Source organism: Blautia sp. JLR.GB0024 (genome assembly GCF_037000545.1).
Classification (GTDB): domain Bacteria; phylum Bacillota; class Clostridia; order Lachnospirales; family Lachnospiraceae; genus Blautia; species Blautia celeris.
Genome location: NZ_JBANBF010000007.1, coordinates 115,344 through 171,931 on the forward strand (window position 1 = coordinate 115,344; position 56,588 = coordinate 171,931).

Genomic DNA, 56,588 nt, shown 5'->3' on the forward strand with positions numbered 1-56,588 from the left:
AGAGGACTTTCCCTGCATCCGTATTTTGACAGAGTCATACTGGAAGGACGCGCACAGATCTGGGGAAGAATGTACGGGTTTGTGTTTCTCCGTACGGTCTGGAAACTGTTCAGGGATGCCAATGTCAGGGATTTGAGAAAAAAATTTAAAAACAAGTAAACATTAAGGAGGAAATAACTATGGCTTCAGATAATAGTTTCAAGACAACGGTGGATTCCCTCTTCAAGGGAATGGACAGCTTTATCACAACGAAAACAGTAGTAGGGGAGGCGATCACTGTGGGAGACACCATTATCCTTCCGCTGATCGACGTATCCTTCGGCGTGGCTGCAGGTGCATTTGCCGATGACAAGAAGAACAACGGCGGCGGCGGTATGGGCGGCAAGGTCTCCCCAAGCGCAGTGCTGGTGATCTCAGGCGGCAGTACAAAACTGGTCAATGTGAAGAACCAGGACGGCCTTACCAAAATTCTGGATATGGTTCCCGATTTTGTAAATAAATTTACGGACGGCAAAAAAGAGGAAGCGGCAGCAGCAAAAGAGCCTGTAAAGAAAGCAGAATCCGAGAAGAAAGAGGCTGAGGAAGCAGATACAGAAGATAAAACAGAAGAGTAAAGAGGATAAGGACATAAAAAAGCCGCCGGGATGTCATTCATGGCGGCTTTGTGCATATATTAAAGTAAACAGGCAAAAGGAGAAACAGAGAGACTGTGCAGAGACTCATTGGATTTTTACTGTTTTGGATTGGAGTAGGGCTGTTTCTTGCCTTGATATTTCCAAAGAGCTTCCTTATGGTATTACTTGCGGCACTGTGCATGCTGGTGGGATACAACCTGTTCTGCTGCTGAATGAATATAGAAGAGGACAAAAAAAGACCTTGTCTCATCGGACAAGGCCTTTCCTCATTCTTTACGCTCTCTCCACTTTGCCGCTTCTTAAGCAGGAAGTACAAACATACATTTTCTTTGCAGCACCGTTTGCTGTTTTTACTTTAACAGATTTGATGTTGGATTTCCACATCTTGTTTGATCTTCTATGGGAATGGCTCACGTTGTTCCCGAAATGAGCACCTTTTTCACAAATTGCACACTTTGCCATGGTAGCACCTCCTTAACATAGAATAAGTCCGTGTATACAAACTCACAACAATAGTTATTTTAACAGAAGATAACAGGATTTGCAAGTGAAAATATAAAAATTTTAAATTAATATTTCGTTTTTGGGAAAGATATGTTAGAATGGTTCTATGAAAAAGCGGCAGACCGGGGAATACCCCGGGCGGCGGCAAAGAAAAAAGCTATGGAGGTGTCCGTGCATGGATGGACTTGTTGATACAGGATTAGGTAAAATAATGATTGATACGGATGTCATCGCTACTTATGCGGGAAGCGTGGCAGTCGAATGTTTTGGAATCGTAGGCATGGCGGCAGTCAGCATGAAGGACGGGCTGGTTAAGCTCCTGAAGAAAGACAGCCTGAAGCATGGAATCAATGTCATCATCACCGATAATAAAATCACTCTGGAATTTCACGTGATCGTCGCGTACGGCGTCAGCATCTCTGCCGTGTCCGACAATCTCATCAGCAATGTGAAATACCGCGTGGAGGAATTTACCGGTTTGACTATAGAGAAGATCAATATCCTTGTAGAGGGCGTAAGAGTAATCGATTAATTAAGGAGGAAACTTGTTTTGAATACCAATACCGTTGACGCGAAGATGCTTGGCAGGATGTTTCTGGCCGGTGCCAAAAATCTGGAAGCTAAGAAAGAATGGATTAATGAACTGAATGTATTCCCTGTACCGGACGGTGACACGGGAACGAATATGACGCTGACGATTCTGTCTGCCGCTTCTGAAGTAAGTGCTCTTGAGAATCCAACCATGAAGACACTGGCTAAGGCCATCTCTTCCGGTTCCCTGCGCGGGGCAAGAGGAAATTCGGGAGTTATCCTTTCTCAGCTTCTGAGAGGTTTTACAAAAACCATTGAACATTATGATACAGTGGATGCACCTGCCTTTGCAAAAGCGTTTGAAAAGGGTGTGGAAACCGCCTATAAAGCTGTTATGAAGCCAAAAGAGGGTACAATCCTGACAGTTGCCAAGGGCGCGGCTGACAAGGCTCTGGAGATCGCAGAGGACTGCAGGGATCTCAGCAGTTTCTTTGCGGATGTGATCGCCCATGCGGAGCATGTGCTCTCCAGAACACCGGATATGCTTCCTGTCTTAAAAGAGGCAGGCGTTGTGGACTCCGGCGGACAGGGACTGGTGGAGGTTCTGAAAGGTGCCTATGACGGCTATCTGGGCAAAGAGATCGACATGAATTTTGAAAAGCCCAAGTCCTCAGGCATGAGCAAACCGGTGTCCGCGGAGGAGAGCAATATCAAATTCGGCTACTGCACAGAATTTATCATCATGCTGGAAAAGGAATTTCCGGAAAAAGAGGAGCAGACTTTCAAAGAATATCTCATGTCCATTGGAGATTCCCTGGTAGTTGTGGCGGATGATGAAATCGTGAAGGTGCATGTACATACCAATGATCCTGGTATGGCAATCCAAAAAGCCCTGACTTACGGCCAGCTCTCCAACATGAAGATTGACAATATGCGCCTGGAACACCATGAAAAGGTGATCAAAGAGGCTGAGAAGCTGGCAGCACAGCAAAGAGAAGCCGTTCCGGAAAAAGAGGTGGGATTCATCTCTGTATCGGTAGGCGACGGCATGGGAGATATCTTCCGGGATCTGGGCGCTGACTATCTGATCGAAGGCGGCCAGACCATGAATCCAAGTACAGAGGACGTGCTGAAAGCCATTGAGCAGGTACATGCAAAGAATATTTTCGTGTTCCCCAACAATAAAAACATCATTCTGGCAGCCAACCAGGCAAGGGATCTGACAGAAGATAAGAATATCATTGTCATTCCGACCAAGACCATACCTCAGGGTATCACGGCGATGATCAATTATGTGCCGGAGAAGACGGTGGAGCAGAATACAGAGGAGATGCTGCAGTGCATCGGCAATGTGAAGACCGGTCAGGTCACTTATGCGGTGAGGGATACGAAGATCGATGATAAGGAGATTCGCCAGGGCAACATTATGGGAATCGGTGACCATGGTATTTTAGCTGTGGGCGAGGGCGTGGAAGGCATTACCATGGAGACCATTGACGCTATGGTGGATGAGGACACGGAGATCATCAGTGTATACTATGGGTCTGATGTGAGTGCAGAGGATGCACAGCGCCTGGGTGAGAAGCTGGAGGAGCGCTACCCGGATTTTGATGTGGAAGTAAACGACGGCGGTCAGCCGATCTATTATTATGTGGTATCCGTGGAATAACCTGCGGGATTGAAAAATAAGAGGTGTGGACGCGGCTTTGCCTGCTGAAACACCTCTTCTTTACACAAAAAGAAAGACAGCGTGTGAGCCGGAGATGGAGTTACAAAGATGAGAGAAGCAGATGCGATCCGTTCCATCAAGGGGATTGGAGAGAAGACAGAAAAATTATTTGCAAAACTTGGGATACGAAGCGTAGGCGACCTGCTTAGGTACTATCCCAGAGATTACGAGGAATACGCGCAGCCGGTAAGCCTGGCAGAGCTAAAGCCGGGCAAAAAAGCTGCTGTGGCCGGAAGGATAGCCGGAAAAGTGGGGGTGCGCAGTACAGGCAGGCTCACTGTGGTGACGGCAGCTCTGAAAGAGGAGGGACAAAGCCTTTCCCTGACATGGTATAACATGCCCTTTTTAAGAAACACCATAGCCTCGGGAAGCTGCTACATATTTCGTGGAATGGTCACAGAGAAGAAGGGCCGCCTTACCATGGAGCACCCGGAAGTGTTTACCCCCGAAAAGTACGGGGAAATGCTGCACACCCTGAACCCCATATACGGCCTGACAAAGGGACTGACCAACAAGCTGGTAGTCAAGACCATGCATCAGGCATTGGAGGAGAAGGAGATTGTGCAGGAATATCTGCCTGAGGATTTCCGCAGCCACTATCATCTGGCAGAGTATAATTTTGCAATATCGGAAATTCATTTTCCCAGAGATAAAAAGAATATGCTTCTTGGCAGGAGAAGACTTGTTTTTGATGAATTTTTGTTTTTTATACTGGCTGTGCGCATGATGAAAGAGAAGACCCAGGACGCAGTCAGCCATTTTAACATAAAGCCGGTCTGGGAGACAGAGAATGTCATAGAAAACCTTCCCTATCCCCTGACCAATGCCCAGAGGCGTGTCTGGGGAGAGATAGAGCGGGATATGACAGGCCATTCCCTTATGTCAAGGCTGGTGCAGGGGGATGTGGGAAGCGGCAAGACCATTATCGCGTTCTTATCCATGATACTGGCAGCCGTAAACGGTTACCAGTCTGCCCTTATGGTCCCCACAGAGGTTCTGGCAGCCCAGCATTTTGAGGCGCTGAAGAAGCTGCTGGAGGAGCAGGGGCTTGCTTATGAACCGGTGCTGCTGACAGGTTCCTGTACTGCGAAGGAAAAGCGGCTGATCTATGAGAAGATATCCTCAGGACAAACCAGAATGGTTGTGGGTACCCATGCCCTGATCCAGGAGAAGGTGCAGTATGAGAATCTGGCCCTGGTGGTCACCGATGAACAGCACCGCTTCGGGGTCAGCCAGAGGGATGATCTCTCTAAAAAGGGGGAGAAGCCACACGTTCTTGTCATGAGTGCCACACCCATACCAAGGACCCTGGCGATCATTTTGTACGGGGATTTGGATATCTCCGTGATTGACGAGCTTCCGGCCAGAAGGCTGCCCATAAAAAACTGTGTGGTGGATATTTCTTACCGTCCGAAAGCATATGCTTTTATGGAGCGGGAGATTCAGGCAGGAAGACAGGTCTATGTCATCTGCCCCATGGTGGAGGAGAGCGAGGGTCTGGAAGCGGAAAATGTACTGGATTATACACAGCGCCTGCGAGATATCATGCCTCCGCAGATCAGGGTGGAACCTCTTCACGGAAGAATGAAGCCTGCCGAAAAAAATAAGATCATGAGTGCTTTTGCATCCAATGAGATACAGATACTGGTCTCCACCACAGTGGTTGAGGTCGGCGTAAATGTTCCAAATGCCACTGTCATGATGGTGGAGAATGCGGAGCGGTTTGGCCTGGCCCAGCTTCACCAGCTCAGGGGACGCGTAGGACGAGGAGAACATCAGTCGTACTGTATCTTTATGCAGGGGCAGGATGCCCGGGAGACAAAGGAGCGTCTGGAGATCCTGGTAAAATCCAATGACGGCTTTGAGATCGCAGGGGAGGATCTGCGGCTTCGGGGACCCGGGGATCTGTTCGGAATCCGGCAGAGCGGGGATATGGAATTTGCGCTGGCTGACATTTACCAGGATGCACAGGTGCTGAAGGAGGCCAGTGAGGCGGGAGGCGCGATCCTCAAGCTGGACCCGGATCTGTCACTGGAACAACACAGAAGGCTCAGAGAACGTCTTCTGGATTATGCGAAGGAACGGCTGGAGCTGCCGGGACTATAGAGAAAAAGGTGTGACAGCATGAAGAAGAATGCGTTAGCAAAAGATTTTTTTATGGAGATAAAAAAGACAAGGAACCGGTTTCTGTCCATAATGCTTATTGCGGCACTGGGCGTGGCCTTTTTTGCCGGTGTAAGGGCAGCGGCTCCGGATATGAATATGTCGGCAGACCTTCTGTATGACAAGAGCAATTTCATGGATATCCGCGTGCTGAGTGACCTGGGCCTGACGGAGAAGGACATAGATGCGATTCGGGATATAAAGGGTGTGGAGTCCGTGCGGGGCGGCTACAGCGCGGATGTGCTGTGCAGTACGGAAGAAGCACAGCTTGTTGTGCGCATGATGTCAGCCTATGAGGATATCAATAAGATAACAGTAAAGCAGGGCCGTATGCCCGAAAAAAAGGATGAATGCCTTGCGGATGAACGGTTCTTGAGTCTTTCCGGATATAAAATCGGAGATACGATCTCTGTGAAATCCGGTACAGATGATGACATAGCAGATACGCTTGCTGTCACAGAATACAAGATTGTGGGAAGTGGAACGACTGCCTATTATCTCAGCCTGGACAGGGGCACCAGCAAAATAGGAAACGGCGAGCTGAGCAGTTTTCTGGTCATTCCGGCAGAAAGCTTTTCCCTGGAGGTCTATACAGAGGCTGTGATACGGGTGGCGGGAGCAAAAGAGCTTTTATCAGGTTCAGATAAGTACGAGGATACCGTAAAAGAGGTGGAGGACCATCTGGATGCCATAGCGGACGGACGCTGTGATATCCGCTACGAGTCTGTCTATCGGGAGGGACAGGAAAAGCTGGATGATGCATCCGCAGAGATAGAGGAGAACCAGCAGAAGCTGGAGGATGCCAAAAAGGAATTGGATGACGGGGAAAAAGAACTTGCGGACGCCCAGCAAAAGCTTGACGATGCCAAAAAAGAGCTGCAGACAGCCAGGGATAAACTGACTGACGGGGAGGCTCAGCTTGCGGATGGGGAAGCACAGGCCGCAGACGGGGAGAACCAGCTTGCAGACGGCTGGAATACCTACTATGAAAATGCCTCCACACTGGAGGAGAAGAGCCGGGAGCTGGAGGAGGCAGAAGCCCAGACAGCGGACGGCGAGAATCAGATCGCAGAGGGATGGCAGGAGCTTGACACACAGAAGGCAGCTCTTTCTGACGGACGCAGCCAGTTGGAGGAAGGCAAAGCCCAGATCGCCCAGGGCAGACAGCAGCTTACAGACGGCATTGCCCAGACGGAGGCAGGCATTGCTCAGGTAGAGCAGAAGATTCAGGAGATAGAGGCCGGACTCCCGGCTGTCCGGGACGGCATAGCAAAGGTTACGGACGGCATTCATCAGGCGGAAGCAGGGATCGCGGATCTGGAACAGAAGCAGGCGGTTGTTCAGGCAGGAATCGCCCAGTTGGAAGAGCAGCTTGCCGCTGTTCCCCCTGAGGCAGAGGATATCCGACAGCAGTTGGAGGAGCAGTTAAATGAGGCCAGAGAGCAGGAAGCCCAGATTGAGGCAGGTATCTCTGCGGCCTCAGGACAGCTTGCGGATCTTCAGAATACCCTGCAGCAGTTAGAGGAGCAGAAAGCCCAAATGGACAATGCCTTACCTCAGTTAAAAGAGCAGCAGCAGACCCTGCCGGCTGCACTGGAGGAGCTGAAAAAGCAGCTCGACCAACTTGATGCCCAGGCGGAAACCCTGGCAGAAAAGGAGGCAGAGCTTGCAGACGGAGAGGACCAGATTGCCCAGGCAGAGGTACTGCTTACGGAAAAGGAAGCAGAACTTGCAGCGGGAAAGGCCCAGATAGAGGACGGGGCAGCTCAGCTTGCGGATGGAGAAAATCAGCTTGATGAGGCCAGGGAGCTTCTGGAATCCAAAGAGCAGGAGCTTGCGGACGCAAAGGCTCAGATCGCGCAGTCAAGAAAAGAGCTTGAGGATGGAAAGGCCCAGCTTGCGGACGGGGAGAAGGAGATCGCGGACGGGGAGTCTGAGATTGAAAAGAACCGGAAGAAGCTTGCGGACGGACGCAGGGAATATGAGGAAAAGAAGGCGGATGCGGATGAGAAGATTGCAGATGCCAGGCAGAAGGTAGCAGATGGGCAGAAGGATCTGGATGATCTGGAGGTGCCAAAATGGTATATTCTCAACCGTGATTTCATACAGACTTATGTGGAATACGAGCAGGATGCAGACAGGATAAAGGCCATAGGAGACGTATTTCCGGCGATCTTTTTCCTGGTCGCAGCCCTGATATGCCTTACCACCATGACAAGAATGGTGGAGGAGGAGAGAACCCAGATCGGAACGCTGAAAGCACTTGGATACAGCAAACTCTCCATCGCGGCAAAGTATCTGTGTTACGCGCTTTTGGCATCCCTCATAGGCAGTCTGGCGGGACTGGTGGCAGGGCAGAAGATACTGCCCCCTGTCATCATCAATGCCTATGGTATCCTCTACAACAATCTTCCTGAGGCGGTGGCACCGCTGCACGCGGGATATTCCATATCCTCCACTCTGCTGGCCATTGCCTGTACTACCGCGGCAGCCGGAATCGCCTGTTATAAGGAACTGATGTCCACACCGGCAACCCTGATGCGTCCCGCGGCTCCGAAGTCGGGGAAAAGAGTGCTGCTGGAACGTGTGGGAATCATTTGGAACCACCTGAGCTTTACCAACAAGTCCACGGTCCGGAACCTGTTCCGGTATAAAAAGCGGTTTTTCATGACGGTTCTGGGCATCGGCGGCTGTATGGGACTTTTGCTGGTGGGATTCGGCGTGAAGGATTCGGTCCGCTCCATCGGTACGATCCAGTACAATGACCTGTTGTCCTACCACGCAGAGATTGTATTAGAGGATAAAACCACACCGGAGGAAAAAGAGGAAGTGATGGACGCCATGGAAAAGGATAAGGATATCAAATCCTTTATGGCAGTTTACAAGACCTCCATGGATATCGAAAATGAGAAAGAGGATGTGACCAAAAGCGCCTATGTGATGGTGCCTGAGAATGCAAAGGAATTTAAAAAATATGCCGACCTGCGCAGCCGTACGACGAAGGAGCATTACGAGCTTTCCGATGACGGGATCATCATATCAGAGAAGCTGGCAAAGCTGCTGGATGTGAAGGAGGGCGACACTGTGGTTCTGAAGGAGGAGGAGACAGATCATTTTGAGGTGAAGGTTTCCCATATCACGGAGAACTATTTCCTCCATTACATCTACATCTCTCCTGAGCTGTACGGCAAAGTATTCGGGGAAACGCCGGAATTTGTGGACTATCTCACAATCAATACTTCCACGGACAGCGCATTTGAAGACAGCATGCAGGAGAAATATATGGCCTATGATCAGGTATCTGAGGTCTCATTTATTACAAAGACAGCGGACAGGATCGCCAATATGCTGAAAAGCCTGGATACGGTCATCTATGTGCTGGTCATCGCCGCGGGTCTTCTGGCATTTGTTGTTCTGTACAATCTGAATAATATTAATATCAGTGAGCGTATCAGGGAGCTGGCAACCCTGAAGGTTCTGGGTTTTTATGATATGGAGGTATCCAGATACGTGCTCAGGGAGAATGTGTGCCTGACTTTGATTGGTTGTTTTCTGGGAATTTTCTTCGGAAAAATCCTGCATCGGTTCGTGATTCTGACTGCCGAGACAGATATTATGATGTTCGGCAGAGACATAGAAATCATCAGTTTTGTGTACAGTATCCTGATCACTTTATTCTTTTCAGCAGTGGTAAATTTCTTCATGCATTTCCGTCTGAAAAAGGTGGATATGGTGGAGTCCATGAAAAGTGTAGAGTAAAAAACTTGAAATTTTCCCGGAAAAGGTATATGATTAACGGGAAAATCGAAATTTCAAAGGGTATGTAAAAGGAGGAGATTTATTATGCCTATTAAGAAATCAACGACAAAAGCAGCTGCGACAGAGGCTGTGAAGACAACGACCGAAGAGAAGAAGACAGAGGCAGCAAAAGCTGCAGAACCAGTAAAAGCTGCAAAAACACCAGAGAAAAAACAGCCTGTAAAACGTGCCGCTGCAAAGAAAGCCGTAGCTGAGAAAAAAGCAGCCGTAAAACCTGCCGCAAAAGCTGCGGAAGCAAAGAAATTTGTTTATGTTCAGTGCCTGGGCAACGAATACAAGGTTGAAGATATTGAAAACAGTGTAAAAAAAGCATGGATGGACGAGACCGGAAAAAAAGAGAGCGACATCAAAGAAATGCAGATTTACATCAAACCGGAAGAGAACGCCGCTTACTATGTGATCAACAATGAATACAAAGAAGGCGGAAATAAAGTGGATTTATAAGAACTTATTTTCAACGGGTTTTATGTAAAAGGAAAAGAGGGAGCTCCTTCATGCGGAAGAAGCGCCCTCTTTTTTGAATGAGTGATCATTCAACTTTTTTCTGAGAAAGTATGTTTCTCAGGCAGGACGAAGATTAAAGCTGAGTAGATCCGCTTGACATCTGTCTTTCCTGTGCTTCGATCATTTTCTTAACCATATAACCACCAACGGAACCGTTCTGTTTGGAAGTCAGGTTTCCGTTGTAACCGTCTGTAAGCGGTACACCTAACTCGTTGGCTACCTCATATTTGAAACGGTTTAATGCACTCTTTGCTTCGGGTACTGCTGCGCTGTTAGAAGAATTTGTGTTAGACATGTTTTTCTTCCTCCTTAAATGTTTTGTTTTTTTGTTACAATGGTAGTATGTGATTTATTACTTTTTTTACACCTAGAAGTTCTTTCAAGTTTTGACAAATTTTGTGAATTGTATTACAATAGTGATTCGGTGAATAAAACATTTAATTTGCGTAAGGGGATTTGTATAATTCTGTAAAATATGTATAAAATTTAAAATAATAATTGCAGTTAGTTGTTATATTTGCTATAATTGTTCTGATAAAAGAAAATGAGGATGATAGAATATGAATGTTGGTATTATAGCGCACAACAGTAAAAAACCTCTGATTGAAGATTTTTGTATTGCTTATAAGAATATTCTGGCAAAACACCAGGTCTATGCCACCGGAACCACAGGCAGAAGGATTGAAGAAGTGACCAATCTGCATGTGCATAAATTCCTTCCGGGAAGCATGGGCGGCGATAAGCAGTTTACGGAGATGATAGAACGCGGTGATATAGATATGGTGATCTTTTTCTATAACCCGGCTATGATCGATCAGAAAGAACCGGATGTCTACCAGATATCACGGTGCTGTGACCAGTACAATATCCCTATCGCTACAAACATCGCTACAGCGGAATCCCTGATACTGGGACTTGACCAGGGGGATCTGGACTGGCGTATGAATAAGTAGAGAAAAGGAATTACAACAAGATGAGAGTGATTGCAGGAAGTGCAAAGAGTATGCCCCTCAAGACAATCCCCGGTACGGACACCCGGCCGACCACCGACAGAATCAAGGAAACGCTGTTCAATATGCTGCAGCCGTATCTGTGTGACTGCCGGTTCCTGGATATATTTTCAGGCAGCGGTGCCATCGGGATTGAAGCATTGAGCAGAGGGGCATATTCGTGTGTCTTTATAGAAAAAAATAAAAAAGCGGCAGAGTGTATCCGGGAAAATCTGAAATTTACCCGGCTTGCTGACAGCGCAGAACTTTACTGCCAGGACGTATTTTCCGCCCTGGGTGTTCTGGAGGGCAGTGAGCCCTTCGGCTGTATTTTCATGGACCCTCCCTATAACAGGGAACTGGAAAAACAGGTGCTTTCGGTGCTTTCCAAAGCATCCTATGTGGATGAGGACACCCTGATTGTGGTGGAAGCCTCCTTAGAGACACCTTTTGATTATCTGGAAGAGTATGGCTTCACAATGGTAAAAGACAAGAGATACAAGACGAACCGGCACATTTTCCTGAGAAAGGCATGAGATACGAGCAATGGTGAGAGCAATTTATCCGGGCAGTTTTGACCCGGCAACTTTTGGACATCTGGACGTGATAAGGAGAGCAGCGGAACTTTTTGATGAGGTAATTGTTGGAGTTTTGATGAATTCTGAAAAAAGTCCGTTGTTTTCTGTGGAAGAACGTGTTAATATATTAAAGAAAGTGACGGCAGATATCCCGAACCTGAAGATAACATCCTTTTCAGGCTTGTCGGTGAATTTTGCCAGAAGCTGTGATGCCAAGGTGATTATCCGCGGTCTGCGGGCAATTACCGATTTTGAATATGAACTGCAGATGGCGCAGACCAACCGGGTGCTTGCCAGAGATGTGGATACCATGTTTCTGACTACCAGCCTGGAGTACGCTTATCTGAGTTCCACCACTGTAAAAGAAGCCGCCTATTTCGGCGCGGATATTTCCAAGTTCGCTCCGGAATACGTCGTTGAAAAAGTGAGAGAGAAATTCGCACAGAAGGAAAAAAAGTAAGAATACAATAAGGAGAATGATTATGAGTAGCAGAATTGAACAGATTATCGAAGAAATTGAAGAATATGTAGAGAGCTGCAAATATCAGCCATTGTCCACCACGAAAATCGTAGTGAACAAGGAAGAATTAGAAGAACTGCTTCGTGAACTGCGTATGAAGACTCCGGATGAAATCAAGAGATACCAGAAGATCATCAGCAATAAGGATGCCATCCTGGCTGATGCCCAGGCTAAGGCAGACGCTATCATCGCTGAGACAAAAGTGCAGGTACAGGAGATGGTAAAAGAGTCTGAGGTGATGCAGCAGGCATACGCGCAGGCCAATGAGACTGTGAATACTGCTAACCGTCAGGCACAGGATATCATTGACGCGGCAACAAACGATGCCAACAATCTGCGCCTCAGTGCAATTTCCTATACCGATGAAATGATGGCTAACATGGGTCAGATCATGGCGAATACTCTTGAGGATGCCGGTTCCAAATACAATGAGTTCGTACGTTCCCTGCAGGCTTCTCTGGATGTGATCAACAGAAACAGAAGCGAACTGCAGCCTCAGTTAGGAGGCGTTGCGCCGGTACAGGAGGCTGCACCGGAGACTGAGGGCGTTTCCCTGGATGATGATGATTTAGATGATTTCGACGAATAAGAATGCCAGAAGGCCTGTGAGCAGAAAGTTTGTAAGCTTTGCCCATACATAAGGCCCGAAGGACAGGTCTGTTCCCGCAAGCATGGACTTTGTCTGGGCTGCAACGCAGATGCCGCCGAAGGCGGTGATCCCCAGCAGCATGGGGTATAAAAAAGTAAGACTCCAGCCGGTGCCTGCCAGGGCAGTGATTCCGGTGGTCATTTCCGTGACACCGCACATGACATACATAACCGGCCCGAGAGGTGTAAATACTTTTTTGATGACACCCTGGAAGACAGAAAAGAGGATGATATATCCTCCCAGTTTTGTGATGGACTCAAATCCGTTCATAATAGAGGTATCCAGAATTTCTCCCAGTGGGGATTGGATGGATATCTCTTTTTCATTTCCTGCCGGGGGGCAGGTGTCAGCGGCAATGGCGCTGTGGTCTGCTTTCTTTCGGAAGAGAAGGCAGCACAGGTAGTTGGCAAGATAAATGATGCAGTAGGTGGGAAGAATCAGTGCTTTCTGTCCCAGCGCCTGCAGGCAGACATAGGATGAGAGAAAGGACGGGCCAGGGTGATTGGCAAAGGTGAGAAGGTATTCTGCCTCTTTTTTGGAAATCCTGTTTTCCCGGTAGAGGTCAGCCGTCACCTTGGCGCCCATGGGATAGCCGCAGACAAATCCCAGAAGCAGTGCGTAGGCGCCGTCACAGGTAAGGGCAAAAAAGCGGTGCCACAGGCCTGACGGTATGCGGATCCATTTTTTCAGCAGGTCGGTCCGGATCAGCAGGTTTGAAATGATCATGAAGGGCAGCAGAGAAGGCAGCAGGGTCTCAAACCACAGCATCAGGCCGGAAGCTGCACAGGTAAATGAGGTGTCCGGGAATAGGAGGAGAAAAGATAGCATAATTAGGAAGGGGAGTAGGAATAGAAAACGTTTCATAGGGGGGGAGCTCCTGGTGGTTTTTTAAATTATATGCGGGGGTGGGAGGATGAATGCGGACGGAAGTGTATGGGAGGAGGGCAGGGGAGGGATTTCCTGTGAACGAAGCGTTCCGCTGCCGGGGAGCTAACCTGCTCCCATTTACTAAATTCATCGGCAATGGCCTCTTCATTAAGTAACTGGGGCAGGTGGATCTCCCCGGCGCTCCACTGAGACATCGTTCACAGGAATTCCCTCCCCTGCCCTCCTCCCATACACTTCCTGGTTTTCACAGGCCGCGGGATGTGTTTTGAAGGACTTACAGCGTATGTAAGTGATTTTTTTAATGTTTTTTATTAATTTAAAAAGTTTATATGTTTTAGACTTCCGGAGAAAAGGAGCAGGGGTGGCGGGGAGAAGCTGTCTGTGTCAGCGAGGCTAAGTGGAGGAGGCTGTGAGATCCACCGATTACGGAGACTTAGGCGCGAAGCCTCTGCTGAGCGTCTTAGCCGCAGTTATCGGTTAGCTCACTGCTTCCGGAACCTCGAGCGGACACAGACAGCTTCCCCCCGCCGCCCCGTCCGTGAGCCACCAAACTAAAACAGGTAAAAATCCCCCATCCCCTTGCCAAGCGGGGGAGAATGTGACAAAATAGAAGACAGCAGAGGAATAAAATTACAGGAGGAATCAATATGTCAGTATTAGAAAATCTGAAACCGGAAAGAGTGTTCCATTATTTTGAGGAGATCACAAAAATTCCTCATGGTTCCGGCAATACACAGCAGATCAGTGATTATCTTGCGGCTTTCGCCAAAGAACACAGCCTTCGCTATATACAGGACGAGAGAGGGAATGTGATCATTTTTAAGGATGCAGCCAGCGGATATGAGAATGCACCGGGAGTGATTCTGCAGGGGCATGTGGATATGGTGTGCGAGAAGCTTCCGGGCAGTACACATGATTTTACGAAGGATCCGCTCACACTTTTTGTGGAGGGCGATATTATACATGCGGACGGTACGACTCTGGGCGGGGATGACGGCATTGCCGTGGCCTATGAGCTGGCCATTCTGGAGGATGATAAACTGCAGCATCCGGCCATTGAGGCTGTGTTTACCGTGGATGAGGAAATCGGACTTCTGGGCGCATCCGCACTGGATACTGCCCCGTTAAAGGGAAAATACCTGATCAATCTGGACTCCGAGGAGGAGGGAATCCTCTGGGCAGGCTGTGCAGGCGGTATGACTAGTATCAGCGAGCTGCCTGTTAATTATCAGGAGAGAACAGGAATCCGCTATGATATCAAGGTGGATGGACTTCTGGGAGGGCATTCCGGAGCGGAGATTGATAAGATCCGGGCAAATGCCACACTGCTTCTGGCCAGATTTCTCCATGAATTCAGAGAGTTCGGAGAGTTTGGGCTGATATCTTTGAGCGGCGGACAAAAGGACAATGCCATTCCGCGCCAGGCAGAGGCATCCGTGCTGACAGAACAGGAAGACGGGGAAAAGCTGGTGAGCTATGCGGCAGAGTTTACACAGATGCTGAGAAAAGAGTATACAGGTACAGATGAGGGTATCACAGTGACGGCTGTGTGCCGGGGTGAGCAGACGGAACAGGTGCTTCATCCTGTAAGCCAGGAAAAAGTAATCTTCTTCCTTATGAATTATCCCAATGGTATTCAGAAAATGTGCGGTTTCATTGACGGGCTTGTGGAGACTTCCTGCAATGTGGGGGTTACAAGACTGGGAAGTGAGTGCCTGGCCTGCTCCACCAGCGTGAGAAGCTCCGCAGGTTCTGCCAAGAAGGCGCTGGCAGGAAAGATTCAGTACCTGACTGAATTTCTGGGAGGTGAGTACCATGTGGAAGGAGATTATCCGTCATGGGAGTACCGCCAGGATTCTGTCCTGCGTCCGCTGATGGTACAGGTATATAAAGAAATGTATAAGGAGGAGCCTGCTGTCCAGGTGATCCATGCAGGTCTGGAATGCGGCCTGTTCTATGAGAAGATCCCGGGGCTTGACTGTATCTCCATCGGACCGAATATGAAGGATATCCATACTTCTGAGGAGACACTTTCCATCTCCTCCACAGCAAGGGTCTATGAGTATCTGCTGGAAGTATTGAAAAGATTGAAATAATAGAAAGCACGCTCTGCGAATTTTCTATTGTCATAAATAATTGGAATATTTTCCCCTGTCTGTTCATAAAATGATATGTACGGGTAAGAGCCGATCTTTACAGGCTCTGGTACAGGCACAGCCGAATTTTATGTCAGATGGGGGAATTTTTGTGCGGAAATGGATACTGTTTTTTCTGATTTTGGTGTTTGCGGATGTTTTTGCCATCAGTTCCCTGAAAGAACATGTTTCCCTGGATATCCTGCGTGAGGCCGGTATTCCTGTGGAGGAGATGGAGAACGCGGGAATGTCTCCAAGAGAAATGCGGCTATATCTGCCTTTCTGGCAGGATATGGAGTATTTTCCCCTTGCGGTCCGCCCTCAGGAAAGGGAAGATCCGTTTTCCTTTACGGATACCTGGATGGAGGAGCGGAATTATGGAGGAAAGCGGAAACATGAAGGCTGCGACATTTTCGGTAAAGCAATGCTTTCCGGGTATTACCCTGTCATCAGCATCACGGACGGAACCGTGGAGAAAGTGGGATGGCTCCCTTTGGGCGGCTGGAGGATTGGAATCCGAAGTCCGAAAGGCGGCTATTTTTACTATGCCCATCTGAGCGGTTACGGCAGAGAATTTTTGGAGGGGGAAGCTGTGAAGGCGGGAGAGCTTCTGGGATTTTTAGGTGACAGCGGATATGGTGAGGAGGGGACCTGCGGAAAGTTTGCACCCCATTTACATATGGGATTATACACAAGATACGGTCAGGATGAGGAATATGCCCTGAACCCGTACCCTGTGCTTGTATACCTGAAGGATCATACAAAGGAGATAAGTTACTGAATTTCTATGGTGAGAGTTATAGAAATATGCTATACTTAAAATACCTTACGCGAAAACCGGGCCGTTATAGGGAAAACAAAGCGCGCGGCTCCGGATACCCACTTGGGCACCCCGCAGATTGTGCCGCAGCAGACGCGGCAATGATAAGGGATAGAAAAACAGGCGCACTGGTAAGGAGTAATGTCTTATGGAGATACATTTATGGCGTGAACTGCTGATTCCGTATGAACTTGCTGTCAAAGAGCTGGTTATCAAATTCAACCATCTGAAGAAGGAGCACAAAGAAAAGGACCTGTACTCCCCCATTGAACAAGTCAGCGGAAGAGTCAAAACGATCAACAGTATTCTGGAAAAAATGCAGAGAAAAAATATATCCTGGGCAGACCTGGAGGAGAAGGTGGAAGATATTGCCGGCATCCGGGTGATCTGCCAGTTTTATGAAGATATTGAAAAAGTGGCAGAAATCATAAGAAAGCGCCGGGATATGCAGGTGGTGGAGGAGAAGGATTATCTCACACACATGAAGGAGAGCGGCTACAGAAGCTATCATATGATCGTTCTGTATCATGTGGAGACTCTGGATGGCCCGAAAGACATCAGGGCTGAGATCCAGATCCGGACACTTGCCATGAATTTCTGGGCTACCATCGAACATTCCCTGCAATATAAGTATAAGGGAAATATGCCGCCTCACTTAAAGGCGCGGTTAAATCATGCAGCCCAGTCCATACTGCTTCTGGACGAGGAAATGTCTTCTGTCCGGAATGAGGTTATGGATGCCCAGAATTCCATGCTGCACCAGTCTAATCTGGTGTCAGGGATTCTGAATAATATTGAGAATCTATACCACTATTCCAACAAGAGGGAAGTGGCAAAAATACAGGATGAGTTTTACCGGATTTATGAGACTAAGGATTTATCCAGACTGGAACGGTTCCACCGGGAGCTGGATATTATCGCTGAGGGCTATCGGGCCCAGGCAGTAGCTACAGAAGAAATTATGTAAAAAGGACGAGACAATGAATCTGCCGAGTGATTATGAACAAGAGATGAAAGAATTGCTGGGCACGGAGCTGGAGGCCTATAAAAAGAGCCTTGACCTGCCGGTCATGCAGGGACTCCGTGTCAACACAGCAAAGATTACCTGCGAAGAATTTGAAGCCATCACCCCCTTTTCCATGGAGAAGATACCCTGGATACCAAACGGGTATTTTCTGAAGGAGGAGGAGCGGGCATCCAGGCATCCGTATTATTTTGCCGGATTGTATTATCTGCAGGAGCCAAGCGCTATGACACCGGCCAGCAGGCTTCCTGTAGAACCGGGAGACTGCGTACTGGATCTGTGCGCGGCTCCGGGCGGTAAAGCCACGGAGCTGGGCGGACGGCTTATGGGACAAGGAATGCTTCTGGCCAACGACATCAGCAGCAGCCGGGCAAAGGCTCTGCTTAAGAATCTGGAGATGGCAGGCATTCCCAATGTCTATGTGACAAGCGAGGACCCGGAGGTTCTGGAGCGGAATTTTACAGGCTTTTTTGACAAGGTACTCATAGACGCTCCCTGTTCCGGGGAGGGAATGTTCCACCGGGAACCCAGAATGATGGAATACTGGAAGGAGAGAGGACCTGAGGCTTATGTGCCTGTACAGAAAAAGCTCATCCTCCAGGGTGCCCGCATGCTGCGCGGGGGAGGAATGCTTTTGTATTCCACCTGCACATTTTCAAGGAAAGAGGACGAGGAAGTGATTGAATATCTGCTGCAGGAGATGCCGGATATGCGTCTGAAGGAAATCCTTCCCTATGAAGGATTTGCAAAAGGCGCCGGACTTGAAAAATGTGTTAGGATTTTCCCTCACAGAATGCCGGGCGAAGGACATTTTCTGGCTCTGCTTGAAAAAAGCGGAGAGGACAGCAGACCGGGGCAGGAAAATCTGCGGACCGGGAAAAGAAAAGCACCCAAACTGCCGGACTGTGCGGAGGAGTTCTTATCGCTTCTGTCATATCCCATAGACAGGGAGAACTTAAAACTGGACAGGGACAGACTTTACCTGCTCCCGGGCAGGGTGGAAGTGCCGAAGCTGCGCTTCCTGCGCACAGGACTCTATCTGGGTGATGTGAAGAAAAACAGATTTGAGCCTTCACAGGCACTGGCCATGGCTTTAAAGCCGGAGGAATTTGTCTCCTGTATCCGGCTGGAGCCTGAGGATGTGCGCACAGTCAAATATCTGAAAGGGGAAACTCTGGATGTATCGGATCTGCCGGTGGAAAAGCAGAAGGGATGGCAGCTTATATGTGTCAGGGACTATCCTCTGGGATTCGGCAAGCTGGCAGGCGGAATCCTGAAAAATAAATACTATGCCGGATGGAGATGGCAGTAATGGGAAAGATTCGATTAGATAAATATCTGGCGGATATGGGCCTTGGTACCAGAAGTGAGGTAAAGAAGCTTCTGAAAGCCAAACAGGTCACCATAAACGGTGAGACCGCCACAAAGCCGGAGCTGAAAGTGGACCCGGAGACAGATGAGATTTTGTCTTCCGGAGAGCGCGTAGTATATGAAGATTTTGAGTATTATATGCTCAATAAACCCCAGGGCGTGGTCTCTGCTACAGAGGACAGCAGGGACAAAACCGTGCTGGACTGCATACCTTCCAAAAAGAGGAAAGATCTGTTTCCCGTAGGCAGGCTTGACAGGGATACAGAGGGGCTGCTTCTTATCACCAATGACGGGGCGCTGGCTCACAGGCTGCTCTCCCCGAAAAAGCATGTGGACAAGACATATTTTGTGCGCCTGAGGGACGAACTTTCAAAGGAGGACTGCAAAAAGCTGTGTGAAGGTGTGGATATCGGTGAAAAAAATCTTACCATGCCTGCAGAGATCACAGAGTATGAGCCGGAGGGCAGACAGTGCTTCATCACCATCAGAGAAGGGAAATTCCACCAGGTGAAGCGAATGTTTGCAGCCGTGGGCAATGAGGTGTTATACTTAAAAAGGCTTTCCATGGGAAGCCTTATTTTGGATGAAACGTTACAACCCGGACAATACCGGAAACTTTCAGAGGAAGAGATAGAAAGGTTAAAGAAAAATGCTTGAAAATATCAATGCAGTATTATTTGATTTGGATGGAACCCTGGTGGATTCCATGTGGATGTGGAAGGCTGTGGACGAGGAATTTCTGGCCATGAAAGGGCTGGAAGTGCCGGAGAACCTGGAAGAGTTCCAGCAGGAGCTGGAGGGAATGGGGTTCACGGAGACCGCGGCATATTTTAAAGAACGCTTTGCCCTTCCGGATTCCCTGGAAGCCATCAAAAGTACCTGGGTGACCATGGCAGAACACAAATACTGCCATGAGATTCCCCTGAAGAAAGGGGCGCGTGAGTTTTTGGGCTATTTAAAAGAGCGAAAAATTCCTGCGGCCATCTGTTCCAGCAACAGTATCGAGCTGATCCGGATGGTGCTGAAAGCCCATTCCATAGAAGAATACTTTACGGACATTACCACCTGCTGTGACGTGCCGGCAGGCAAACCGGCCCCGGATGTGTACTTGAAGACAGCGGCGGGCTTACATAAAAAGCCGGAGGAGTGTCTTGTGTTTGAGGATGTCCCCATGGGAATCCTGGCCGGGAAAAATGCCGGTATGAAGGTCTGTGCCGTGGAGGACGCCTTCAGTGCACAGCAGGCAGATAAGAAGAAAGATTTGGCAGATTATTATATTGATGATTATTTTCAGGTGATGAATCACACATATGAGGTGCTTTTATGACAACGGGATTTTTGCCGGTGACAAGGCAGGAGATGGAACAGAGGGGAATCACACAGCCGGATTTTGTTTATGTGAGCGGGGATGCCTATGTGGACCACCCCTCTTTCGGTACGGCTATCATTACCAGGCTTCTGGAATCTTACGGATACAGTGTGGGGATCATTGCACAGCCTGACTGGAAAGATGAGAAAAGCATCACTGTGTTCGGGGAACCGCGTCTGGCCTTTCTTGTGTCAGCAGGCAATATGGATTCCATGGTGAATCACTATACCGTATCAAAAAAGCACCGGAGTACAGACGCCTATTCTCCCGGAGGGAAAATGGGGCTTCGCCCTGACCGGGCAGTCATTGTGTACGGCAATCTGATCCGCAGGATTTATAAACACACACCCATGATCATTGGCGGTATTGAAGCATCCCTCAGAAGATTTGCCCATTACGACTATTGGTCTGACTCCCTGAAGCGCTCCGTGCTTCTGGACAGCGGGGCAGATATGATCTCCTACGGTATGGGGGAGAAGAGTATCCTTGCCATTGCCAGAGCTTTGAATGAGGGGATGTCCATCCGTGATATCCATGATATACCCGGTACGGTATATCGTACTATGGAACTGCCGGGAGGCGTGATCCTGCCCTCCTATGAGGAGCTTTGCAGGGACAAGAAAGCCTATGCCGAGAGTTTCCGCATTCAGTATGAGAATATGGACCCTTTTACCGGAAAGGTTTTGGCAGAACCATATGAAAAACAGGGGTATCTGGTGCAGAACCCGCCCTCCAAACCACTCACAACACAGGAGATGGATGAGGTGTATGGTCTGCCTTACACCCGTACCTATCATCCCATGTATGAGAAAATGGGGAAGATACCAGCAATTGAAGAAATCAAATTCAGCCTCACCAGCAACCGGGGATGTTTCGGAGGCTGTAATTTCTGTGCCCTTACCTTTCATCAGGGAAGGATCGTACAGGTAAGAAGCCACGCATCCATTCTGGATGAGGCTGTCATGTGTACAGAGGAGAAAGATTTTAAGGGGTATATCCACGATGTGGGCGGTCCTACCGCGGATTTCCGCCAGCCAGCCTGCAAAAAGCAGATGACAAAGGGTGTCTGCAAAAACCGTCAGTGCCTGTATCCGAAACCATGCAAAAATCTGGAGGCAGATCACAGGGACTACCTGGAGCTTCTGGCAAAACTCCGGGAGATTCCAGGGGTGAAGAAAGTTTTCATCCGTTCCGGGATCCGCTTTGATTATGTGGAGGCAGACAAGGACAGGGAATTTCTGGAGAAGCTTGCGCAGTATCATGTGAGCGGCCAGCTTCGGGTGGCGCCGGAGCACGTTTCCGACCAGGTGCTTACCTATATGGGCAAGCCGGAACATGCGGTGTATGAAAAATTTCTGAAAGATTTTGAAAAGGCCAATGCGCGCACCGGTAAAAAACAGTATGCAGTGCCATATTTCATGTCTTCCCATCCGGGATGTACCATGAAGGAGGCTGTCAAGCTTGCGGAATATGTGCGTGATATGGGATTTACGCCGGAACAGGTGCAGGATTTCTACCCCACACCCTCCACTATGTCCACCTGTATGTATTATACCGGCCTGGACCCGAGAACCATGGAGCCGGTATATATACCGAAAAATCCCCATGAAAAAGCCATGCAGCGGGCCCTCATCCAGTATAAGAACCCCGCGAACCGGGAACTTGTAAAAGAGGCCCTTATAACGGCGGGAAGGACTGACCTGATTGGGACAGACAGAAAATGTCTTATCCGTACAGGAAATGGCAGTGATACAAAGAGGAAGGAAGCCGAACGCGGCAGCAAAATGAAAGACCGCAGAAATACACAGAAAAAGAAAACCATAAGAAATATCCACAAAAAGAAGAGTAGGTGATCGTTTGAAAATAGCAGTCATAACCGGTGCTTCCTCAGGTATGGGGAAAGAGTTTGTGCGCCAGATCGCCAGCCATTACGGCTGGCTGGATGAGATCTGGGCCATTGCCAGAAGAAGTGAGGCTCTGGAAGAACTTGGAAAGGAAATCGGTATCAAGGTCCGTGTGATTCCCATGGATATTACGGATCCCAAAAGCATCGGAAAGCTGAAAGAAATGCTGAGGGAATACAAACCCTATGTAAAATATCTGGTAAATGCAGCGGGCTGCGGAGTGCACAGGAGTGTGGAGGTAACCTCAGCCGGGGACTGTACCGGAATGATAGATCTGAACTGCAGGGCCCTGACGGAGATTACCAGGCTTTTTCTGCCGTATATGAGGCAGAAGAGCCATATTGTCATGGTGGCATCCGCTGCCGCTTTTATCCCCCAGCCGGAATTTGCCGTGTACGCGGCCACAAAAGCGTATGTCCTCAGCTTTTCCCGGGCTCTTTTCCGGGAGCTGCGCGGCTACATTGCGGTGACGATTGTCTGCCCGGGGCCGGTAGATACGGAATTTCTCGAGCATATCGGTGGAAAGAAACGCATGCCTTCCTATAAGCGTAGATTTATTGCCCGCCCGGAGGCAGTGGTAAACCAGGCGATTTTGGATGCAGCGAGAAAAAAAGAAATCTCCATTTATGGATTTTCTATGAAATGTTTTTTTATCCTTTGCAAAATTGTTCCACATAGGGTATTATTAAAAATTGTAGAAGTTATTTCTAAATGACAGTTACTATTCACAGCCCTGCAAAAAGCGCAGTTCTGTGAACAGTAACACGCTTCGCGATGCACACACAATGCAATAAATTGCATTGTGGCGCTGGCTAACTCGGGATTTTGCTTCGCAAAACACCTCCCGGAACATTGGCCGTGAATAGTTACAAATGACATACAATGACACAAATGAGGAGACGGATTTTCAATGGAAAAAAAGAAGAAAATCAGAAAAGGTGATTTCGGATATATCTCTTCCCAGAAGAAAAAGAGAACGATGTATACCATTCTGGCCTTTATAGCCCCGCTTACAGTTTTTTTTACCGGTCTTATCATCAAGGGAAACAGAAATACGGTTTTTACGGTAGTGGCTGTTGTGGCCTGTCTGCCTGCCTGTAAATTTGCAGTGGGCATGATCATGATGTTTATGCAGAAACCAATGTCCGAGAAGGATTACCGGCAGATTGAAAAGCACAGACATGGCCTGGCTCTGGGATATGAGCTGGTGATATCTGCCTATGAAAAACAGACCTTTCTGGACTCAGTGGCTGTATGCGGCAATACGGTGGTGGGATATACCAGCCGTGAAAAATCCGACATACCTTTTGTGGAGAAGCATATTCAGTCCATCCTCAGACAGAATGGATACTATGTGAATGTAAAGATTTTCCGGAAGCTGCCGGATTATTTAAACCGTCTGGAATCCATGTGGGAGCATCATGAATCCCTGGAAAAGGATATCCGTTTTACACCGGATGAGAAATATCCGGATTTGACCAGAAATGAACTGATCCTGCATACTATTTACGCGATTTCTCTCTAGAGCCTGTTTGAAAATTCATTCCGACAATCTGCACGCCCCACTTTGCGGGAGATTTGCCCCCAATTCAGTCAGCGTAGCCCGCTACGCCTCCTTCATCGGGGTCAAATCTCCCACAAACTGTGACGCACAGCTTGCCGAAAGCAATTTTCAAACACGCTCTAGAATACCGCGAAACAAGGCTTACAGACAGGAGGAATACATGAGAGAACTGACAGTCAAAGCAGGGGAGAGCGGACAGCGTTTGGATAAATATCTTGCAAAATATCTGAAGGAGGCACCGAAAAGCTTCCTATATAAAATGCTCCGAAAGAAGAACATTACTCTGAACGGCAGAAAGGCTGACGGCAGTGAGAAGCTGCAGGCAGAGGACTGTGTCCGTCTTTTTCTGGCGGAGGAGACACTGGAAAAATTCATGGGGACTCAGACAGAGGCTCATACCTGCTCTTTGGATGTTATCTATGAGGATGACCATGTGTTGTTTATCAACAAACCTGTGGGAATGCTGTCCCAGAAGGCGGATAAGAAAGACATATCCCTGGTGGAATATCTGACAGGATATCTGCTGGAAAAGGGTGCACTGACAAGAGAAAATCTGCTGACTTTTCATCCGTCTGTCTGCAACCGTCTGGACCGCAACACCAGCGGCATTGTGGCAGCGGGCAAAACCATGGCCGGCCTGCAGACATTGTCCGGGGCATTTAAGGACAGAAGCCTGCACAAATATTATCTTGCGCTTGCGGCAGGGCGCGTGGAGCATCCGTCCTATATAAAAGGTTATCTGTGGAAGAATGAGCGGACCAATAAAGTCACTGTGACAAGGGAACCGAAAAAGGATGCCCTCCCTATTGAGACGCGTATGCGGCCTCTGTCTTATTCCGGGACAGGAGACTGCACGCTGTTGGAGGTGGAGCTTCTGACAGGGCGTACCCATCAGATTAGAAGTCACCTGGCAAGCATTGGGCATCCCATCATCGGAGACGCAAAATACGGCAGCAGAGAAGTCAACGAAGCGTACAGGAAGAAATACCGGGTTACCTCTCAGCTGCTTCATGCATGGAGGATTGAGATGCCGTCTTTCGAGGGAGAGCTTAGTTACCTGTCGGGACTGAAGCTGACGGCAGAACTGCCTGCGTTATTTAAAAAAGTCATCAAAGGGGAGAAACTGTAATGAGCAAACAATATAACGGGCCCTCTATCATGGAGGAGCTCTGGGAATATATAAAAATGATTATTTTTGTGGTTGTTGTGGTTTTCATCGTCAACAATGTGCTTTTGATCAATGCCAAGATTCCGTCAGAATCCATGGAAGACACGATCATGACGGGAGACCGGATCTTCGGAAACCGACTGGCATACATAAATAAAGACCCACAGCGTTTTGACATTGTGATTTTCAAATACCCTGACGATGAGACACAGCTTTTCATTAAGCGTGTCATCGGACTGCCCGGGGAGACGGTGGAGATCAGGGACGGAAAGGTATATATCGACGGCGCCGAAACCCCACTGGATGACAGCTTTACACCGGAGCCGCCCCAGGGAAACTGGGGACCGGAGGTGGTTCCGGAGGGCAGCTATTTTATGCTGGGTGACAACAGGAACCGCTCAAAGGATTCCCGCTTCTGGACCAATACCTTTGTGAAAAAAGAAAAAATTCTGGGTAAGGCTGTCCTTCGCTACTTCCCGTCACCGAAGCTGATAAAATAAAGTGCAGGGAAAAATAAAAAGAACAGCAGGAAAAGAGACATCATAGAAGACAAAAGAAAGAGGAGGAATGGAGATGGCGACCTGGAATTCCAGAGGTCTGCGCGGTTCCGCACTGGAGGAGTTTATCAACGAGACCTGCGCGCGCTACAGGGAAAAGAATCTGGCCCTGATACAAAAAGTCCCCACCCCCATTACACCGGTCCGCATAGACAAGGAGAGCAGGCATATTACGCTGGCTTATTTTGAGAAGAAGAGTACAGTGGATTATATCGGCGTGGTTCAGGGAATTCCCATATGTTTTGACGCAAAAGAGTGCAATACAGATAACTTTCCCCTGCAGAATATCCATGCCCATCAGGTGGAATTCATGGGGGATTTTGAGAAACAGCAGGGAATCGCGTTTTTGATCCTTTTTTTCACCCACAGGGATGAACTCTACTATATGCCCTACCGGGAGATGTACCGCTTCTGGATGCGGGGACAGAACGGCGGCAGGAAACATTTTAAGTATGAGGAACTGAACCCGGAATGCTTTTTAAAGAGAAGCAAAAATTTTCTGGTACCTTTTCTGGAAGGGGTTGCCTGGGATTTGGATAAAAGAGAAATATAAAAAAGTTGTATTTTTTCAACTTATGGTGTATACTGAATGAAAAGTATGTGTCCGTGAAGAAAGAAATTGAAGTATACAGGTAACAGCCCTATCTGTCTTTGATGACAGGTTCGGCTGTTTTTTGTTACATGGGAAAATTCTCCGAACTTCCTGACCGTAGGTGGCTGCGCTTTGGCGTGAAGGTCATATGGGCAGGATTCTATTTTAAGTAATTTGGGGACTGCATGAAGAAAGAGGTAAAATTTGAATAAAACAACAAAAAAACAAAACGACAAGGTTAAAATCATCCCACTTGGGGGACTGGACAAAATCGGTATGAATATTACTGCAGTTGAATATCATGACACGATCATTGTGATCGATTGCGGAATATCCTTTCCGGATGATGAGATGCTGGGTATTGACAAGGTCATTCCCGATGTGTCTTATCTGATTGAGAATAAGGAGAAGGTGAAAGGGTTTGTGATCACCCACGGACATGAAGACCATATCGGTGCGCTGCCCTATATCCTTCCGCAGATCAATGTGCCGGTCTATGCCACCATGCTGACAATGGGACTCATAGAGCATAAGCTGGAGGAAGCAAAACTGCTGAAAAAGACGAAACGCAGAGTAGTGAAACAGGGAGGCCAGATCAATCTTGGCGAGATGCGAATCGAATTTATCAGAACAAACCACAGCATAGCGGGGGCATCCGCTCTGGCAATCCATACACCCGCAGGGATTGTTTTCCACACAGGGGATTTTAAAGTGGATTATACCCCTCTGTTCGGAGAGGCTATTGACCTGCAGAGAATGGGAGCTCTGGGGAAGAAAGGCGTGCTGGCAGTCATGTGCGACAGTACCAATGCCATCCGTCCCGGATTCACTCCGTCTGAGACAAAGGTTGCAAAGACTTTTGATACGCTTTTTGCAGAAAACAAGACAAACAGAATTATTGTGGCCACCTTTGCATCCAATGTGGACCGAGTCCAGCAGATCATGAATACCGCTTATAAATACGGAAGAAAAGTGATCCTGCAGGGCAGAAGTATGGAGACGGTCATCAAGATAGCGGAAGAACTGGGATATGTGACGATTCCTGAAAAAACTCTGATATCCGTAAATGAAATGAACCGTTATCCCGATGAAAAACTGGTATTCATCACAACAGGAAGCCAGGGAGAGGAAATGGCCGCATTGTCGAGAATGGCGGATTCGACACATAAAAAGGTAGTCATCAAACCAAAGGACGCAATCATATTCAGTTCAACTCCCATACCGGGAAATGAGAAAGCTGTCTCCAGAATCGTCAATGAACTGGCAAGGAAAGGCGCAAATGTTATTTTCCAGGACACCCATGTGTCAGGTCATGCCTGTCAGGAGGAAATCAAGCTGATTTATTCCCTGCTGAAGCCCGAATATGCCATTCCGGTGCATGGAGAGTACCGCCATCTCATAGCCGGCGGCAATCTGGCAAAGGAATTGGGGATGGATGATGACCATGTATTTATACTGGAGGCAGGTGACGTGCTGGAACTCTCCGAAGAGACCGGAAAGGTAGTGTCAAAAGTCACCGCAAGAGGTATCTATGTGGACGGCCTGGGCGTGGGAGATGTGGGAAATATTGTACTCAGGGACAGGCAGAGCCTTTCGGAAAACGGTGTCATCATTGTGTCACTGGCTTTGGAGCGGAAAACAGGCAAGCTTATGTCAGGTCCGGATATTATTTCCAGAGGATTTGTCTATGTAAGAGAATCCGAAGAGCTTATGCGCGAACTGAAGAAAGTGGCATCAAAAGCCATTGAAAAATGTGAAAAACAGAATCACAGGGAATGGGGACAGATAAAGACAGAGATCAGAGACAGCCTGGATGATTATTTATGGAAAAAGATCAAGAGAAGTCCTGTTATACTTCCTGTCATTATGGAAGTTTAAAATGTTCCTAAGCCTGGTTGAAGGTTTTTCGGCCCTCCTTTTTGGGGGGCTGTTTTTTATATCGGTCGCAAAGAATATAGAAGTGTGGGCAGCAGATATGATATACTGATCATACAGAAACAGAGTTATGGGCAGGACACATGAGGAACGGTATTTGGCAGGGAAAGGAGATGGTTTTATGTGGAAAAGGGCAGAACTGAAAAGAAGAGGAAGGGAAAAACTAAAGCGGAATTATTGGCCTGCTGTGGCGGTTTCACTGGTTCTCGCTGTCATGATGACAGATATTAGCGGACCGTTTTTGCTCCATGGGAAGAAGTATAACCTGGTGTCGATTCTCTGGACAGACTTCCTGATTCCCTGGAAATTCAGCGGAACTATCATAAAGACCATTATCCGTGATATTCTCTATGTTTTTATTTTTGCCATAATAGAAGTGGGCGGAGCTGCATTTTTTATCAGGAACAGAAAGGAAAAGGCAGGGGCAGGCCTGGTATTTTCCGGCTTTTTTGATGGAAATTATAAGAAGTATATGAAGGGGATGTTCCTGGTGCATCTGGAACTGTTTTTCTGGTATCTGATGCTTCTGGTACCGGGAATCATACAATCCTATGCATTCCGCATGGCCCCTTACATTCTGGCGGAAAACCCGGATGCCGGGTTTGAGGAGATTCTGCATACCAGTGAGGATATGATGCGCGGACAGAAGTGGAGGGCATTTCTTCTGGACTTATCCTTTCTTGGATGGCGGGTACTGACTATTCTGACCTTTGGCGTGCTGGGAATCTTTTTTACAGGACCATACATAGAGGCAGTGAATGCGGAGCTGTATGCTGTTCTGAAGGAGGAGCGTATGAGACGGTTAGATGCAGACAATCACGGCATCTCATCCCGCCCATCATGAATAAGAAAACTCTCCAATCCGGCTTTGATAAAAGAATCAATGGTCTTTTGAATCTTCTTCCAGTCTCCACACTGGTTGCGGATCGTCAGTTTATTGATCGTCAGGCATCCGTTCATCTGGAAATAAAATACAGCCTCAGCCTGTTCAAATGTGAGCAGGCTGTGAGACATCAGCCAGGTGACATAGCCTTCCTTATACACATCTGCTATTTTGTCAATGATCCTGGAGGAAATAATATCGTCCAGAAATAGTACCTGATACCTGGGAGTATTGTGTACCTTGTGGCAGAAGGGAAAAGTGCAGTTGGAGGCAGCGCGGCCGGGGCACATGAGATGTTCCTCCAGGCTTTTGGTGTCCTTCAGCATTTCTGTCAGGATATCATCCAATACATCGTCCATATCATAATAATGCAGATAAAAGGTTCCCCTGTTGATCTCAGTCAGCTTACAGATCTCCGTGACGGTGATTTTTGAAAAGGTTTTTTTCTCCAGCAGGGCAAGGAAGGTATCTTTGATTGCCTGCCGGGTGTATTTGGTGCGGCGGTCTTCTTTTCTTTCTTTGGTCTCCATATGTTTCCTCCTTAAACGATTCATATCAACAATTTTTTTAATCTGTTGATAAAATGAACAGATTGAAAAAATTGATGATTGTAATTTTCATAATTACAATTATAATCAATTATAGAAAGAAATCAACAGGTTGTTCAGAAATTTGGAGGTAAATATATGGGACATGTTATAGCAGTGGCCGGAAAAGGCGGCGTAGGCAAGACAACTTTATGCGGTCTGCTGATTCAGTATTTATGCGAGAGCGGGAAGAAGCCGGTTCTGGCAGTGGACGCAGATGCGAATTCCAATTTAAATGAAGTTCTGGGAGTTGAGACAGAGATTACATTGGGCGAACTGCGTGAGGAAATAGAGCGTGCGGGCATTGACAGCAGATATCAGATTCCTGCAGGTGTGACAAAGCAGGATTATCTGGAAATGAGGCTGGCGGATGCCATCACGGAAGAGGATGATTATGACCTTATGGTAATGGGGCGTACCCAGGGACAGGGATGCTACTGTTTCGTGAATGGCCTGGTGCAGACACAGATACAGAGACTCCAGAGCCATTATCCCTACATTGTAGTGGACAATGAGGCGGGCATGGAGCACATCAGCCGCGGCATTCTGCCCACCATGCAGACAGCCATCCTGGTAAGCGACTGTTCCAGAAGAGGGGTACAGGCGGCAGGGAGAATCGCCCGTCTGGTGGAGGAACTGAATTTCAAACCACAGAAAATGGGACTGATCGTAAACCGTGCGCCGGAGGGCAGATTAGACGCAGGAACCATGGAAGAAATTGAAAAGCAGAACCTGAATCTTTTAGGAGTTGTTCCCCATGATGACATGGTATACCGCTTTGACTGTGACGGAAAGCCGACGATACAGCTTCCGGCAGATTCTCCGGTGCGGGCAGCCCTGAAAGGGATTGTGGAGAAATTAGGGCTGTAAAGGAAAAATAAAATCAGATATAAGGAAGACAGAGAATACAGGGGAGCAGGCAAAACAAAGCCTGCCCCTGTTTTTTTATTTTACCTTGTATCTAACATTTCTGTAAGATTCCCGGAAACGCTGGGAGATAGAAAAAAAATAAGTTATAATGATAGCACCAAACAAGGATCAAAACCGATACACAAGACAGAGAAAAGGAGCAGAATATTATGAAGATCATGATTGTGGAAGACGAATTGTCCCTTGCCAGAGAAATTTGCCTCCTCTGCAGAAAATGGGAGTTTGATACAGAATATATAAGAACTTTTGACCATGTGGATGAGGAGTTCATGCGCATCAAGCCGGATTTTGTTCTTCTGGACATTAATCTGCCTTATCATGACGGCTTTTACTGGTGTGAAAGAATCAGAACCATGTCCAATGTGCCCATCCTTTTTTTATCCAGCCGTGAGTTAAACGCGGATAAGATCATGGCTATGGCATCCGGCGGGGATGATTACATGGAAAAACCCTTTGATTCGGAGCTGCTGCTTGTGAAAATCCGTTCCATGCTGAGGCGTGCCTATGAATACCGGAAAAATGACAGGGAATATCTGACGGACGGAGGATATTATGACAGCGCGGAGGGGATCTTTACCTATGGGGAACAGTCGGTGGAGCTGACCAAGTCGGAGAATAAAATCATGAGTGCCCTGGTAGAATGCAGAGGAAAAGTAGTGGAGAGAGAAAAGCTGATGCAGCATCTATGGAATACGGATGAATTTGTCACGGACGCCTCCCTGACTGTTCTGGTGTCAAGGCTCAGAAGCAAGCTTCGGGATATATCCGGCGGGAAAGAGATCATAGGCACGAAAAAAGGAAGGGGATATTATATCATATGAAAAAGTATCTGGCTGATCGGGGCCATGCCATACTGCTTTTTTTGATATCACTGCTGTTTGTCAATTTGTATTTCGGTTTCATCTGCGCTACCCGAGTCAATCCGGGGGATTTGTATTACCTGGATGCAGCAGCGGGCGCGCTGGCGCTGTTTCTTCTGGCACTGGACTACAGAAAACAGAGCAGGATCTGCAGAACACTCACAGAGGAGAAAGAGATTTCAAAAGAGGAGATGAGAAAGCTGCTGGGCCGCCGTCAGTATGAAATATGGTACCGGGAGAAAGAGGAAGATGAGGAAAAAATACAAAATCTGTATAATGAGATCCTGGAACTGAGCGACTATATTACCCTGTGGGCCCATGAAGTGAAGCTGCCTCTATCTGCCCTGCGGCTTATGAATGAGAGAAATAAGGACAGGGCACTGCAGGAAGAAATGCAGGATTCCCTGGAGCGGATACAGCAGTATCTGAATACCATGATGATGAGCAGTAAGCTGAAAAAGCCGGAAAATGACGTGAAGCTGGAAAAGGTCAGTTTAAGGGAAGCGGCAGCGGAGGCTGTAAAAAACCAGTCCTATTTTCTGATACGCGATCATTTTGCCATAGAGATGCATTTAAAAGACGAGGCTGTTTACAGCGACCGCAGATGGCTGGTCTATATGCTGGACCAGATCATCGGCAACGCGGTGAAATACCGGGGAGAAAACCCCACACTCACCTTCGGAGCTGACATTTCTTCTGCATGCGGAACAGAGTTTTGGGTTGAGGACAACGGTACCGGCATAGCCCAGGCGGAACTGCCCTATATATTTGATAAAGGCTATATCGGAAGCTGTCAGAGAAACGGCGGCTACCGATCCACGGGAATGGGCCTGTACTTTGTAAAGCAGACTGCAGACAGGCTGGGTATTGGAGTCAAGGCTTCCTCCGGGGAAAACAATACAAGATTTACATTTACATTTCAAGATCACGCAGATTATTTTTTCCTGGATAAGCCACACCAAACCTTGCAGAAATGTTAGAAACAGGCGGAAGGTGTTAGAAAGATGTAAGGATTTCCCGCTCCTGTTTTGCTACACTTAAACTGTAAAGAAAACAGTTGAATTTGCCGTAAAAGGAGTTAAGGAAATGAAAAAAATTGTGGAGATCAAAAATCTGACAAAGACCTATGGACGCAAAGGATATGAGTCGGTAGTCCTGAAAGATGTCACCATGGATATTTATGAACATGATTTTATTGCCATCATGGGGCCAAGCGGAGCCGGTAAATCCACCCTTTTAAACCTGCTGTCCACGCTTGACAAGCCCTCCCGGGGGCAGATCATTTTGGACGGGGAGGATGTGACAAGGGTGGGAAACCGACAGCTCTCCGTGATCCGCAGGGATAAGATCGGATTCATTTTCCAGGAATACAATCTTCTGGACAATATGACCCTTCAGGACAACATAGCCCTTCCTCTTTCCCTGAACGGTAAGAAGAGCCGGGAAATTCTGGAGAAGGTGGATAAAATGGCAGATATGTTCGGGCTGTCTGCGCATCTGAACAAATACCCTTACCAGCTTTCCGGAGGACAGAAACAGCGCGGAGCCAGTGCCAGGGCACTGATCACAGAACCTCGGATCCTCTTTGCCGATGAGCCCACAGGAGCTCTGGATTCCCGTTCCAGCCGGGATCTGCTTTTGAGCCTGAAGGCAGCCAATGAGAAAGGAAAAGCCACGATTCTTATGGTGACGCATGATGCCTACACAGCCAGCTATGCAAAGCAGGTATACTTTTTAAGCGACGGGCAGATCCAGTGCAGACTGAATAATAAGGAGGACAGAAAGTTATTTTACGATGAGATTCTGAAGCTCCTGGCATCCATGGGAGGTGAGAGGGAATGAGTCTGATCCGGCTTACAATGTCCAATTTTAAACGGAATCTGAGAAATTATATGTCATTGGTTCTGGCGCTGGCCTTCTCTGTGTTTATCTTTTTCAATTTTCAGTGTGTCCTGTATTCGGATTCCATGGAAGTGCTGAACAATTACAATAAAGACTATATAGATTTGATCGTGCATGCGCTGTCTGTTGTCTTTGGCGTATTTTTGTTTTTCTTTATCTGGTATGCCACCAATGTGTTTTTAAACCAGAGGAAAAAGGAAATCGGCATCTACATTTTCATGGGACTGGACAACAAAAGAATCGGAAAAATGTACGCTTTGGAAGCTTTATTTTCCGGCCTCTTTTCCCTGGCAGCAGGCCTGGCGGCGGGAGTAGTTTTTTCAAAGCTGTTCCAGATGGTGCTGCTGCGCATTTCGGAGATCAGCGTGGATATAAAATTTTCCTTTTCCCTGAAGCCGGTTCTGATAACCGCGTGTGTTTTCATGGCGATTTACGGGCTGATGGTGGTAAAGGGGTATGTCTCTCTTGTCAGAAGCAGCGTGCTGGATATGCTTTCCGGTGCAAAACAAAAAGAGATGAAAGCGGAACCGGCATTTCTGACAGCCATTAAGATCATGCTTGGCGTCAGCGTACTTGGGGCAGGATATTACTGTGCCGTCAGGACAGGTGATATTGACAGTCTTGCCTATGCCCTGGCTGCGGTGATCCTGGTCATAGCAGGCACTTATTTTATCTACGGCGGCCTGATTCCATGGCTGATCAGAAAGCTTACGGAGAATAAACAATATCTCTATCAGAAGCAGAGAAATCTTTGGGTGAACAACCTGGCCTTCCGTCTGAAGCGGAACTACAGGACCTATGCTATCGTGACCGTGCTCATGATCTGCTCCGTTACAGTGCTTGGAACCTCCATAGCCCTGAAGCAGAGATATGAAAGGTCAGAGCATTTCAGGACCACATATACCTGTCAGGTGGTAACGAAAACGGAAGTGGACGCAGATGAGATACAAAAAGAGATTGAGAAGGAGAATAAAGTAAAATACAGAAGCAGCATTCCCCTTTTATCGCTTGATCCGGATAAGCTGCATTCGAAATACAAGAGTGCCAATTATGCCATTACTTCAGAATCGGCCGTAAAAGCTGCCGCCGAAGAAGCCGGACTTCCCTATGAGAGTGGATCGCTTGGGGACAATGAGTGTGTTCATCTGACCCATATTATGCTCATGAGTTTTGTTCCGGAAGACAATGAGCCGGTTACCATAGGGGATCAGGTATTTCAGCAGATCGCAGAGAGCAATGTGCCATATCTGGGGGATCTGCAGAATGGGATGAGTGTATATGTGGTGAATGACACACAGTATAAAAAGCTGCAGCTACTGGGGGAAGTTCTGTATCTGTACAACTATAAATTTGAGGACCCCGAAAATCTGGATGCCTCGGTTCCCTATCTCAGGTCTCTTGCGAAAGAGGATCCGGACCGTTTTGTGGGTGTGAATCTGATTCGTACGGAGGATAAAGAAGGGGCTTGGGTCCGTGTCATGTATTCCCTCTGTGTATTCATGTTCGCAACCCTGATCCTGGCCTGCGGAAGTATTATCTTCATCAAATTAAACAATGAAGCTGCGGAGGATATGGAGCGCTACAGGGTATTGCAGAAAATAGGAATCCAGAGATCCACACTTTATAAATCCATGAAAAATGAGATTCGCTTTACTTATTACTGTCCTTTTGTTCTCATGGTCCTGACTTCCTATTTTTCTATCCACGCAGTGGGAACGGTTATGAAAGAAGATCTGCTTCGGATCAATGTGTTCAGCGCGGCAGCCATACTGCTGTTATTCAGCATCATTTACCTGATATCCGTCCGCGCATTCAGGAAAAAAGTTTTGGATTAAAAAAGAAACAGATAAGTGCGGCGTCCCGGGAAAACATCCGGGGCGCCGCACTTTTTTTAGTATTTTCCGTACATGTCAACAGCTTCCAAAAGCGCTTCCATATTTTCCTGGGGACAGTCCTCCAGGGAATATCCGGTGGTGAAAAGATAACCACCTCCCGGTGCCATGATCTCCAGATGCTGTTTCACTTCTTCCCGGATTCTCTCAGGCGTGCCGTACCGCACTGAGTATACCGGGAATCCGCCCATAAGGCAGGCCGTGTCTCCCAGTTCTTTTTTTGCAAGCTTCAGGTCTACGTTCTCAAAGTGGTATACCACTTTATTCTTCGGCACTTCCTTCAGGTATTTCAGCCTGGTATTATAGGCACCCTCTGTGTACACAACCGGTGTGATATTGTGTTCGATCAGCGCAAGGATCCATTTCTGCAGATAAGGCCAGTACAGTTCCCTGTAATCCTCCTCACTGATGAAATTATCAAAGCCCTTGTGCAGCATAACCCATGCGTAGCGGCTGCCGGTTGCCTGGCAGAATCCCAGACTCTGTTTGATATGCAGGTCTGCGAAGATATCCAGTGCATGCTTTACATTGTCCCGCTCTTCGATCAAATCCGGCATCATGCCAAAGGTTCCCCTGAGTGTATCCCCAAGCATATCAAAGGCCGTTGCAGAGCCTCCGCCCATAATGGAATAATAGCCAAGGGCGCGGAGCTTTTTGTCGTACTCCTGTATCACAGCGTTCATTTTCTGGGCTTCCTCCGCAGCAGCCAGCAGGCGTTTGTAGACAGGGATGGCCTGCGGTGAGGTCAGCATATGCTGAGCACCGCCCACAATCATATCATAGTAATCCAGGTCAGAAAGCGGTTCAAAGATTTCCATGGTGCGGGGCAGATGTTTGGTCAGCCAGAAGCCTGCCGGATCCCGGAAGAATTCATCGTATTCCCCGTCTTCCAGCGTTGGATATTCAATGAACTGATAGGTATTGTTCTCGTCCAGGCCCTTGGGGTCTCCGGGCCAGCGGGCATTTTTCATGCCCAGATTTTCCAGAACTTTAGCTGCGGGGGTGAAATTACTGATGCTTCCCGTATCTGTGTAAGAGTATTTTTCATAAAAAGCCAGCATGGCACGGCAGGCTTTTTCATGGTCAACCATACTCTCAGCCATAGTGATTCCGGCCTTGTGAAGAGGGTAGGTGCCGACTAAAAGGGTATTCGGAACCCTGTCCGGCTCCTGGTTTAAGACGGCAGTTTCCACGCGTTTTTTTCTTTCCTCATAAAGTTTTTCATAATCCGCCATAGGTATTTCCTCCTTTCCCATAGGGAACAGACATTGATTCATGATATAAAAAGTATACCACTGTGCTGCGGCGGCTTCTACAGCCCGGCATCACAAGTCTTTTCTTTTGTCGGGTGCGTTTTTTGTATTGAACGTACATGTGCCAAGAGATATGAGATATCTGCATAACCACAGGAAATCTGCAGAAAATGTAAGTATAACCCAGCAGAAAATATAAAAATCGGAACGGAGTTTATCATGGACAGAGAAGAAAGTATCAATGAGATTCTTTCCTATTACAGCGGCAGGAAAGATAAAAAAGAGCAGGAAACAGTGGCTGCAATGTTAAGGGAACTGCAGGAAGCCTGCGGCGGAATCAGTCCGAAACTCCAGGAGAGGGCAGCACAGGCGGCAGGCATAAAGGTTTCTGTGATTCAGTATCTGGTGCGTATGTACTCTGATCTAAAAGAAACACCGTATGAGCATACCGTCACGGTCTGCACGGGGATAAGATGCAGAAATAAGGGCGGAGCAGCCGTTTCCCAGGCTGTGAGAAAAGCGCTGGGCATTAAAAAGGAAGGTCTGTCTGCTGACGGAAATGTATATCTGCATGTGCGCGGCTGCCTGAGAAACTGCGGGACATCGCCGAATCTTCTCATTGACGGGAAACTGTTTTCCAAAGTTAAGCCGGAGCAGGTGCCTGATATTCTGGAAAAAACGTGCGGACAGCCATATGGCAGACAGGAATAAAACATAAATTACCATTTGTCTACCAACATGATTTTTTGCATAATCTGGGCAGAATACACAAAAGATAGCAAGAGGATGTTTGAAAATGCATGCCCGCAGGACTGCCTGCAAATTGTGCCGCACATATCTTGCGGCAGGTAATTTTCGAACACAAGCTAAACGAGGAATGGAATCGAAAGGACGAGAGATTATGGAAGAGTTCGGGATAAAAACATCCATATATTTTGGAAAAAATGCATTGGAATATTTAAAAAAACTGCAGGGTGCCGGGATATTTATTGTCACAGATCCTTTTATGGTGGAGTCCGGCCTTGTGGAGCGTATCACCGGATATCTGGAAAAAGACCGCTGTACGATCTTCAGCAATGTGGTTCCTGACCCGCCCCTGGAACTGGTGATCGAAGGTGTCAAAGAGGTGATAAAACACAGACCGGATACCCTCATTGCCCTGGGCGGAGGATCTGCCATTGATGAGGCCAAGGCCATCATGCATTTTTCCAGACAGATTGGAAATCTGCCGGATATGGAATTTATTGCGGTTCCCACCACCAGCGGAACCGGCTCGGAGGTCACATCCTTTGCCGTGATCACAGACAGGGAAAAGGGAATCAAATATCCCCTGGTGGACCAGTCTCTTCTTCCGGATACGGCGATCCTGGATGCCAGCCTTGTAAAAAGTGTTCCCAAAACCGTGGTGGCGGACACGGGCATGGATGTGCTGACACACGCGCTGGAAGCTTACGTCTCCACAAAAGCCAATGCCTTTACAGATGCCCTGGCGGAGAAAGCAGCTGTGACGGTTCTGCGGTACCTGATCCGTTCCTATACCAGCCAGGAGGATTTCAGAGCCAGGGAGGAGATGCACAATGCATCCTGTATGGCAGGACTGGCCTTTGACAGAACGTCCCTGGGAGTGAACCACGCCATTGCCCACAACATCGGAGGAAAGTTCAAAGTGCCCCACGGCAGGACCAATGCGGTTCTGCTCCCCTATGTGGTGGAATTTAACGCGGATATGAAGGAATTCAATCCCCGTGCATATACCCGGGCAGCCGAAAAATATGCGGCGATCGCCCAGCTTGCGGGAATCGGCGGCGGCAATGTGCGGGCCGGGGTGAAGAACCTGGTCAGGGAGATCCGGAAAATGCAGGAACAGATGAAAATGCCTTTTGGATTTAAGGACTGCGGCATTTTGCCTGAGGAATACCAGAAACAGAAGGATGCTGTAGCACAGGGAGCGCTGGCGGATGCCTGTATCAGGACAAACCCCAGAGATGTATTCCGGGAGGATATTCTGGAACTTTTGAAACGCGCTTATCAGGGAATCCGCTGATACCGTCCGGGCAAGGAGGGCTCAGATATGGAAGTGAAAGAAAAACAGAGGATCATACAGGAATTTGTCCCGGGAAAACAGATTACACTGGCCCATGTCATAGCCGGTCCCGACCCGGCGATCTATGTGAAACTGGGACTGGAGCCGGAGCAGATGGACGCCATCGGCATTCTGACCATAACACCCAGTGAGGGGGCGATCATAGCGGCTGATATAGCCACTAAAGCTTCTGACATCACCCTGGGGTTTATCGACAGGTTCAGCGGCGCGTTGGTGTTTACCGGTGACATCAGTTCAGTGGAGGCTGCAGTGAAGGAGATTCTGGAAACCATGGAAGAACATCTGGGATTTGCAAAGGCGCCGGTGACGAGAACATGAAGAAAGTGATATTTATAGGACAGAGCGGCTGCGGCAAGACAACCCTGTGCCAGAAGTTAAACGAAGAAGAGATCCGCTATAAAAAGACCCAGGCTGTGGAACGGTACGGGGAATCCATAGACACACCGGGTGAGTACCTGGAGAACCGCCATTTTTACAATGCTCTGATCATGAGTGCAGTGGACGCGGGCATCATCGCCCTGGTGGCTGACCCTACATCGGAATACCGGGCGATTCCTCCCGGGTTTGCCGGCATTTTCGGGAAAAAGGTGATCGGTATTATAACGAAGATACATGAGGCTGGCCCGGAACAGGTGAAGAGGGCCCAGACGCAGTTAAAAGAGGCAGGCGTAAGCCGGATCTTTCGAGTAGATACACCAAAGGGGACAGGAATTGCCGAGCTGTCTGAATTTCTGAACCGGGAAAGGGGGAAAAAATGAAAGAAGAACTTTTGAGTGTGGGAATTGATCTTGGTACCAGTACCACGCAGCTTATTTTTTCCAGGCTGACAGTGGAGAACATGGCGACCAGTTATACAGTTCCCCGGATGGTGATCACCAGAAAAGAGATTCAGTACAAAAGCGATATTTATTTTACACCCCTCCTTGACCAGACCAGGATCGATTTTGGTAAAGTACGGGAAATCATAGAGCGGGAATATGAGAAGGCAGGTATCCAAAAGGATGAGATTGACACAGGCGCTGTCATCATCACAGGTGAGACGGCCGGAAAAGAAAATGCCAGGGAGGTTATTCACGCCCTGAGCGGATTTGCAGGGGATTTTGTAGTGGCCACAGCAGGGCCGGATCTGGAGAGTGTCATCTCCGGAAAAGGTGCCGGTACGGATCTATATTCCAAAGAGCACCATCTCACAGCCGTCAATATAGATATCGGCGGGGGGACCAGCAATCTGGCGGTATTTTGTCGGGGCGACACTGTGGATACAGGCTGTCTGGATATCGGAGGAAGGCTTGTAAAACTGGACAGAGAGACCGGACGGATCACTTATATTGCGCCGAAGATACAGAAGATCATTGAGTCTGAGGGCTGGGAGATCAGCGTCGGAACCATTGCAGATGAGGCGCTTCTCAAACCGCTGCTTGTGCAGATGACAGAGGTACTGGAGCAGAGTGTGGGACTGCGCAGAGACAATCCTTATTATGAAAAGATGATCACGAACCAGGGAATCCATCTGTCACAGGAGATTTCCTGCATCAGTTTCTCAGGCGGCGTGGCGGATGTGGTTTATCATCCCGAAAAATTTACGGACCCTTTTCTATTCGGGGATATAGGTGTGCTGCTGGGGAGGACCATACGGGAGTCTGCACTGTTTCGGAATCTGCAGGTGATCGAAAGCGCAGAGACTATACGCGCCACAGTGGTGGGAGCGGGAAGCCATACTACGGAAATAAGCGGCAGCACCATTACCTACACAAAGGAAGTGTTTCCGATAAAGAATCTTCCCGTTCTGAAACTCAGTGAGGAGGAGAGCGAACCTGCAGCCATGGGGGATGCCATCAGGAAAAAGCTGGAGTGGTTCACCGTGGAGGGCAGCATACAGCAGACAGCCGTTGCCTTTACCGGAGAGGATAATCCGAGCTTTTTAAGGGTACAGGAATATGCAGAAGCCCTTCTGGACGGCATGGAACCCTTGCTCCGCGCGGGACTGCCGTTGATCGTAGTGGTGGAAAATGATATGGCAAAAGTCCTGGGACAGACCATGTATCACCTTCTGGAATGGAAAAGAGAGGTTATCTGCCTGGACGGCATCCATCTGGCAGAGGGCGAATATATCGATATCGGAAAGCCCATTGCAGAAGGATGTGTACTGCCGGTGGTGGTCAAAACCCTTGTTTTTAGTAAATAAATGTAACTGTTCAGTGCCCTCACAGTTACGATCAAAAATCCATGTAAAATCGCCTTTGGCGATGGGATTTTTGCCCGGCTGCTGAACTTTTTCTTACGGTCAGCGCAGTAAATGCGCAGACCTGCTGAATTGTAACAAATCAATGCCAACGAAAGGAAAAAGCCATGATTTTAAAAACAAAATTATTTGGACATGTGTATGCTTTTCAGTCATTAAAAGAAGTGATGGCAAAAGCCAATGAAGAAAAATCCGGAGATAAACTGGCCGGCCTTGCGGCAGAGTCAGCGGAGGAGCGGGTGGCAGCCAAAATCGTGCTGTCCCAGATAACTCTGGAAGACTTGAGAAACCATCCGGCAGTGCCTTATGAGACGGACGAGGTGACCAGAATCATCCAGGATGATATCAATGAATCTATTTACAGGGAAATTAAGGGAATGACGGTCTCTGACCTCCGTGAATGGATTCTGGATGAGGAGACAACAGGGGAGATGATCCGCCGGGTATCAAGAGGGCTCACCTCAGAGATGGTGGCAGCCGTGGCAAAGATCATGTCCAATCTGGATCTGGTATACGGAGCCAGAAAAATTCGTGTCACAGCACACTGCAATACCACCATCGGAGAGGAGGGGACTCTGTCCTCACGTCTTCAGCCAAACCATCCCACTGATGACCCGGATGGTATTATGGCCTCCCTTCTGGAGGGCCTTACCTATGGAGCCGGGGATGCCCTTCTGGGATTAAACCCTGTGGATGACTCCGCTGAGAGTGTTGCCAGGGTCCTGCACAGGTTTGAGGAAGTGAAACAGAAACATCAGATTCCCACGCAGACCTGTGTTCTGGCACATGTGACAACTCAGATGGAGGCCATCAGAAAAGGCGCTCCGGCGGACCTGATCTTTCAGTCCATTGCAGGCTCTGAAATGGGGAATACGGCCTTTGGATTCAATGCGGCAACCATTGAGGAGGCGCGGCAGCTTGCGCTGACAAAGGGAACTGCCCAGGGACCAAATGTCATGTACTTTGAGACAGGCCAGGGATCAGAGCTGTCATCAGAAGCGCATCATGAGACAGACCAGGTGACCATGGAGGCAAGGTGTTATGGATTTGCCCGCCATTTTTCACCGTTTCTGGTCAATACGGTTGTGGGATTCATCGGCCCGGAATACCTGTATGACGGGCGGCAGGTGAACCGCGCCGGTCTGGAGGACCATTTCATGGGGAAACTCTCGGGTATTCCCATGGGATGTGATGCCTGCTATACCAACCATATGAAAGCAGACCAGAATACCATAGAGGATCTGTCTGTCCTGCTGACAGCTGCGGGCTGTAATTACTTTATGGGAATTCCTCACGGAGATGATGTGATGCTGAACTATCAGACAACAGGGTTTCATGAGACAGCAGCTCTGCGTGAGATCTTCGGCCTGACAGCCATCAAACCATTCCACAACTGGCTGATGAAAATGGGATATGTGGATGACAGAGGACATCTGACCGCCAGGGCGGGAGATGCCTCCACCCTGTTTTAGCGGATAGAGGCAGCATGTATAAGGAATTAGAAGGAGGACATATCAAGTGAGAGATGAGGAAATTAGATCCATGGTGGAGAAAATTCTGGATCAGATGTTAAATACTTCCACGGCCCCTGAGCCTAAGCGTTCCGAGGTGATACAGACCACTGCGGAAGCGCTGAAAAAGAAGGAGATACCCGCCGAATCCGGAGAATGCCTGGAGGACATCACAAAGACAGACCTGCGGCGGCAGCTTCTTGTAAAAAATCCTGCGGATGCGGAGGGATATCTGGACATGAAAGCAAAGACCCCGGCCAGACTGGGAATCGGCAAAGCAGGTGCCAGATACCGGACCGCCACCATGCTTCGCGTCCGGGCAGACCATGCGGCGGCACAGGATGCGGTGTTCAGTGACGTGTCGGAGGATTTTATTAAAAAATGCGGTTTTGTCTTTGTAAAGACACTTTGTAAGGATAAAGATGAATATCTGACCCGCCCTGACCTGGGAAGGCGCTTTCCCGCAGATGAGCTTGAAGTCATCCGCAAGACCTGCGGCAGTCATCCGAAAGTGCTTGTGATCGTGGGGGACGGCCTTTCCTCCTCCGCCATTGAGGCAAATGTGGAGGATATGATCCCCGCTATACGCCAGGGTCTGCAGATGCACCAGATCACGCTCCCCCCTGTGCTCTTTATCAAATACGCCAGGGTGGGAGCCATGGACGCTGTGGGTGAAGTGACGGATGCGGATGTTATCTGTATGCTGGTGGGAGAACGCCCGGGCCTTGTGACCGCGGAATCCATGTCCGCTTATATTGCATACAAACCAAGGCACGGCCTTGCGGAGGCAAAGCGTACCGTGATCAGTAATATCCACAAGGGTGGGACCACTGCTGTGGAGGCAGGTGCCCATGCGGCGGAACTGATTGTAAAAATGCTGGAGAAAAAGGCATCGGGAATCGACTTGAAATAAAACACAGAGCTATTGGAGGAATACTATGAAACATGATGAACTGCGTCCCGCGATACTGGGAATCCGCATGATTTCCAATGTCAGTGAGGATTTGGCAAAAGCGCTGGAGCTGGGGCCAAGGCATAAAAGCCTTGGAATCGTAACAGCGGATACGGACGATGTGCTCTACACTGCCCTTGATGAAGCCACAAAAGATGCAGATGTGGAGGTCGTCTACGCGAGATCCATGTATGCCGGTGCGGCCAATGCGTCCACGAAGCTGGCAGGTGAGGTCATTGGTATCATAGGCGGCCCGAGTCCGGCAGAGATACGGAGCGGACTGAATTCCATACGGAATTTTATGGAATCCGGCCCCTGCTTTGTAAGCGCCAATGAGGATGATTCCATTGTCTACTACGCCCACACCGTATCCCGGACAGGTTCCTACCTGTCAAAGACAGCAGGGATACCGGAAGGTGAGGCCCTGGCCTATCTGATCGCACCGCCTCTGGAGGCAGTCTATGGCCTGGACGCTGCCATGAAAGCTGCGGACGTGTCAATGGTATCTTTTTACGGCCCGCCCTCAGAGACGAATTTTGGCGGAGGCCTTCTTACAGGAAGCCAGTCCGCATGCAAGGCAGCCTGCTCTGCGTTTGCCCAGGCAGTACAGGCAGTGGCAGACTATCCAAAAGATTTTGAATAAGGGAAAAGGAGAGTGAACAATGGAATTAAAGGATAAAGACCTGATTTCCGTGCAGGAGACAAGGAACCTGCTCATAGAGGCAGAAAAGGCCCAGCAGGAACTGTCACGTATGGACCAGACACAGATTGACCGCATCGTAAAAGCCATCAGCGATGCCGGAGCCGCCCACGCGGTACCGCTTGCAAAAGCGGCCCAGCAGGAGACCGGTTTCGGCAGATGGCAGGATAAGGTGATCAAAAACATGTTTGCAGCCAGAGTGGTTTACGATGCTGTGAAGAATGAAAAGACAGTGGGAATTCTCCATGAGGACAGGGAGAGAAAGGTGTGGGATATCGGCACACCTGTGGGGGTGATCGCGGGAATCGTCCCCTCCACTAACCCCACATCCACAGTCATTTACAAGGCCATGATCGCCTTAAAGGGCGGCAATGCCATTGTATTTTCCCCACATCCGGGCGCAAAGAAATGCATACTGGAAACCGTGCAGGTCATCTCCAAAGCGGCATGCCAGGCAGGATGCCCCAAAGGAGCCATATCGGCGATCAGTGTGCCAACCATGGAGGCAACACAAGCCCTGATGAAAAACGACAGAACAGCCCTCATCCTGGCAACGGGAGGAGGCGCCATGGTAAAATCCGCCTATTCCTCAGGAACACCCGCTATCGGCGTGGGGGCAGGCAACGGCCCTGCATTTATTGACAGGAGTGCTGATGTAAAGCGGGCTGTGAAGCAGATCCTGGATTCCAAAACCTTTGACAACGGAACCATCTGTGCTTCTGAGCAGTCCATTATTGTGGAGCGAAGCATGGAGGAAAAGGTGGTGGAGGAGCTGAAGGCCCAGGGCGCCTTTGTGCTGACACAGGAACAGTCCAGACAGCTTGGCAGATTCATTCTGCGGGCAAACGGCACCATGAACCCCATGATCGTGGGAAAGACATGTGCCCAGATCGCGGAGTACGCGGGGCTCTGCGGTGTTCCGTCATCTGCCAGAGTGCTGGTGGGAAGAGAGACAAAGGTGGGAGCAGATGCACCTTACTCCAGGGAAAAACTGGCCCCCATCCTGGGACTTTTTGTGGAAGAAAATACGGACAGAGTCCTGGAGAGAAGCATTGAGATCCTTCATATGGAAGGTGCGGGACACACTTTTTCCATGCATGCGGAGGATGAGGCGCTGGTGAGAAAATTCGCGCTGCAGATTCCGGCATCCCGTTTTCTGGTCAACACGCCCGGAGCTCTTGGCGGCATCGGAGCAACCACAGGTCTGTTCCCGGCCCTGACACTTGGATGCGGTGCGGTGGGAGGAAGTTCCTCCTCCAACAACATCGGTCCGCTGGATCTGATCAATATCAAACGTGTGGCATTCGGCACAAAAGAACTGGAAGAGATCCGCAGGGAAAGCGAGACAGCACAGAACAGCACAACATCATCCTGCAGCGGCCGGATAAGCCAGGAACTCATAAATACCATTGTAGATAAAATCGTAAAAGAATTCGTCTGAATGAATTCAGCTAAATGTAGAATACTAACAGAGAAAGAACAGCTTTGGAAAATGGAAAAGATTTGGAGGTAATCATTATGGCAAATACAAATGCATTAGGAATGATTGAAACAAAAGGTCTTGTGGGAGCAATTGAAGCAGCGGATGCCATGGTCAAGGCAGCCAATGTGGCTCTGGTTGGAAAAGAGAGCATCGGTGCCGGATTAGTCACAGTTATGGTGCGCGGCGATGTGGGCGCAGTCAAGGCAGCGACCGATGCAGGTGCATCTGCAGCAGAGCGTGTGGGAGAGCTGGTGTCCGTACACGTGATCCCCCGCCCTCACACAGAAGTGGATGTGATTCTGCCCCACCAGCTTGAAAAAGGAACCGGAGCTTCCTACACAGACGAGAACTCTCCGGTATAAAGGAGCGGCAGAATGGAAGAACAGGAAAAAATCCGCCGTATCGTGGCGGAGGCGATTCAGGAAACACTGGAGAAAAAACAGGAAAAACCGGAACACATGACCAATCTGCGCGGAGACTATCTGGTGTATAAAGACCACCCAAGAATTGCCTTCCGGGGAGCCATTGACTCCCTGGAGGCAGAGATCATCGTTTTACAGACGATCACGGAAAAGCAGCATCTCCACACGCTCACAGAGGACCTGGAGGAGATCATCAAAACCATCCGCTGGCTTCTGCGCTGTGAGGTATCCGGGGAGCCTGTGGGTGAGATCACCATGCAGGGGCTGGACACGGACGCCATGCGTGCCCATTCTCACCACCCCAGCCGGTATTACGGGATGAAACATTTTCTGCCCACGTACTGCCACAGTGAGATCGTGGCATATTTAAACAGGCTGAGGACAAAGGCCAGAGAGACAGAGCTGACTGCCTACCGGGCTTTTAAGACAGAGACCGGGGATGTGGAGCGGGAAGATATCATACGTGTCCTGAACAGGCTCTCCTCCCTATTCTGGATCATGATGTTCAAGTTTTTGACTGGTAAATATGGAGGAACTTATGAATGTTGAGGTAGAGGCAGTAGTAGAGGCTGTTGTCAGGGAACTGAAGGACAGGATGATGGTGGAGGTGGAGGCCTCCGGCAGACATGTGCATCTGTGCAGGGAAGATGTGGAGCGTCTGTTCGGCAGAGGATACCGGCTTACAAAAGTAAGGGATCTGTCCCAGCCGGGACAGTATGTATGTAAGGAGAGAGTTTCCCTGACCGGGCCAAAAGGGACCATTCACAATGTGGTCATCCTGGGACCGGAGAGGAAGGAGACCCAGGCAGAGATTTCCATGACAGATTCCCTTGTGCTCGGCATACGCCCCCCTGTGCGGTTAAGCGGTGATATTGCAGGCACGCCGGGAATCACCATCACAAACGGCGACAGACAGATCGTCACAGATAAAGGCGTGATCATAGCCAAACGCCACATGCACATCACACCGGAGGACGCAGCAAGGCTTCATGTAAAAGATAAGGAAGCATTGAAGATCAAAGTTTACGGAAGCCGTCCGGTGATCTTTGAGGATACCATTGCCCGGGTGAGCAGCGAATTCCAGACCTATGTGCACATTGACTATGATGAGGCAAACGCCTGTGGATTTGAAAAAGGTACCTTCTGCCGCATTGTACGGTAAAACCGGGGAAAGGAGGTTGTGCGGTGAATATAGGTAAGTCGGAAGTGACGGACAGTCTGATTGATGATATCATAGAGGAAGTTAAGGCCCGTATGGACAGAATGCAGGAGGAAACCTGCGGATGCTCCCACACCGGAAAAGTTCTGGTACTTGGGGCGCTTGAGCCGGCAGAGGAAAACATTTTGAGATCCTTTGCAGAGATCCAAACTCTTCAGGAAGCAGGGACATATGATTTCATTGTGGCAGCACAAGTCTCCATGGGTTTACTGGCTTATACTGCTCTTGGGATTCCCGGACAGCCGGAGGCACAGTGTATTCTGGAGGCCCTGCTAAGCGGCAGGAAGGTCTATATCCTGGAAAAAGGTCTGGAATACCGGAGATACCGGGAGTCTTCCTACAAGGCCTTATATCAGAAATATCAGGAATATGAGGAGGAGATCAGGCGCTTCGGCGGTGAGATCGTCTCGGGCGTACAGGAGGCAGCAGAACTTGCAGTGCGGGTTTGGAAAAAAGATTGTGCACCGGCAGATGACAGTACAGCCTTTGATTTGACCGGCCTTAAGCTGCTTGGGGAATCCGACCTGGGAAAAATGCGCGGGACTGGTTACAGAACCGTATTGATCGGCAGAAAGACGATCATAACACCTCTGGCGAAGGACTATATTTCCAATCATAATCTGACAGTCAGAAGACAGCAGTGAGGTATAGGAATGGAAATCGGAACAGTAATCGGAAGTGTTTGGGCCACGAAAAAAGACGAGGCTATCAGCGGACAGAAGCTCCTGGTAATTGATGTGATGAAACGGTACAGACAGGAAAAGGAATCCCTGCTGGTCGCCGCGGATGTCATCGGAGCCGGGGTTGGGGATATGGTCCTGGTCTGCCGGGGAAATTCCGCAAGGATGGTTGTGGGAAATGGAAAAACACCGGTGGATGCAGCTATTGTGGGGATCATAGATACTCTGGATGTAGCGATTAAGTAGGTCCGCACATGTACCGCGGACTGGATATACATGAGGAGGGATGACGGTTGAGCATCAATGAGATAATTATTTACATTATGGTAATATTTGCGGCCCTAGGTGCGCTGGACAGAATATTCGGCAGCCGTTTTGGACTGGGAGAAAAGTTTGAAGAGGGAATCATGGCAATCGGAGCGCTGTCAATCTCCATGGTGGGAATCATTGCCCTGGCTCCGGTGATCGCCAATCTTTTAAAGCCTGTCATTGTGCCTGTGTTCGGTCTTTTGGGGGCTGACCCGGCCATGTTTGCAGGTTCTATTCTGGCGAACGATATGGGCGGCGCGCCCCTGGCACAGGCACTGGCATTAAATGAGGATGCTGGCAATTTCGGTGGACTTATTGTGGGAGCCATGTTGGGGCCGACCATTGTATTCACCATTCCGGTAGCTCTCGGGATCATCAGGGAGGAGGACCGGAAATATCTGGCAACAGGTGTTCTTGCCGGTGTCATCACCATACCCATCGGTTCTCTGGCAGGCGGTCTGGCAGCAGGGTATTCGTTCACTATGGTACTCAAAAATCTGATTCCCATCATTATTTTTGCAGTGCTCATTGCCCTTGGCCTGTGGAAATTTGAGAGTGCTATGGTAAAGGGATTCACGTATTTTGGAAAGTTTGTAGTGGCAGTGATCACCCTCGGACTCGGCGTGGGTATCATAGAACAGCTTACCGGTATTGTCCTGATTCCGGGCATGAATCCCATTGGCGAGGGATTCGAGGTGGTAGCGGATATTGCCATTGTCCTGGCCGGCGCATTTCCGCTGGTATATGTGATCACAAAGGTATTTAAAAAGCCCCTTATGGGACTGGGAAAAGTTTTAGGCATGAATGAGGTGGCAGCGGCAGGACTGGTAGCCAGTCTTGCAAACAGTATCCCCATGTTCGGTATGATGAAGGATATGGATGACAGAGGAAAAGTGCTGAATGTGGCTTTTGCAGTGTCAGCAGCCTTTGTATTCGGAGACCATCTGGGATTTACGGCAGGATTTAACCAGGATATGATCTTCCCCATGATCGTGGGAAAACTGGTGGGCGGAATCACGGCAGTATTTGCCGCGTTGATTCTGGTACGGAATAAAAAGATTTCAAAAGAAGCATAAGAAGGAAAAACGTAATAGTTCAGCTTGTCTGAACTGTTACGGAAAGACAGGTGAAGAAATGGAAATCAGCAGAGAAGCTATTGAACAGATCATTACACAGATACTGACAGAGAAAATAGGAACTTCCGGCTGTCCGAAAAATGACGTACACAGACAGGAGACTGCAGGCGTCATCAAGATGGAAGTTCCGAAGATCCATGTGACAGAGACAGACCGGCTGGATACCGGAAACAGGAATGACAGGGTATACACACATGATCTGTTTACCCTGTCAGAGAGTCCGCGGCTTGGATGCGGAATCATGGAAATGGAGAAGACCACATTTGACTGGACTCTGGACTATGATGAGATTGATTATGTCATAGAAGGCTCGCTCACTATCATAAAGGATAAAATGCAGGTGACCGCAGGCCCTGGGGAGATCATTCTGATTCCGAAAGGTTCCAAAATACAGTTTTCTGTCCCCAAAAGCGCCCGTTTTATCTATGTGACATATCCGGCAGACTGGGCAAATTAATGCTTTTCCTTATCCTCTTGTTCGGCTGTGAAGGTGAATAGTTCTTCCACAGTAGTGTGAAAGACATGGGAGATGTCCATGGCTAACTGAAGGGATGGATTATACGCGCCTTTTTCCAGCCGGATAATGGTCTCACGCCGTACACCTGTGAGGTCAGCCAGTTCCTGCTGGCTCATATTGTTTTGCATGCGGTATTCCCGGATGGTTGTTGTCAGTTTCTTTTTCATAAGTCAGTCTTTCTACTCTGTGATGTGAGAGTCAAAATACAGAAATGCTCCCGTCTGTACCAGTTTGATCGATCCGTAATAAAAGAGAATATGGCTGGCACTGATCGTCACCCGCAGATGCCCGATGATGCAGAGGACCGTCCAGATCAGCAAAGTCAATTCCACAAATAGCAATGTGAGCCGTCTGGCCTTCGCGTAATTTTCAACCGTTAACTCGTCCCATGGCTCATTTTTTACTTTACGCCGGTAATAATATGCGCCGGCATATAGGAATACGATAACAGCAAATGAAATACATGCCAGTGAATCTTTATCGGCAAAAAAATTGAGCACAGAAAATAAAATACCTGCAAGTCCCACCAGCCCGTTGGTCAGCAGTTCCTCTTTTCGTACACTCAGCATATTCTGCACCTCCCTGTTTGTATGTGATATATTTGTAACTGATACAAATATATCACATATTTCTGTTTTGTCAATAGTCTGAAAAGAATTCGATAAAATAGCAAAAATATTGCAGCAGCCGTGAGGGCGCTGTCATGCACGTAAGAATCCCTCTATGATCTTTTCCTCTGCCTCCGCCTCTGTAAGGCCCAGGGTACGAAGCTTTATGATCTGTTCCCCGGCGATTTTGCCGATGGCTGCTTCGTGAATCAGTGCAGCGTCCATACAGCCTGCGAACAACTCCGGGGCAGCATTTACCGTGCCCCGGTCAGCCAGGATCGCGTCACATTCGGAATGTCCGCTGCAGCGGCAGTTTCCCATGATGCGGGAGTGGTATTCCTGGCGTGAGGCGCCTTTTGCCACAGAGCGTGAGATGAGGTCAACAGCGGAATCTTCTCCATCCATGGAGACTGTAAAATATGTTTTGGCAGTCTCTTCCTTTTCTGTCAGGATCCTTTCATGAACGGTCAGTCTGGCCCTTGCGGCCAGCCGGGCTGTTGTCTTTCTCAGCGTGCTGTCCACACCTCCGATCTGTTTGGTGTCAATTTCCAGAAAGGAGTCTTCCAACAGGACAGCATCCGTAACAGAGTCTATGTGTTTTTTGCCGTTTTCCGGTCCTGTGCCCATATGCCTCTCTTTGTAGAGAACGTGTGCGCCCTTTTCCAGAAAGAAACTGTGGATTCCGTTATGCCGCGCCGTTTCCCCGCTGCCTGTGTGGACGCCGCATCCGGCTATGATGGTGACATCAGCCCCTGCGCCTACATAAAAATCATTGTAGACAAGATCATCAACCCCTCCGTGGGTTACGCAGGCAGGGATATAAACCGTCTCTTTCTGTGCTTCGGAGCTTATATGTATTACGAGACCGGGAGCACCTTCTTTTGTCTCAATGCGTATATTCGGAGTGGAACGGCGGCCCGCACATTCCCCGTTTTCACGGATATTGAACGCACCGCGGAATTCATCGGTAAAATCAGCGATAATCTGCAGGAGTTTTTTTGAGATTTTATTCATAAAGAATCTTACCTTTTTTTCTCCGGCGGTCAGCAGTTTTGTTTTCCGCTGCCGTCCGGGACGGTCTTAACTCTAACATATGAATGCTCCACAGCATTTTATACTCTTGTGAATAAAGGAACTTTGTCAGGCTGTTTATGTTTTTAGGTACGGTTTGGAACAACAGCCGGGAAGTTACCATTATGACCGGAATAACTGTTAACAGCGAAAAAATGAAAGAAGATGAAAACAGGCCTTGCAATAAATAGTCAATGGGATATGCTGTATATAGATTTATGTATAACACGAGGAATACCAGAAGAAATGAGCACTGGGTGAAAAGCCGGCAGGGAATTTATTTGGTAAAATACCCATATCAAATAAAGGAGGTGCACAAAAATGCACGCATGGGAAGCCATACAAAATACAGTAGACTATATAGAAGCGCATATTAAGGAGGACATCAGTGCAGAACGCCTGTCCGAGATAGCAGGGCTGTCTCCCTTTTATTTTCAGAGACTTTTTAAGCGTCTGGTAAACAGAACGGTCCAGGAATATGTAAAACTGCGCCGCCTGTCCCTGGTGATCGCAGAACTGGAAAAAGACCAACAGAGGATACTGGACATTGCCCTGGATTACGGGTTTTCCAGCCATGCCAATTTCACCAGAGCATTCAAATCCACCTACGGACTGACGCCGGAGGAATACAGAGATAGGCGTCCGCTTTTGAATACTTTTCTAAAACCTGAGATATCCATGAGTTATACCATGATCGACGAAGGAGTTCCGCTGCTTGCAGGAAATATTGTTCTGGAGATCAACAGAAAAACACTCAATGAACCGGAGACATATTTGGGGTTTGAGACAAAAGTGAAGATAGAAGACCAGATCCCGGCAGGCGAGAGTACAGGAGTAGATATACCGGGACAGCTTTGGAAGCAATACCACAAGGAAAAAGAGAGGTTTGCGGAGTATCTGAATCCGGATGTGGAATTGGGAATGTCCTACAGGCCTGATCCGCAGAGGGGAGAGTTTACCTATTTTGCAGGAGGGCTGGCAAGCCAAAAGGAGATACCGGAAGGAATGGTAAAAGAGGTACTGCCGCCGGGAGAATACGTTGTCTGCGGCATTGAAGCGGAAAGCTTTGAAGAGCTTGTGACAAAAGCACTGTATCAGGCGGGAAAATACCTCTTCGGCACCTGGCTTCCGAACCATAAGCTGGTGACCCAGCCGTTTTCCGCTGAGAAATATTTCAAAAATATGGATGGAATCTATTATATGGAGGTTTGGGTGATTCCGGCAGCGATAGAATAACCTGTACCTGTGAAGGCAGAAATAGATTGATAAAACAAATTATGAAATATTATTATTTGATTTAGATGGAACATGAGGACAAAAAAGAATTAAGATTGCAAACACCGCCCAAAAATGGGAGGTGTTTGCATATGTGATTCAAAAATACGGAATCAAAGACATTACATATATAGCAGCTACATTACAGGATTTAGCGGCTCTTTTATTGCCATAGTATAATTCAGAAGATAAAAAAACGTTGGCTGTCCGCAATTGTTTTTATTCTCTGATTCACAATTTGAGAAAATGGACGGCAGATACGAAAGGCAAGGTGATTACTTAATACCGTGTTTGACCCTACGAAAGGAGTCATAGAATTGAGTACACAAACAAATATGACAAAAGGAAGTCCTTTAAAATTACTTTTATGTTTTGCCATTCCACTTATGTTTGGAACAATATTTCAACAGTCATTTATTATTGCGGACAGGATAATTGTAGGGCATCTGATAGGTGCAGACGCATTTTCATCCGTAGGTGCAACGGGTTCTGTATCTATGGTGTTTACATCTCTCTGTCTTGGAATTGCGATTGGTTCAGGAATTGTTGTTTCGCAATTTTATGGGGCAAAGGATGAAGAGGGGACGGCTTTGGCAATCAGAAATGGCACAATGATAACAATACTTAGTACCTTGATGATTTCCATTTTAGCATTGCTGGTCACAAAACCGATTCTTTTATTGCTGAATACGCCTGCTTCTTTGTTGGAAGATTCCATCAATTATATGTCAATATCACTAGGCGGTCTGGTGGTTGTAATCTTATATTACATACCGTTTAACGTATTACGTTCGTTAGGTGATGCGAAAACACCAATTATTTTTTTTGTGGTTTGCAGTATATTGAATATTGCATTTGATTTGGTATTTATCTTGATATTTCATACGGGTGTTGAGGGGACAGCAATCGCCTCATTGTTGGCGCAAGGAATAGCAGGGATTTTATGTTTTATTTATGCCATAAGAAAATATTCTTGTTTTGAAACGGCATTAAAGAAGGCAAAGTTTGATAAAGCTATGGCAAAGCAAATCTTTAGGATATGCATACCAATGGGATTCCAGTACTCGTTTATTTACTTATCAACAACGATTTTGCAGTGGGTAATAAATGGATATGGAACGAGTATGATAGGGGCTTTTAGGGCGACAAGCCAGATAGAAAGTTTAATCCAGCAGCCATTTACTGCATTGGGCACAGCAATAGCAACTTATACAGGGCAGAATATCGGGGCAGGAAATACAGAAAGGATCAGACAGGGATTGGTTGCTGCTTTGAAAATCTGTTTGGTATATTCTCTTATTCTTGTTTTGGTATTCCGGGGCTTTGGGAGAATAGTCATGAATATTTTTGTATCAGATACGTGTATTATTGATAATGCTGTGAAAGGGATTCACATTACCAGTACATTTTTTTTGGCACTCGGCATGGGACAGATACTGCGCTATCTCTTAAATGGTGCAGGAGATTCTGCTTATTCAATGGTAAATGGAATCGTTGAAATTGTCTGCCGTTTAGTATTTGTTTTCTTATTGACGAACATCTCATTTATAGGTCAATGGGGGATTTGGTGGACAACGGCATTTACTTGGAGCTGCACGGCATTATTTGGAATATGCCGGTTTATAGGAGGAAAATGGAAAGATAAAGGCATAGTTTAAAAATGGAAAAGAAGTATTGGATATTGTGTCCTGCCTGTCATAGCAAGACCTGCATGAAAATAAGAATTGCTTTTGACAGGCTGTATGTCACGATTCGATGTACACTTAGACTGGTCAGTCATGTACCAACCAGGTCTTGGCCTCCTCCATATCGGTACAGAAATAAAGCTGTCCGCTATTTAACGCAGCCTTTTTATGCAAGGCTTTCTGTAGTTTCCTCAGACTTCTTTTCTCCGTGGTAATTGCCAGCTTAACAATTCGGGGCCTTATTTTTTCAATATGTTCTGCAAGCGTTTCTGTCAGTTCCTTTGTCAAGTCAGTCTCATATAAATCAATTAATATGCGGCGCTTTTGAGGGGATTTTAATATAAATGCCTCTTCTCTGCCTATCATGGACAGCAGACCTTCGGAATCATCAAAATAACTTCCATAATGAATACCATGAAAGCTGCCGCCTTTATAGTAGTAAGGGCTCAGCGCCCCGCTTGGGGATTTTGTTATCATAGTATTACCTTTCCCTTTCCAACAGATCTGTCAGCGGTTTCTGCATACGGATATGACGACACCAGCGGATGGTTTCCTCCGTAATGCAGATTCCGTAATAAAGAGTGGAGAGTTTATAATAAAAGCATTCTTTGTTATCCAGTTCCGTAAATCCTTTTTCCAGCTCCCTGAGCTTTTTCAGATAATTTCTGTTATTGATCTCATATTCCAGTAGCTGCTGACTGCGAATTTCAGCCTCCAGATGGTCGAAGAAGTAAACCTTTGCCAAATGGGTATTGGTGCCTTCAAAAATATCCATGGGGGAGGAGAGCCAGTGGAAAAATTGTTTCCGTCCCTCCTCTGTTATGTGGTAAAAAATTTTCTTTCTGCTGCCCTGCGGTTTATCCCTGGTTGTCAGATATCCCTTTTCCGTTAATCTTTTTAATGCGGGGTACAGGCTTCCGAAACTTGCCTTATAGAAGACACCGATTCCGTTTTCTATGAACTTTTTTATATCATAGCCTGTCAGGTCCTTTTCCAGCAGCATGCCGAGTGCAATGGATTCCAGCATAATAGTCTCCTCTCATATATATCTATTAGATATATTATAACGCTATATATAGAGGTTGTAAAGCACTGTTTCTCGGTGGTAATGTTTCTATGTGAAATGTGAAAGCACATCCGTTGACTTTAGTGCACTGAGGTAATATAATGCTTTTTATAGACTGTTTTTCAGGCTATAGTACATAAAGAGAGGTACAGTTTAGATGAAAGCGCAATTGGTGACGGACATACAGAAGTATTCTATTCATGATGGGGAAGGAATACGAACTACCATATTTTTTAAGGGATGTCCGCTTTCCTGTGTCTGGTGTCACAACCCGGAGACACAGGAGTACCGTCAGCAGTTTATGTGGAATCAGGAAAAATGTACAGGATGCGGGGAGTGTGCCGCGGCCTGTCCCGGCGGCGCTGTTTCCATGGAGGGGCCAAGACCGGTGACGGATCCAGAAAAGTGCAGTGTATGCCATACGTGTGAAGAATACTGTCTGCAAAATGCCAGGGAATTTGCAGGCAGAGAATATACGGTCGAGGAGCTGGTTAGGGAGGCATTAAAAGACCAGCCTTTTTACGAGCAGTCCCATGGCGGGGTCACCCTCTCGGGAGGAGAGGTACTGGCCCGGGATAAGGAATTTCTGGAACAGCTCATGCGCGGTCTGACAGAGCGGGGAATACGTGTGAATGTGGATACCTGCGGTTATGTCCCATGGGAAAATATAGAGAGTGTGATTCCTTATACGGATACTTTTTTATACGATATAAAGCTCATGGACTCCGGTCTGCACGAGAAAATGACAGGAGCGGGAAATGAGAGGATCCTGGATAATCTCGTAAAACTGTCAAAAAGCGGAGCCGCTGTCTGGATACGGATTCCGGTTGTGGGCGGTGTCAATGATACGGACAGGAACATGAAAGAGACACTGGACTTTCTTGATGCCCATTCCATAGGGCAAAAATGGATTCACCTGCTTCCCTATCACAACACAGGGAGTGGAAAATATTCAAGGCTGGGACAGGAATACAGGGGCAGAGATTTTACGACTCCTTCTAAGGACCGCATGCAGGAGCTGTTGGATATGTGTCTGAAACGGGGATTTCAGGCCAGGATAGGAGGTTGATACAGATGGAACGGGGAATGAACGAGAGAATCCGCAGGCTTCGCAGGGAAAGCCTGGAGACAGAAGCGCATATAGATATGGAGCGGGCAAAAATAGAAACCGAAGTATACCGCAGATATGAGGGCACTGTATCTGTACCGGAATTACGGGCACTGGTTTTAAAACACTATTTTGCCGAGAAGACGCTGTACATAGGGGAAGGCGAGCTGTTGGTGGGAGAGAAGGGAAACGGGCCGCAGGCAGCACCGACCTTTCCGGAATTATGTTGCCATACAGTACAGGAT

The 56,588-nt window shown here is 48.1% G+C and carries 59 protein-coding genes and 3 pseudogenes (2 of these 62 cut by a window edge); 51 read left to right on the forward strand and 11 right to left on the reverse strand.

Annotation, left to right across the window (positions count from 1 at the left end):
• Both V8Q34_RS16655 and V8Q34_RS16660 read left to right on the forward strand, forming a co-directional pair.
• A protein-coding gene (locus V8Q34_RS16655; RefSeq protein ID WP_335835934.1) for a hypothetical protein crosses the window boundary here: on the forward strand, positions 1-159 show its final stretch. Its footprint begins 885 nt before the window's first position; 159 of the gene's 1,044 nt are visible here — the last part of the coding sequence; its start codon lies off the left edge, out of view; it ends in the stop codon at positions 157-159.
• Positions 160-179: 20 nt separating this feature from the next.
• The gene (locus V8Q34_RS16660) at positions 180-614 is read left to right on the forward strand and encodes a GerW family sporulation protein (RefSeq protein WP_335835935.1); all 435 of its coding nucleotides are present in this window, start codon (positions 180-182) and stop codon (positions 612-614) included.
• 294 nt (positions 615-908) lie between these two features.
• Here the strand turns inward: V8Q34_RS16660 and rpmB are convergent, their stop codons facing one another.
• Entirely contained in the window at positions 909-1,097 is a 189-nt protein-coding gene (rpmB, locus tag V8Q34_RS16665; protein ID WP_018598007.1) for a 50S ribosomal protein L28, read from the reverse strand.
• 217 nt (positions 1,098-1,314) lie between these two features.
• Between rpmB and V8Q34_RS16670 the strand changes: the two genes are divergently transcribed.
• From V8Q34_RS16670 to V8Q34_RS16690, 5 genes are all read left to right on the forward strand, one after another.
• Positions 1,315-1,671: an Asp23/Gls24 family envelope stress response protein gene (locus V8Q34_RS16670; protein WP_033141735.1), complete on the forward strand. Its 357-nt coding sequence runs from the start codon at positions 1,315-1,317 to the stop codon at positions 1,669-1,671.
• An 18-nt stretch (positions 1,672-1,689) separates the two neighbouring features.
• The gene (locus tag V8Q34_RS16675) at positions 1,690-3,339 is read left to right on the forward strand and encodes a DAK2 domain-containing protein (protein WP_033141734.1); all 1,650 of its coding nucleotides are present in this window, start codon (positions 1,690-1,692) and stop codon (positions 3,337-3,339) included.
• Between the two features lie 108 nt (positions 3,340-3,447).
• Complete coding sequence (recG, locus tag V8Q34_RS16680; RefSeq protein WP_033141733.1) at positions 3,448-5,505, forward strand: ATP-dependent DNA helicase RecG; 2,058 nt, start codon at positions 3,448-3,450, stop codon at positions 5,503-5,505.
• 18 nt (positions 5,506-5,523) lie between these two features.
• Positions 5,524-9,321 (forward strand): FtsX-like permease family protein, encoded by a 3,798-nt coding sequence (locus V8Q34_RS16685; protein WP_148392721.1) that lies wholly within the window; start codon positions 5,524-5,526, stop codon positions 9,319-9,321.
• 84 nt (positions 9,322-9,405) lie between these two features.
• Positions 9,406-9,825: a DUF6465 family protein gene (locus V8Q34_RS16690; RefSeq protein ID WP_033141731.1), complete on the forward strand. Its 420-nt coding sequence runs from the start codon at positions 9,406-9,408 to the stop codon at positions 9,823-9,825.
• A 133-nt stretch (positions 9,826-9,958) separates the two neighbouring features.
• On the opposite strand, the gene V8Q34_RS16695 is transcribed toward V8Q34_RS16690, so the two are convergent.
• Entirely contained in the window at positions 9,959-10,180 is a 222-nt protein-coding gene (locus V8Q34_RS16695; RefSeq protein ID WP_033141730.1) for an alpha/beta-type small acid-soluble spore protein, read from the reverse strand.
• Between the two features lie 265 nt (positions 10,181-10,445).
• Here V8Q34_RS16695 and V8Q34_RS16700 point away from each other — a divergent pair, with 265 nt between their 5' ends.
• From V8Q34_RS16700 to V8Q34_RS16715, 4 genes and pseudogenes are all read left to right on the forward strand, one after another.
• Positions 10,446-10,838 (forward strand): methylglyoxal synthase, encoded by a 393-nt coding sequence (locus tag V8Q34_RS16700; RefSeq protein ID WP_033141729.1) that lies wholly within the window; start codon positions 10,446-10,448, stop codon positions 10,836-10,838.
• Between the two features lie 14 nt (positions 10,839-10,852).
• Positions 10,853-11,410 (forward strand): annotated as a pseudogene (gene rsmD, locus V8Q34_RS16705) (16S rRNA (guanine(966)-N(2))-methyltransferase RsmD); the annotation flags it as partial.
• A gap of 10 nt (positions 11,411-11,420) precedes the next feature.
• Positions 11,421-11,912, forward strand: a complete 492-nt coding sequence (coaD, locus tag V8Q34_RS16710; RefSeq protein ID WP_033141727.1) for a pantetheine-phosphate adenylyltransferase — start codon at positions 11,421-11,423, stop codon at positions 11,910-11,912.
• 22 nt (positions 11,913-11,934) lie between these two features.
• The gene (locus V8Q34_RS16715; RefSeq protein ID WP_033141726.1) at positions 11,935-12,561 is read left to right on the forward strand and encodes a hypothetical protein; all 627 of its coding nucleotides are present in this window, start codon (positions 11,935-11,937) and stop codon (positions 12,559-12,561) included.
• Here the strand turns inward: V8Q34_RS16715 and V8Q34_RS16720 are convergent.
• The gene (locus tag V8Q34_RS16720) at positions 12,541-13,485 is read right to left on the reverse strand and encodes a sporulation protein (RefSeq protein ID WP_033141725.1); all 945 of its coding nucleotides are present in this window, start codon (positions 13,483-13,485) and stop codon (positions 12,541-12,543) included. The genes V8Q34_RS16715 and V8Q34_RS16720 overlap by 21 nt on opposite strands.
• A 671-nt stretch (positions 13,486-14,156) precedes the next feature.
• On the opposite strand from V8Q34_RS16720, the gene V8Q34_RS16725 reads away from it, so the two are divergent.
• The 9 genes from V8Q34_RS16725 to V8Q34_RS16765 all read left to right on the forward strand — a co-directional run bounded on the left by V8Q34_RS16725 (position 14,157) and on the right by V8Q34_RS16765 (position 23,657).
• Positions 14,157-15,605 carry an aminoacyl-histidine dipeptidase gene (locus V8Q34_RS16725; protein ID WP_033139451.1) on the forward strand — a complete coding sequence of 483 codons (1,449 nt, stop codon included), beginning with the start codon at positions 14,157-14,159 and terminating at the stop codon, positions 15,603-15,605.
• A gap of 151 nt (positions 15,606-15,756) precedes the next feature.
• Positions 15,757-16,425 (forward strand): M23 family metallopeptidase, encoded by a 669-nt coding sequence (locus V8Q34_RS16730; RefSeq protein WP_227210667.1) that lies wholly within the window; start codon positions 15,757-15,759, stop codon positions 16,423-16,425.
• A gap of 187 nt (positions 16,426-16,612) precedes the next feature.
• Positions 16,613-17,431 carry a GTP pyrophosphokinase gene (locus tag V8Q34_RS16735; RefSeq protein WP_033139453.1) on the forward strand — a complete coding sequence of 273 codons (819 nt, stop codon included), beginning with the start codon at positions 16,613-16,615 and terminating at the stop codon, positions 17,429-17,431.
• Between the two features lie 13 nt (positions 17,432-17,444).
• Positions 17,445-18,800: an RsmF rRNA methyltransferase first C-terminal domain-containing protein gene (locus tag V8Q34_RS16740; protein WP_033139454.1), complete on the forward strand. Its 1,356-nt coding sequence runs from the start codon at positions 17,445-17,447 to the stop codon at positions 18,798-18,800.
• Entirely contained in the window at positions 18,800-19,516 is a 717-nt protein-coding gene (locus V8Q34_RS16745) for a pseudouridine synthase (protein ID WP_331466702.1), read from the forward strand. Before V8Q34_RS16740 ends, V8Q34_RS16745 begins: the two co-directional genes overlap by 1 nt.
• A complete protein-coding gene (locus tag V8Q34_RS16750) occupies positions 19,509-20,186 on the forward strand; it encodes an HAD family hydrolase (RefSeq protein WP_033139456.1) in 678 nt (225 codons plus the stop codon). Before V8Q34_RS16745 ends, V8Q34_RS16750 begins: the two co-directional genes overlap by 8 nt.
• Positions 20,183-22,081: a YgiQ family radical SAM protein gene (locus V8Q34_RS16755; RefSeq protein ID WP_033139457.1), complete on the forward strand. Its 1,899-nt coding sequence runs from the start codon at positions 20,183-20,185 to the stop codon at positions 22,079-22,081. Before V8Q34_RS16750 ends, V8Q34_RS16755 begins: the two co-directional genes overlap by 4 nt.
• Before the next feature lie 4 nt (positions 22,082-22,085).
• A complete protein-coding gene (locus V8Q34_RS16760; protein ID WP_033139458.1) occupies positions 22,086-22,847 on the forward strand; it encodes an SDR family NAD(P)-dependent oxidoreductase in 762 nt (253 codons plus the stop codon).
• A gap of 195 nt (positions 22,848-23,042) precedes the next feature.
• On the forward strand, positions 23,043-23,657 hold the full coding sequence (locus V8Q34_RS16765; RefSeq protein WP_033139459.1) for a hypothetical protein: 615 nt from the start codon (positions 23,043-23,045) through the stop codon (positions 23,655-23,657).
• Here V8Q34_RS16765 and V8Q34_RS16770 read toward each other — a convergent pair.
• A pseudogene (locus V8Q34_RS16770) lies at positions 23,635-23,748 on the reverse strand (DUF6783 domain-containing protein); the annotation flags it as partial. The gene V8Q34_RS16765 and the pseudogene V8Q34_RS16770 sit on opposite strands and share 23 nt — an antisense overlap.
• Between V8Q34_RS16770 and V8Q34_RS27550 the strand changes: the two are divergent.
• From V8Q34_RS27550 to V8Q34_RS16795, 6 genes and pseudogenes are all read left to right on the forward strand, one after another.
• Positions 23,725-23,775: pseudogene (locus tag V8Q34_RS27550) on the forward strand (hypothetical protein); the annotation flags it as partial. The pseudogenes V8Q34_RS16770 and V8Q34_RS27550 sit on opposite strands and share 24 nt — an antisense overlap.
• Before the next feature lie 81 nt (positions 23,776-23,856).
• Entirely contained in the window at positions 23,857-24,825 is a 969-nt protein-coding gene (locus V8Q34_RS16775; protein ID WP_335835936.1) for an RluA family pseudouridine synthase, read from the forward strand.
• Positions 24,825-25,364, forward strand: coding sequence for a signal peptidase I (lepB, locus tag V8Q34_RS16780; RefSeq protein WP_033139461.1), 540 nt, complete (start codon positions 24,825-24,827; stop codon positions 25,362-25,364). The genes V8Q34_RS16775 and lepB overlap by 1 nt, the downstream gene beginning before the upstream one ends.
• A gap of 73 nt (positions 25,365-25,437) precedes the next feature.
• A complete protein-coding gene (locus V8Q34_RS16785; RefSeq protein ID WP_033139462.1) occupies positions 25,438-25,974 on the forward strand; it encodes a Holliday junction resolvase RecU in 537 nt (178 codons plus the stop codon).
• A 243-nt stretch (positions 25,975-26,217) separates the two neighbouring features.
• Positions 26,218-27,891: a ribonuclease J gene (locus V8Q34_RS16790; RefSeq protein WP_033139463.1), complete on the forward strand. Its 1,674-nt coding sequence runs from the start codon at positions 26,218-26,220 to the stop codon at positions 27,889-27,891.
• 178 nt (positions 27,892-28,069) lie between these two features.
• Positions 28,070-28,792, forward strand: a complete 723-nt coding sequence (locus tag V8Q34_RS16795) for a DUF975 family protein (RefSeq protein ID WP_052098888.1) — start codon at positions 28,070-28,072, stop codon at positions 28,790-28,792.
• Here V8Q34_RS16795 and V8Q34_RS16800 read toward each other — a convergent pair.
• The gene (locus V8Q34_RS16800; RefSeq protein ID WP_335835937.1) at positions 28,765-29,361 is read right to left on the reverse strand and encodes a TetR/AcrR family transcriptional regulator; all 597 of its coding nucleotides are present in this window, start codon (positions 29,359-29,361) and stop codon (positions 28,765-28,767) included. The genes V8Q34_RS16795 and V8Q34_RS16800 overlap by 28 nt on opposite strands.
• Before the next feature lie 156 nt (positions 29,362-29,517).
• Between V8Q34_RS16800 and V8Q34_RS16805 the strand changes: the two genes are divergently transcribed.
• The 5 genes from V8Q34_RS16805 (at position 29,518) to V8Q34_RS16825 (ending at position 34,945) form a co-directional block, all read left to right on the forward strand.
• Complete coding sequence (locus tag V8Q34_RS16805; protein ID WP_148392712.1) at positions 29,518-30,288, forward strand: ATP-binding protein; 771 nt, start codon at positions 29,518-29,520, stop codon at positions 30,286-30,288.
• A gap of 209 nt (positions 30,289-30,497) precedes the next feature.
• On the forward strand, positions 30,498-31,169 hold the full coding sequence (locus tag V8Q34_RS16810) for a response regulator transcription factor (RefSeq protein WP_103732178.1): 672 nt from the start codon (positions 30,498-30,500) through the stop codon (positions 31,167-31,169).
• Positions 31,166-32,188: a sensor histidine kinase gene (locus V8Q34_RS16815; protein WP_335835938.1), complete on the forward strand. Its 1,023-nt coding sequence runs from the start codon at positions 31,166-31,168 to the stop codon at positions 32,186-32,188. The genes V8Q34_RS16810 and V8Q34_RS16815 overlap by 4 nt, the downstream gene beginning before the upstream one ends.
• 106 nt (positions 32,189-32,294) lie before the next feature.
• Positions 32,295-33,050, forward strand: coding sequence for an ABC transporter ATP-binding protein (locus tag V8Q34_RS16820; protein ID WP_033139468.1), 756 nt, complete (start codon positions 32,295-32,297; stop codon positions 33,048-33,050).
• A complete protein-coding gene (locus tag V8Q34_RS16825) occupies positions 33,047-34,945 on the forward strand; it encodes an FtsX-like permease family protein (RefSeq protein ID WP_033139469.1) in 1,899 nt (632 codons plus the stop codon). The genes V8Q34_RS16820 and V8Q34_RS16825 overlap by 4 nt, the downstream gene beginning before the upstream one ends.
• A gap of 56 nt (positions 34,946-35,001) precedes the next feature.
• Here V8Q34_RS16825 and V8Q34_RS16830 read toward each other — a convergent pair whose 3' ends face one another.
• Positions 35,002-36,237 carry a uroporphyrinogen decarboxylase family protein gene (locus tag V8Q34_RS16830; protein ID WP_033139470.1) on the reverse strand — a complete coding sequence of 412 codons (1,236 nt, stop codon included), beginning with the start codon at positions 36,235-36,237 and terminating at the stop codon, positions 35,002-35,004.
• A 237-nt stretch (positions 36,238-36,474) separates the two neighbouring features.
• Between V8Q34_RS16830 and V8Q34_RS16835 the strand changes: the two genes are divergently transcribed.
• The 16 genes from V8Q34_RS16835 to V8Q34_RS16910 all read left to right on the forward strand — a co-directional run bounded on the left by V8Q34_RS16835 (position 36,475) and on the right by V8Q34_RS16910 (position 49,470).
• The gene (locus tag V8Q34_RS16835) at positions 36,475-36,966 is read left to right on the forward strand and encodes an NADH-quinone oxidoreductase subunit NuoE family protein (protein ID WP_033139471.1); all 492 of its coding nucleotides are present in this window, start codon (positions 36,475-36,477) and stop codon (positions 36,964-36,966) included.
• Positions 36,967-37,156: 190 nt separating this feature from the next.
• Positions 37,157-38,299, forward strand: a complete 1,143-nt coding sequence (locus tag V8Q34_RS16840) for a 1-propanol dehydrogenase PduQ (RefSeq protein WP_335835939.1) — start codon at positions 37,157-37,159, stop codon at positions 38,297-38,299.
• A gap of 27 nt (positions 38,300-38,326) precedes the next feature.
• On the forward strand, positions 38,327-38,677 hold the full coding sequence (locus tag V8Q34_RS16845) for a BMC domain-containing protein (protein WP_181014471.1): 351 nt from the start codon (positions 38,327-38,329) through the stop codon (positions 38,675-38,677).
• Entirely contained in the window at positions 38,674-39,117 is a 444-nt protein-coding gene (locus tag V8Q34_RS16850; protein WP_227244654.1) for a EutP/PduV family microcompartment system protein, read from the forward strand. The genes V8Q34_RS16845 and V8Q34_RS16850 overlap by 4 nt, the downstream gene beginning before the upstream one ends.
• Positions 39,114-40,544 carry an ethanolamine ammonia-lyase reactivating factor EutA gene (eutA, locus tag V8Q34_RS16855; RefSeq protein ID WP_033139474.1) on the forward strand — a complete coding sequence of 477 codons (1,431 nt, stop codon included), beginning with the start codon at positions 39,114-39,116 and terminating at the stop codon, positions 40,542-40,544. Before V8Q34_RS16850 ends, eutA begins: the two co-directional genes overlap by 4 nt.
• Positions 40,545-40,708: 164 nt before the next feature.
• Positions 40,709-42,073 (forward strand): ethanolamine ammonia-lyase subunit EutB, encoded by a 1,365-nt coding sequence (locus V8Q34_RS16860; protein ID WP_227210674.1) that lies wholly within the window; start codon positions 40,709-40,711, stop codon positions 42,071-42,073.
• A 46-nt stretch (positions 42,074-42,119) separates the two neighbouring features.
• Positions 42,120-43,025 carry an ethanolamine ammonia-lyase subunit EutC gene (eutC, locus tag V8Q34_RS16865; RefSeq protein ID WP_335835940.1) on the forward strand — a complete coding sequence of 302 codons (906 nt, stop codon included), beginning with the start codon at positions 42,120-42,122 and terminating at the stop codon, positions 43,023-43,025.
• A gap of 25 nt (positions 43,026-43,050) precedes the next feature.
• The gene (gene eutL, locus V8Q34_RS16870; RefSeq protein WP_033139477.1) at positions 43,051-43,707 is read left to right on the forward strand and encodes an ethanolamine utilization microcompartment protein EutL; all 657 of its coding nucleotides are present in this window, start codon (positions 43,051-43,053) and stop codon (positions 43,705-43,707) included.
• Between the two features lie 19 nt (positions 43,708-43,726).
• Positions 43,727-45,205, forward strand: coding sequence for an acetaldehyde dehydrogenase (acetylating) (locus tag V8Q34_RS16875; RefSeq protein WP_052098892.1), 1,479 nt, complete (start codon positions 43,727-43,729; stop codon positions 45,203-45,205).
• A gap of 77 nt (positions 45,206-45,282) precedes the next feature.
• Positions 45,283-45,609, forward strand: coding sequence for a BMC domain-containing protein (locus V8Q34_RS16880; protein ID WP_033139478.1), 327 nt, complete (start codon positions 45,283-45,285; stop codon positions 45,607-45,609).
• A 12-nt stretch (positions 45,610-45,621) separates the two neighbouring features.
• A complete protein-coding gene (locus V8Q34_RS16885) occupies positions 45,622-46,218 on the forward strand; it encodes a hypothetical protein (RefSeq protein WP_335835941.1) in 597 nt (198 codons plus the stop codon).
• Positions 46,208-46,831, forward strand: coding sequence for an ethanolamine utilization phosphate acetyltransferase EutD (gene eutD, locus V8Q34_RS16890; protein ID WP_033139479.1), 624 nt, complete (start codon positions 46,208-46,210; stop codon positions 46,829-46,831). The genes V8Q34_RS16885 and eutD overlap by 11 nt, the downstream gene beginning before the upstream one ends.
• Before the next feature lie 23 nt (positions 46,832-46,854).
• On the forward strand, positions 46,855-47,532 hold the full coding sequence (locus tag V8Q34_RS16895) for a hypothetical protein (RefSeq protein ID WP_052098897.1): 678 nt from the start codon (positions 46,855-46,857) through the stop codon (positions 47,530-47,532).
• A gap of 9 nt (positions 47,533-47,541) precedes the next feature.
• Entirely contained in the window at positions 47,542-47,814 is a 273-nt protein-coding gene (locus V8Q34_RS16900) for a EutN/CcmL family microcompartment protein (protein WP_033139480.1), read from the forward strand.
• Positions 47,815-47,861: 47 nt separating this feature from the next.
• Positions 47,862-48,953, forward strand: coding sequence for an ethanolamine utilization protein EutH (eutH, locus tag V8Q34_RS16905; protein ID WP_033139481.1), 1,092 nt, complete (start codon positions 47,862-47,864; stop codon positions 48,951-48,953).
• Positions 48,954-49,011: 58 nt separating this feature from the next.
• Positions 49,012-49,470, forward strand: coding sequence for a cupin domain-containing protein (locus tag V8Q34_RS16910; RefSeq protein WP_335835942.1), 459 nt, complete (start codon positions 49,012-49,014; stop codon positions 49,468-49,470).
• On the opposite strand, the gene V8Q34_RS16915 is transcribed toward V8Q34_RS16910, so the two are convergent.
• From V8Q34_RS16915 to V8Q34_RS16925, 3 genes are all read right to left on the reverse strand, one after another.
• Positions 49,467-49,697, reverse strand: coding sequence for a helix-turn-helix transcriptional regulator (locus tag V8Q34_RS16915; protein ID WP_335835943.1), 231 nt, complete (start codon positions 49,695-49,697; stop codon positions 49,467-49,469). The two genes, V8Q34_RS16910 and V8Q34_RS16915, sit on opposite strands and share 4 nt — an antisense overlap.
• A gap of 12 nt (positions 49,698-49,709) precedes the next feature.
• Positions 49,710-50,099 carry a hypothetical protein gene (locus tag V8Q34_RS16920; protein ID WP_033139484.1) on the reverse strand — a complete coding sequence of 130 codons (390 nt, stop codon included), beginning with the start codon at positions 50,097-50,099 and terminating at the stop codon, positions 49,710-49,712.
• A gap of 132 nt (positions 50,100-50,231) precedes the next feature.
• On the reverse strand, positions 50,232-51,152 hold the full coding sequence (locus tag V8Q34_RS16925) for a SufB/SufD family protein (protein WP_335835944.1): 921 nt from the start codon (positions 51,150-51,152) through the stop codon (positions 50,232-50,234).
• 378 nt (positions 51,153-51,530) lie between these two features.
• On the opposite strand from V8Q34_RS16925, the gene V8Q34_RS16930 reads away from it, so the two are divergent.
• Together V8Q34_RS16930 and V8Q34_RS16935 are read left to right on the forward strand one after the other, a co-directional pair.
• Positions 51,531-52,445, forward strand: coding sequence for an AraC family transcriptional regulator (locus tag V8Q34_RS16930; protein ID WP_335835945.1), 915 nt, complete (start codon positions 51,531-51,533; stop codon positions 52,443-52,445).
• 356 nt (positions 52,446-52,801) lie between these two features.
• On the forward strand, positions 52,802-54,142 hold the full coding sequence (locus V8Q34_RS16935; RefSeq protein ID WP_335835946.1) for an MATE family efflux transporter: 1,341 nt from the start codon (positions 52,802-52,804) through the stop codon (positions 54,140-54,142).
• 114 nt (positions 54,143-54,256) lie between these two features.
• Here the strand turns inward: V8Q34_RS16935 and V8Q34_RS16940 are convergent, their stop codons facing one another.
• Together V8Q34_RS16940 and V8Q34_RS16945 are read right to left on the reverse strand one after the other, a co-directional pair.
• The gene (locus tag V8Q34_RS16940; RefSeq protein ID WP_054351318.1) at positions 54,257-54,646 is read right to left on the reverse strand and encodes a hypothetical protein; all 390 of its coding nucleotides are present in this window, start codon (positions 54,644-54,646) and stop codon (positions 54,257-54,259) included.
• A gap of 4 nt (positions 54,647-54,650) precedes the next feature.
• Positions 54,651-55,196: a PadR family transcriptional regulator gene (locus tag V8Q34_RS16945; RefSeq protein ID WP_244806679.1), complete on the reverse strand. Its 546-nt coding sequence runs from the start codon at positions 55,194-55,196 to the stop codon at positions 54,651-54,653.
• 196 nt (positions 55,197-55,392) lie between these two features.
• Between V8Q34_RS16945 and V8Q34_RS16950 the strand changes: the two genes are divergently transcribed.
• Complete coding sequence (locus V8Q34_RS16950) at positions 55,393-56,304, forward strand: glycyl-radical enzyme activating protein (protein ID WP_335835947.1); 912 nt, start codon at positions 55,393-55,395, stop codon at positions 56,302-56,304.
• 5 nt (positions 56,305-56,309) lie between these two features.
• Positions 56,310-56,588: the start of a trans-4-hydroxy-L-proline dehydratase gene (gene hypD, locus V8Q34_RS16955; RefSeq protein ID WP_335835948.1), read on the forward strand. It continues 2,094 nt past the right edge of the window; the window shows 279 of its 2,373 coding nt (coding positions 1-279); the start codon lies at positions 56,310-56,312; its stop codon lies off the right edge, out of view.

Coding starts and splice junctions, on each gene's coding strand:
- V8Q34_RS16660 (WP_335835935.1), top strand. CDS start 180: ATGGCTTCAGATAATAGTTTCAAGACAACGGTGGATTCCCTCTTCAAG.
- rpmB (WP_018598007.1), bottom strand. CDS start 1,097: ATGGCAAAGTGTGCAATTTGTGAAAAAGGTGCTCATTTCGGGAACAAC.
- V8Q34_RS16670 (WP_033141735.1), top strand. CDS start 1,315: ATGGATGGACTTGTTGATACAGGATTAGGTAAAATAATGATTGATACG.
- recG (WP_033141733.1), top strand. CDS start 3,448: ATGAGAGAAGCAGATGCGATCCGTTCCATCAAGGGGATTGGAGAGAAG.
- V8Q34_RS16685 (WP_148392721.1), top strand. CDS start 5,524: ATGAAGAAGAATGCGTTAGCAAAAGATTTTTTTATGGAGATAAAAAAG.
- V8Q34_RS16690 (WP_033141731.1), top strand. CDS start 9,406: ATGCCTATTAAGAAATCAACGACAAAAGCAGCTGCGACAGAGGCTGTG.
- V8Q34_RS16695 (WP_033141730.1), bottom strand. CDS start 10,180: ATGTCTAACACAAATTCTTCTAACAGCGCAGCAGTACCCGAAGCAAAG.
- V8Q34_RS16700 (WP_033141729.1), top strand. CDS start 10,446: ATGAATGTTGGTATTATAGCGCACAACAGTAAAAAACCTCTGATTGAA.
- coaD (WP_033141727.1), top strand. CDS start 11,421: ATGGTGAGAGCAATTTATCCGGGCAGTTTTGACCCGGCAACTTTTGGA.
- V8Q34_RS16715 (WP_033141726.1), top strand. CDS start 11,935: ATGAGTAGCAGAATTGAACAGATTATCGAAGAAATTGAAGAATATGTA.
- V8Q34_RS16720 (WP_033141725.1), bottom strand. CDS start 13,485: ATGAAACGTTTTCTATTCCTACTCCCCTTCCTAATTATGCTATCTTTT.
- V8Q34_RS16725 (WP_033139451.1), top strand. CDS start 14,157: ATGTCAGTATTAGAAAATCTGAAACCGGAAAGAGTGTTCCATTATTTT.
- V8Q34_RS16735 (WP_033139453.1), top strand. CDS start 16,613: ATGGAGATACATTTATGGCGTGAACTGCTGATTCCGTATGAACTTGCT.
- V8Q34_RS16740 (WP_033139454.1), top strand. CDS start 17,445: ATGAATCTGCCGAGTGATTATGAACAAGAGATGAAAGAATTGCTGGGC.
- V8Q34_RS16745 (WP_331466702.1), top strand. CDS start 18,800: ATGGGAAAGATTCGATTAGATAAATATCTGGCGGATATGGGCCTTGGT.
- V8Q34_RS16750 (WP_033139456.1), top strand. CDS start 19,509: ATGCTTGAAAATATCAATGCAGTATTATTTGATTTGGATGGAACCCTG.
- V8Q34_RS16755 (WP_033139457.1), top strand. CDS start 20,183: ATGACAACGGGATTTTTGCCGGTGACAAGGCAGGAGATGGAACAGAGG.
- V8Q34_RS16765 (WP_033139459.1), top strand. CDS start 23,043: ATGGAAAAAAAGAAGAAAATCAGAAAAGGTGATTTCGGATATATCTCT.
- V8Q34_RS16775 (WP_335835936.1), top strand. CDS start 23,857: ATGAGAGAACTGACAGTCAAAGCAGGGGAGAGCGGACAGCGTTTGGAT.
- lepB (WP_033139461.1), top strand. CDS start 24,825: ATGAGCAAACAATATAACGGGCCCTCTATCATGGAGGAGCTCTGGGAA.
- V8Q34_RS16785 (WP_033139462.1), top strand. CDS start 25,438: ATGGCGACCTGGAATTCCAGAGGTCTGCGCGGTTCCGCACTGGAGGAG.
- V8Q34_RS16795 (WP_052098888.1), top strand. CDS start 28,070: ATGTGGAAAAGGGCAGAACTGAAAAGAAGAGGAAGGGAAAAACTAAAG.
- V8Q34_RS16800 (WP_335835937.1), bottom strand. CDS start 29,361: ATGGAGACCAAAGAAAGAAAAGAAGACCGCCGCACCAAATACACCCGG.
- V8Q34_RS16805 (WP_148392712.1), top strand. CDS start 29,518: ATGGGACATGTTATAGCAGTGGCCGGAAAAGGCGGCGTAGGCAAGACA.
- V8Q34_RS16810 (WP_103732178.1), top strand. CDS start 30,498: ATGAAGATCATGATTGTGGAAGACGAATTGTCCCTTGCCAGAGAAATT.
- V8Q34_RS16815 (WP_335835938.1), top strand. CDS start 31,166: ATGAAAAAGTATCTGGCTGATCGGGGCCATGCCATACTGCTTTTTTTG.
- V8Q34_RS16820 (WP_033139468.1), top strand. CDS start 32,295: ATGAAAAAAATTGTGGAGATCAAAAATCTGACAAAGACCTATGGACGC.
- V8Q34_RS16825 (WP_033139469.1), top strand. CDS start 33,047: ATGAGTCTGATCCGGCTTACAATGTCCAATTTTAAACGGAATCTGAGA.
- V8Q34_RS16830 (WP_033139470.1), bottom strand. CDS start 36,237: ATGGCGGATTATGAAAAACTTTATGAGGAAAGAAAAAAACGCGTGGAA.
- V8Q34_RS16835 (WP_033139471.1), top strand. CDS start 36,475: ATGGACAGAGAAGAAAGTATCAATGAGATTCTTTCCTATTACAGCGGC.
- V8Q34_RS16840 (WP_335835939.1), top strand. CDS start 37,157: ATGGAAGAGTTCGGGATAAAAACATCCATATATTTTGGAAAAAATGCA.
- V8Q34_RS16845 (WP_181014471.1), top strand. CDS start 38,327: ATGGAAGTGAAAGAAAAACAGAGGATCATACAGGAATTTGTCCCGGGA.
- V8Q34_RS16850 (WP_227244654.1), top strand. CDS start 38,674: ATGAAGAAAGTGATATTTATAGGACAGAGCGGCTGCGGCAAGACAACC.
- eutA (WP_033139474.1), top strand. CDS start 39,114: ATGAAAGAAGAACTTTTGAGTGTGGGAATTGATCTTGGTACCAGTACC.
- V8Q34_RS16860 (WP_227210674.1), top strand. CDS start 40,709: ATGATTTTAAAAACAAAATTATTTGGACATGTGTATGCTTTTCAGTCA.
- eutL (WP_033139477.1), top strand. CDS start 43,051: ATGAAACATGATGAACTGCGTCCCGCGATACTGGGAATCCGCATGATT.
- V8Q34_RS16875 (WP_052098892.1), top strand. CDS start 43,727: ATGGAATTAAAGGATAAAGACCTGATTTCCGTGCAGGAGACAAGGAAC.
- V8Q34_RS16880 (WP_033139478.1), top strand. CDS start 45,283: ATGGCAAATACAAATGCATTAGGAATGATTGAAACAAAAGGTCTTGTG.
- V8Q34_RS16885 (WP_335835941.1), top strand. CDS start 45,622: ATGGAAGAACAGGAAAAAATCCGCCGTATCGTGGCGGAGGCGATTCAG.
- eutD (WP_033139479.1), top strand. CDS start 46,208: ATGAATGTTGAGGTAGAGGCAGTAGTAGAGGCTGTTGTCAGGGAACTG.
- V8Q34_RS16900 (WP_033139480.1), top strand. CDS start 47,542: ATGGAAATCGGAACAGTAATCGGAAGTGTTTGGGCCACGAAAAAAGAC.
- V8Q34_RS16910 (WP_335835942.1), top strand. CDS start 49,012: ATGGAAATCAGCAGAGAAGCTATTGAACAGATCATTACACAGATACTG.
- V8Q34_RS16915 (WP_335835943.1), bottom strand. CDS start 49,697: ATGAAAAAGAAACTGACAACAACCATCCGGGAATACCGCATGCAAAAC.
- V8Q34_RS16920 (WP_033139484.1), bottom strand. CDS start 50,099: ATGCTGAGTGTACGAAAAGAGGAACTGCTGACCAACGGGCTGGTGGGA.
- V8Q34_RS16925 (WP_335835944.1), bottom strand. CDS start 51,152: ATGAATAAAATCTCAAAAAAACTCCTGCAGATTATCGCTGATTTTACC.
- V8Q34_RS16930 (WP_335835945.1), top strand. CDS start 51,531: ATGCACGCATGGGAAGCCATACAAAATACAGTAGACTATATAGAAGCG.
- V8Q34_RS16940 (WP_054351318.1), bottom strand. CDS start 54,646: ATGATAACAAAATCCCCAAGCGGGGCGCTGAGCCCTTACTACTATAAA.
- V8Q34_RS16945 (WP_244806679.1), bottom strand. CDS start 55,196: ATGCTGGAATCCATTGCACTCGGCATGCTGCTGGAAAAGGACCTGACA.
- V8Q34_RS16950 (WP_335835947.1), top strand. CDS start 55,393: ATGAAAGCGCAATTGGTGACGGACATACAGAAGTATTCTATTCATGAT.